Origin of the sequence: Aurantiacibacter gilvus (assembly GCF_038289935.1) — a bacterium.
GTDB classification, from domain to species: Bacteria; Pseudomonadota; Alphaproteobacteria; order Sphingomonadales; family Sphingomonadaceae; genus Alteraurantiacibacter; species Alteraurantiacibacter gilvus.
On record NZ_JBBYHV010000001.1, the window covers coordinates 1,679,773 to 1,735,472 of the forward strand.

The window sequence follows — 55,700 nt, forward strand, 5'->3', positions numbered from 1 at the left end:
AACTCTCCCAAAAGCGAAAGCAGCTTATGATTCGTGGGTAAAGGAGAGCTTCGATGAGGAAGGATGAACTCGATCGCGAACTGAAAAAGACAGCGCGACGCCACAACAGAATTGCGAGAGACGAAGCTGCGGCATATCGCGCGGAATTGTCTTGGATATCTGGATCAAATCCAGGGTATCGATTCGGAAAGAAGTGAGTTTTCCTATTTCGAGGTCGATAACCTACGCCAACATCCCCTTGAGATACGCCCCCGTATAACTCCCCTCCACCTTCGCGACCTCCTCCGGCGTACCCTGCGCGACAACCTCACCCCCGCGTACGCCGCCATCCGGGCCGAGGTCCAGCAGGTGGTCCGCGGTCTTGATCACGTCGAGGTTGTGCTCGATCACCACGACGCTGTTCCCCTGGTCCACCAGCCGGTGCAGCACTTCCAGTAGCTTGCGCACGTCCTCGAAGTGCAGGCCGGTGGTCGGCTCGTCGAGGATGTAGAGCGTCTGTCCGGTGGAGCGCTTGGACAGTTCCTTTGCCAGTTTCACGCGCTGCGCCTCGCCGCCTGACAGCGTGGTGGCCTGCTGGCCGACCTTGACGTAGCCCAGCCCCACCTCGTTCAGCATGTGCATCTTGTCGCGGATGGGGGGCACGGCCTTGAAGAAGCCCTCCGCGTCCTCGATCGTCATGTCGAGCACGTCGGCGATCGAGTGGCCCTTGAACTTCACCTCCAGCGTTTCGCGGTTGTAGCGTTTGCCGTGGCATTCCTCGCACGTCACATAGACGTCGGGCAGGAAGTGCATCTCGATCTTGATCAGGCCGTCGCCGGTGCAGGCCTCGCACCGCCCGCCCTTGACGTTGAAGCTGAAGCGCCCCGGCTTGTACCCGCGCGCCTGCGCCTCCGGCAGGCCAGCGAACCAGTCGCGGATCTGGGTGAAGGCGCCGGTGTAGGTGGCGGGGTTGCTCCGCGGGGTGCGGCCGATGGGCGACTGGTCGATCTCGATCACCTTGTCGCAGTATTCGAGGCCGGTCACCTTGTCGTGCGCCCCGGCGATGACGCGGGCACCGTTGAGCGTGCGCGCGGCGGAGGCGTAGAGCGTATCGATGGTGAAGCTCGACTTGCCCGAGCCGGAGACGCCGGTGACGCAGGTGAAGGTGCCGAGCGGCACGGAGGCGGTGACGTCCTTGAGGTTGTTCGCCCTGGCGCCGTGCACCGTCAGCTTCCTGCCGTTGCCCTTGCGACGCTTGGCCGGGACCTCGATCTTGCGGCGGCCCGTCAGGTAGTCTGCCGTCAGCGAGTTCTTGGCTTTCAGCACCTGTTTCAGCGTGCCCTGCGCCACCACTTCGCCGCCGTGGACACCCGCGCCGGGGCCGAGGTCCACCACGTGGTCTGCCGCGCGGATGGCGTCCTCGTCATGCTCCACCACGATCACCGTATTGCCGAGGTCGCGCAGGCGCTTCAATGTTTCCAGCAGCCGGTCGTTGTCGCGCTGGTGCAGGCCGATGGACGGTTCGTCGAGCACGTAGAGCACGCCCGACAGGCCGGAGCCGATCTGCGAGGCAAGGCGGATGCGCTGGCTCTCGCCGCCGCTCAGTGTTCCGGAGGTACGGTCGAGGTTGAGGTAGTCGAGGCCGACGTTGTTGAGGAAGCCCAGCCGCTCGACGATCTCCTTCAGGATGGCGCGGGCGATCTGGTTCTGCGTGTCGGTCAGCTTGCCGGGCAGCGCCTCGAACCATGCCAGCGCGTCGGACACCGACAGCCGCACGGGCTGGCTGATGTCCGTACTGTCGATCTTCACCGCGCGGGCCTTCTCGTTGAGGCGGGCACCGTGGCAGGTCTCGCACGGCTGCGCGGTCTGGAACTTGGACAGCTCCTCCTGCATCCACGCCGAGTCCGTCTGCGCGAGGCGGCGGTTGAGGTTGCCGATCACCCCCTCGAACGGCTTCTGCACGGTATATTGCTTGCGCCCGTCCTTGAAGGTGAGCTCCACCGGATAGCCCTTGGTGCCGTAGAGGATGATGTCGCGCTGGTCCGGCTCCAGCTGGCTCCACGGCGTCTCGAGGTCGAACCCGTAGGCGCGCGCGAGGCTGGACAGCACCTGCATGTAATAGGGCGACGGCGGGTTGGACTTGGCCCAGGGCACCACGGCGCCCTTCTTCAGGGTCAGCTCCTCGTTGGGCACGACCAGCTGCGGGTCGAACAGCTGCTTCTCGCCGATGCCGTCGCAGGTCGGACAAGCGCCCTGCGGGGCGTTGAACGAGAACAGCCGCGGTTCGACCTCCTCGATGGTGAAGCCCGAGACGGGGCAGGCGAACTTCTCGGAGAAGACGATGCGGTTGGGCGGCAGGCCCGCGCCCTTGAGGTTGCCGCCGCTCTCTGCCTCGTCCTCGCGCCCCGGCACCACGCCATCGGCCAGGTCGACATAGGCCAGCCCCTCGGCCAGCTTGAGCGCGGTCTCGAACGAGTCCGCCAGCCGCGTCTCCAGCCCTTCCTTCACCGCGAGCCGGTCCACCACCACCTCGATGTCGTGCTTGAACTTCTTGTCGAGCGCGGGTGCGTCCTCGATCGCGTACATCTCGCCGTCGATGCGCACGCGGGTGAAGCCCGCCTTCTGCCACTCGGCCAGTTCCTTGCGGTATTCGCCCTTGCGCCCGCGCACCACGGGGGCGAGCAGGTAGAGCCGCGTACCCTCGGGCAGTTCCATCACCCGGTCGACCATGTTGGAGACGGTCTGCGCCTCGATCGGCAGCCCGGTGGCGGGCGAGTACGGCACCCCCACCCTCGCCCACAGCAGGCGCATGTAGTCGTAGATCTCGGTAACCGTCGCCACGGTCGAGCGCGGGTTGCGGCTGGTCGTCTTCTGCTCGATCGAGATCGCGGGCGAGAGCCCGTCGATATGCTCGACATCGGGCTTCTGCATCATCTCGAGGAACTGCCGCGCATAGGCGCTGAGGCTCTCGACATAGCGCCGCTGCCCCTCGGCATAGATGGTGTCGAAGGCGAGCGACGACTTGCCGCTGCCGGACAAGCCGGTGATGACGATCAGGCTGTCGCGCGGGAGATCGATGTCGATCCCCTTGAGATTGTGTTCGCGCGCGCCTTTTACGGAGATAGTGGTGAGAGCCATAGACGGTCCAAGTGGGGGCTGACGAGGCAGGAGTCCAGCGGGACCGAAGACCGTGTGCCGCAAGACCCGCACGGGAGGCGTGCGGAATGCCTTTGTTCCTGAAATGTTCGGGTTGGTCAAGTCCGCCGAGCCGCCCTTCCCCACAGGTGGATTAGAGGAATTTAATGCGCCCGGTCCGTGACTTATGTTAGGCTTGTCTTGTTGCAACTGGGGGGTTCGACGATGCACACAGGTCTTTCCAGGTTCGATTTGCGCCTTGAAACACGCGCGGGGGGCAGGCTCCCCTGGCGCAGGGCCGCTCTCGCGCTCTGCACGCCCTTGCTGGCTTTCGCCCAGCCCAGTGCCGCGCAGGATGACGACGGAACGAGCGACACCGAGCAGGTCGCGCTGCTTACCTACCTTGGCCTGACGGCAGCAGACGGTTCGCTCTCGGTCGGCGATGGTTCCGGCGGGGTCGAAGGGCAGATCATCGCCAGCATCCTGATGCAGGAAGCAGCAGAAGAGATCGTCGGCCAGCTGGCTGACCACGATCCCGGCGCGGGAGCGACCAATCCCTATGGCGCAGGGGAGCGTGTCGTCCTGCTGGCCGGCAACGAGACGTTCACGACGGCGGCCTACCATCGCCTGCGACGCCAGGTGGGCCTGATTTCCACGCAACTCCGGGCCTTCGAAGCCGCTGCTGACGATCGCGGCTGCGATACTCCCGCACCAGCCTTGCTTGCGCCCGGAGATGGCCCCGGAGTGCTCGGCGTAATGACCCCCGGCGGAGCGGAAGCTGTTGCCGCGGCAGACGAATCGCCATTCGACTTCCGGGTCAGCGACCTGCTGGGAGCGCTGCGCACCTCAACCAACCTGCAAAATGTTCCGGTCACGCTGGGCGACCAGATGCTGCGCAACGCCCTTATCAACCAACCGGCACGTCCAAGCTGGATCCTGCAATCCGAAATCACCGATTTTCCGGCCAGCCTCGCACTCGAGACCGAGCTCGACGGCTATCGCTCGATCCTGCTCGAATACGTCGAAGGCAAGTGCGACAGCATGGCGGTCAGCGAAGCCAACAAGCCGAAGATCAAGGAACAAGCGAGCGCCCTCCTGAACGCGATCCTCGCCCTATATGCGGCAAAGGACGGCGCCCCATCGCTGGTCGACCAGACTGCGCAGTCCGCCAGCCTGATGAATGGTCAGGCCGAGGCGCCAAGGGCCCTGCGCGTCAGCGTGGAAAGTGCAGGCGGCACCTTGATCAGGTCGCAGAACATCCTGACTTCCTTCTTCGTCCCGGGCGTCACCATGCGGGGCGGGCTGGTGGTCTCGTACCGCACGGTAAACGCGACCAACGGCACTTCCGACCTCGCCGGGGCGTTGGTATGCCGCTTCCCGCTGCGGGTCCTGCGCAGCCTGACCAGCGAACCGCTCGACGAACTGAGGGCCCGCGCGACCAGAACCCTCGACGGGGAACTGTGCACTGCCCTCAGCACGGAAGTTGCCGGAGGCTAGCTGCACAGGCATCGCCTTGCGGAGATCGGCAAAGCGTTCGCTTAACGCGGTGAAACCATAACGCTTCACCGCAAACGGCATGGATTCGGGAGCGGACTGCGGCCTATCTTCGGTTTGAAAGGGAGGGTCGCAACCTCATGACAAACCGTATGCTGATTGCCTTGACCGGTTTCGGGGCCGCTGTCGGCCTTGGCGCAATCGCAACACCCGCACTGGCCGACGATCCCAACGATCCCGCCATGCGCGACCGTGCCTTGCGCGAGGCCGATGCCGCGGGCGTGCGCCAGCTCAACATCGACCAGGCGCGCTATGTCCAGCAACGCGACGCGCGTTATGCCGAAGGCTGGCAGCGCACCCGCGAATTCCCGGCAGAACAGTCGCGCTACCAGCGGGACATGGATCGCTACCGCGAGAGCCGCGCCGACTACGAAGCGCGCATGGCAGCCTGGCGCCGCGCCGTGCAGCTGTGCCGCGAGGGGCGCTACGAATACTGCGACTAATCGGGAAAGGCGTTATAGCGGGGGCGTGACCCGCCGCCTCTTCCTCGCCGTCACCCCGCCGCCAGCCGTCAGCGATGCCCTGCTCGACCTGCAGGAAGGCATTCCCGGCGCGCGCTGGGTGGATAGTGACCACTTCCACCTCACCTTGCGTTTCGTCGGCGAGGTGGACCGCCACATGGCTGCCGACCTCGAGACCGCGCTGGATGGCCTCGCCTTCACGCCCTTCACCTTGCAGCTTTCCGGCGTCGGCCATTTCGAGGGCCCCAAGCGCGCCAAGGCGATCTGGGCGGGCGTGATGCCTTCGGGCGACATCGACCTGCTCCACTACCGCACCGAGATGGCCTGTCGCCGCGCCGGTCTGCCGCCCGAGACGCGCAGGTTCGTGCCCCATGTCACGCTCGCGCGGCTCAATGCGGGCAGCGGCTTCATCGGGGACTGGTTGAGGCTGCACGGTGCCTTCACTGCCGTGCCCTGGCCGGTTGACAGCTTCGCCCTGTTCGAGAGCAACCTCACGCCGAACGGCGCGATTTACACCGAATTGCGGCGATTTTCCGCCACGGGAGGCTGACTCAAACGTTCAGCCTATTGGCAGGTGGCACTGCTATCCCTATGCACCCGGTTTCAACCGAAACGGTCCTCTCCCCCCTGAGGAGCCGCCGGTCCACATATTCAAGGAAGAGATGTCGCAATGCGCAAAGCTACCCTGCTCGCCACCACAATGATCGCCGCCATGGCCAGCGGCTGCACCACCACTTCGGGAGCCGAAATGGACGCCACCACCACCCTGCCGGGCACTGCCGAATACAATCCGGAAATCCCCGCAGCGACCAGCGTGTTTGCCGAACTCTCCCCGCTGCCGTTCCACGCCCCGCAGTTCGACCAGGTGGCCGACGACGAGTGGCAGGGCATCATCGAGGAAGCGATTGCGATCTACACCGCCGAGATCGAGGCAATTGCCAACAACCCCAACCCGCCCACCTTCGACAACACCATCGTCGCGATGGAACGTGCCGGCGACGTCTATTCCCGCGCCACGGCGCCGTTTGACCAGCTGACCAGCGCCAATACCAACGACACGTTGAACGACGCAGATGCCGCGCTCGCCCCGCAGCGCGCAGCCCTGTCGAGCGCGATCTACCTCAACCCCGAACTGTTCGCCCGCGTACAGGCCGTCTACGACCAGCGCGCCGCCATGAGCATGACGCCCGAAGCGGCCATGCTGCTGGAAACAACCTATGCCGACTTCGTCCACCTCGGCGCCCAGCTCGATCCGGCGGCGCAGGACGAACTGCGCTCGATCGACGAACGGCTCTCCACGCTGCAGGCGGAGATCTCCACCAACATCACGGACGGTGCCGCAGCAGGCGCCATCTTCGTCGACACCCGCGAGGAACTGGCGGGCATGTCCGAAAGCGCGATCGAAGCGGCCGCTGCGGCTGCTGCCGAGCGCGGCGAGCCGGGCAAGTTCCTGCTGACGCTTACCAACACCAGCGGCCAGCCGCAGCTGGCCCAGCTCGAAAACCGCGACGTACGCGAACGACTGTACAATGCCGCAATGGCCCGCAACCAGGGCGGCGAGTTCGACACGCTGGCCAATATCCGCGAGATCATCGCGCTGCGGACGCGCATCGCCGAGATCTTCGGCACGCCCGACTATGCGACCTGGCAGATGTATGATCGCTTCGCCCAGAACCCGGAAACGGCGATCGGCTTCATGACCGAAATGGTCCCCGCCCTGCGTGCCACGCAGGATCGCGAAGCTGCCATGCTGCAGGCCCGCGCCGAGCAGGACGGTGCCACGTTCGAACTGCAGCCGTGGGACTGGCCCTACTATGCCGAGATCGTGCGGCAGGAGCGCTACGCCCTCGATAACGAGGAGATCAAGCAGTACTTCGTGGTCGAGAACGTGCTGGAAGACGGCGTGTTCTACATGGCCAACCAGCTCTACGGCCTGACCTTCGAGAAGCGCGACGACATCCCCGTCTACAACGAGACCGTCAGCGTCTACACCGTGTTCGATGCCGACGGCTCCGAGCTGGCGCTGTTCTACTTCGATCCCTTCGCCCGCGAGAACAAGTCGGGCGGCGCGTGGATGAACAACTACATCGAGCAGAGCCACATGATGGGCCTGCGTCCGGTGATCTCGAACACGCAGAACATCACCCCGCCCGCCCCCGGCCAGCCGGCCCTGGCGACCTGGGACGACGTGACCACCATGTTCCACGAATTCGGCCACGGTCTGCACGGCATGTTCGCCGACCAGGAATATGTCTCTATCTCGGGCACCAACACCGCGCGTGACTGGGTGGAATTCCCCAGCCAGTTCCACGAGCCTTTCGCCGCCCGTCCGGAAGTCATGGCGCGCTATGCCCGCCACTGGCAGACCGGCGAGGTGATCCCCGACGAACTGGTGGAAGGCATCCAGGCAAGCAGCCGTTTCGACCAGGGCTACAGCTTCGGCGAGATCATCGCCGCCTCGCTGCTCGACATGGAATGGCACGCGCTGCAGCCGGGTCAGACCCCGGACGACGTGATGGCCTTCGAGGCCGAAGCCCTGAACGGCCTTGGCCTGCGCACCGACCTCGTCGCGCCGCGCTATCGCACGCCGTACTTCCGCCACATCTGGAACCACGGCTACCAGGCCGGCTACTACAGCTACACCTGGACCGAGATGCTGGCGCATGACGCCTACGACTATGTCGTGAACAACGGCGGCATGACGCGCGAGATGGGTGACCATATCCGCGAAAGCTTCCTGGGCCAGGGTCACTCGAAGACCTACGAGCAGATGTACCGCGACTTCACCGGTCGTGATCCGCGCGTGGAGCCCCTGCTCGAAGCCCGCGGCCTGCTGGCAGAGGATGACGACACCACCGGTGTGGTCGCCTCGCCGGGCGCACAGTAACTCAGGTAACGAGCGCGCGCTGGCCGGGTTCGCCCAGCCAGCGCGCCTCGACGCCCCAGACATCGCGGATGACCGCAAGCGACAGCGCCTCCTCGGGGGCGCTGTCTGCCTTTGTGCAGCCGGAATCGAGCACCACCACGCGGTCGGCATGGTTCATGGCGAGCGACAGGTCGTGCAGCACCAGCACCACGCCGACTCCGTGATCGGCCTGCGCGCGCAGAACACGCAGCACGGCCAGCTGGTGCGCTAGGTCGAGCGCGGCGAGGGGTTCGTCGGCGAGGATCCAGCGCGGCTCGCCAGCGAGCACGCGGGCCAGCAGCGCCCGCGCCTTCTCGCCGCCCGAAAGGGTCGACACGGGCCGGTGGGCGAAGTCGCCAAGGTCGGTCGCAGCCATGGCCTGCGCCACGGCGAACTTGCCCGCATCGCCATGCGGCAAGCGGCCCAGCGCGACGAGGCTGGCGACCGAGACATCCCATGCCACCTCGCCTGACTGCGGCAGGAATCCGATGGCCTTGGCACGCTCGCGCGGGTGCAAGCTGGCGAGCGGTGCCTCATCCAGTCGTACCTCGCCCTCGCCGGCGGGCAGCAACCCTGCGAGCGCTGCCAGCAGGGTCGACTTGCCCGCACCGTTGGGGCCGCAGATCGCGGTAATCTGGCCGGGCTGGAACGTGGCAGAGACCTCCTCCAGCCGCCCGGCAATCGTCAGGTTCTGCGCCGAGAGCGTCATGCCAGCCCCCTTCGCATGCGCAGCAGCAGGTAGAGGAAGAACGGCGCGCCGATCAGGCTGAGCGCAATGCCCAGCCGCAGTTCGGTGACCAGCGGCAGCAGGCGGCAGGTGACGTCCGCCACCAGCACCAGCAGCGCGCCTGCCAATGCAGAGGGCACGATCAGGCTGCTCGGCCGCTTGTCGGTGAGCGGGCGCACGAGGTGCGGCACGATCAGGCCGACGAAGCCGATAATGCCGGCCACCGCCACGCCGCTGCCGACGGTCAGGCCGGTGCCGAGCACCAGCAGCGCCATCAGCCGCCCCGGTCGCACTCCCAGCGAGCGGGCAGCTTCCTCGCCCAGTGTCAGTGCATCGAGCGAGCGCCCGGCCAGCCACAGCAACACCACGCCCGCCATGGTCAGCGGCGCGGCCAGCCAGACATCGGCCCAGGAACGGTCGGTCAGCGCGCCCATCAGCCAGGTGACGATGGAGCTCATGGCAAAGGCATTGGGCGCGAGGCTGATGGCGAGGCTGGTCAGCGCGCCTGCAAGGCTGGCGATCATCATGCCTGCCAGCGTGAACAGCGCGATGCCGTGCGCGGGGCTGGAGGTGCGACCCGCGATCAGCGCCAGCAAGGCCATGGCCCCGCCTGCGCCGATGAGCGCAAACAAGGGCAGCAACCATGCACTCGCCGCGCCGATATAGAGCGCGATCACCGCCCCCAGCGCAGCTCCGGGCGCAATGCCGAACAGGCCGGGGTCGGCGAGCGGGTTGCGCAGGTATCCCTGCATGGCCGCCCCCGCCGCACCCAGTCCCGCGCCGATCACCACGGCCAGCACGGCGCGTGGCAAGCGCAGTTCGGCCAGGATGGCCATGGCATTGGGCGTCACGTCCGGATCGACCCAGACGCGGCCTGCCAGCAGCGACAACGGCACGGCGACCAGCAAGAGCGCGGCGAATATCAGGTTTGCGCGGGTCACTGGCGAACGTTCCGCCGGATTTCCATCAGCCGCTCAAGCGCGCGCGGAACGGTCGGGCCACCGCAAAAGAGCAGGTTCGGTTCCAGCTCGAAGTGCTGCACCCTGCTCCCCTCGCGCAGCAGCGGGTGTTCCAGCATGCGTCCACCGCCAGCGGTAATCACCACGTCGGGCGGATCGGCCAGCACCTCTTCGAGTGGCACATAGGCCCCCTGCCCCAACCCGCGCGCGACCGACAGGCTGCGGAAGCCGGTCTGTTCGAGCATGGCATTGGCAAGCGTCTCCTCACCCGGCACGATGTCGCCCTGTTGCAGCAGCAGGACGGTGACCGGCTCGCCTTCCCAGCGCTGCGCAGCCCAGGCCGCGATGATATCGCTGGCGAGTGTCGAAGGACTGTCGGCGTTTCCTGTCACCGTCATCAGCGCCGCCACCTGCGCCAGTGCCTCGCCCTCGTTGCGGGCAATGCCGGTGGAGACAACCTCGATCCCCGCCTGCTCCAGCGCGCGGCGGGTGGCAGGCGCGAGGAAGTGGTCCGCCACCACCATGTCCGGCGCCAGCGCCAGCACCTCCTCCGCCGTGCCGCCGGTCGACGGCAGCCGCATGGCCTTGCCCAGCGACATCGAGGTGGCCGCCGGGTCCTGGCTATAGCGAGAGATCGCCAGCAACTGCCCCGGCGCGGTGACCTCGGCGAGGATGGCGTCGGCGCAGGGATTGAGGCTGACCACGGTGGGCCGGTCCGGCGAGCTCGCCGGTGGGGAGGGCTCTCCGCAAGCGGCAAGCAAGGCCAGCAGAGGAAGGCACCGTCTCACAGCGCCAGCCGTGCTCCGACGAAGGCGCTGCGGCCCGCCGTCGCGTAGCCGGCGGCGGTCTGGTAGTCCTCGTGCCAGACATTCTCGACCCGCCCGAACAACTGCACGCCTTCGGCTACGTCCCAGCTACCGCGCAGGGTGAGCAGCGAATAGCCGTCCAGCCGCACCGTCTCGAAAGCATCGTCGAACGAATGCGACACGATCCGCAGGTCCGCCGCCAGCATGACCTCGGCGAGCGGGCGCACCTCGGCGGTGAAGGTCGCGGCATGACGCGGGCGGCGTGCCAGTCCAAGACCGGTGCTGCGATCCTCGGAATCGGTCAGAGCGTAAAGCGCGCCCAGCCGCACATTGTGCTGCGGCCGAGCCCACAATTCGGCCTCCACTCCCTGCGCACGGGTGCGGGCGACATTGTCGTAGGTGCCAAAGGGCCGGTCGATGCAGATGCCGGTCGTCTGGCCGAAGCAGCTCACGAAGGCGATCTGGTTGGCACTGTCGCGCCGGAACAGTGTCACCGCGCCGTAGACCGCCGTATCCGACAGGCTACGCTCGCCATAGGCCAGGCCAAGGTCGAAGCTGGTGCTGGTTTCGGGTTCCAGCGACAGGTTGCCGTAGTCCGAATGCAGCTGGAACAGGCTGGGCGCCTTGAACCCCTCGCCCACGCTGGCGCGCAGCCGCCAGTCGGGTGCCACTTCATAGGCCGCGTCGGCACCGAAGCTGACCTCGGTACCGAAATCGGCATGGTGGTCCACCCGCGCGCCCAGGTGCGCATTGATGCCGCGCCATTCGATGCCGCCTTGGGCATAGGCACCGAAGATGCGCGTATCCTCGCCGGCGTCGAACAGGGTCTGGTAGCTGGTCCACTCGTTCTCGGCGCCGAAGTGCAGGAGGAAGGGACCGAAGGGGCGCCACTCGCCGCGCAGCGAGAGGCGGTCGGAACGGCCCTCGCTGGTAAATGTCTCCGCGCCAGAGCCGTCGAGGTTGTCACGGTCGGTGTCGGCAAAGCTGTAGGCGACGGCAAGGAACAGCGCCTCGGCATCGTAGACCGCGCCGGTGGTACCGGTGAGCTGGCGGGTCTGCTGGGTCTCCAGCGTATCGGCGAGAATGAAATCGGGTGCGGGGAAGCCGTCGATATCGAGATCCCCTTCGGCATAGCGCGCGCGGGCGAAGACCTCGAAGCGGTCGTTGAAATAGAAGCGCGCGTGGCCATTCAGCGCCCATTGCTCGAAGCCGTCGTCTTCGGTGCCGCCTTCGGCAGCAGAAATGCCGTCAGTCGAGAACCAGGTGCCGGAGAGGCCGAGGAAACCGGTGTCGGGATCGCTCACCCCTCCCGAGACCATGCCGCTCACGGTGTCGCGCGCGCCGTATTCGGCGCTGCCCCGCAGCCCACCTTCGGCGCGGGTCGAGGCGACCACCACGCCGCCGATCGCATCCGATCCCCAGATCGTGGAGTTGGAGCTGCGCAGCACTTCCAGCTTGTCGAGGTCGAGCGCCAGCAGGGTGCCGAAATCGAACCCGCCCGATGGCGCAGCGACGTCCGCCAGCCGCACGTCGTCGAGCACGGCGAGCACCTGTTCTGCCTCCGATCCGCGAAGCCGCACGGCGGTAAAGCTGCCGGGGCCGCCATTGCGGGTTACGGCGACGCCGGGCGCACGTTCGAGGACGCGGGTCAGGTCAGCGCCCTGCACTGCCTCGATCTCGTCCTCGCCGATAACGGTGATGGCCTGCCCGCTGGCGCTGACATCGCCGCGCGTGCCGGTGGCGGTGACGGTGATCGTTTCTTCGGGCGTGCGATAGTCCGCCGTTACATTCGGCTCGCAATCCGGCTCGCAATCCTGCGCCAGCGCAGGCGTAGTCACAGCCAAAGCCACGGGGGAAACACTCAAAAACAGGTATTTGTACACGAAACCTCCAGTCAAAAGCGAACGCGCCGCTCACGACGGAGGGAGCGCTGGTAAGCGCTCTCCCGCTGGCCATCGGTACACCCCGCCCGCAGCCGAACGACAGTCACCGGCAGGTCTCCTGGCTCCCGGATCACCGCATTGCGCCCCGCCTTCCCGTCCTTCGTCAAGCTCAGGACAGTGGCATGTGGAGCGCAAGCTCCCCGGTCACAGTTGCGGGGGCAGCATGGGTCTTGAACCCATTTCCCTCTTAGGACCGGCCCGGATGAAATCCGGCGCGGCCAACCCGTGACGTCCCGCACCCACTAGGCTCGCACATCTGCCAAGGCAATAGTTGCCGCGCCACCATGCTTAACGACCCGGTAAGGTGCGTCCCGCGGTGGTACGCCTTTGCCTGCGAAGATGATCGGGCAACCGGTCGGCGCTACACGCGCAGCGTGATTTCGAACCCCTCCCTGACCCCGCACCAACGCCTTGCCGAGCGTCGCCGCGCGCGCGCCGAACGCCGCGCCCGGATCATGCGCCGCATGGGCGTGGTGCTGGCCATGCTTGCCGTACCTGCATTGGCGGCGGAGACAGGTTTCCGGCCCGAAGTCGAACAGGCACCCGAAGTGCCGACCGAGCTGATGGGCTTCGAAACCCCGGGTGAAAGCTTCCCCGGTTCGGCGTTCTATTACCTCGAGGACAGTGCGGCGACCGTGGACATGTTCGCCATGGCGAACCCGGTGGCCGAAGCCACCGTGGATGCGGGTCTCGCAAGGCCGGACACCGGCCCCGTAGCCGCATCACTGGTCGCCATGGGCAATGACCGGGATACTGCCCGCGCGCAGCAGTGCATGACCCAGGCGATCTATTACGAAGCCGCCAGCGAGAGCGACGCCGGCCAGCGCGCCGTGGCGCAGGTCGTGCTCAACCGCGTGGCCCATTCGGCCTGGCCCTCGACCGTCTGCGGCGTGGTGTTCCAGGGCTCCAGCCGCTCGACCGGCTGCCAGTTCAGCTTCACGTGCGACGGATCGCTGGCACGCCGCCCCTCGCGCGGCGGGTGGGAACGTGCCGGACGCATCGCGCGGCAGGCGCTGGCCGGTTCGGTCTATGCGCCGGTAGGCCTCTCGACTCACTACCACACGCTGGCGGTCAGCCCGTACTGGGCCCCCAGCCTCAGCCGCACGACGGTGGTCGGCGCGCACGTGTTCTACCGCTTGCCGGGAGCCGCCGGAGACAGCGCCGCCTTTGCCGCCCATTACGCGGGCGGCGAGCCCACCCCGGGCCGCAGCAATGCGCAGGAAACCGCGCCCGATCCGGTCGCCATGGCGCAGGCTGCCTCGCCGGAACAGGTCCCGACGGTCGCCGCCGCAGCCGCGCCTGTTCCCGTCGATCCGGCCCCCTTGCGGGCGGCGAACGACCAGCTGCCGTCATCGGGCAACGTGCGGCCTGAATATGCCAACAGCGGACGCTGGATCGAGCGTCCCTGACACCGCGCAAGAGCCTTTCCTGCATCAACGTCAAGAAAGCTGAAACCATCTGTTCCAACGCTTGCTTAGCTGGATGCGGTCTAAAGAGCGGGACAAGGTCGTTGTCCCGGAACACAAGATTATGTCCATTCGCTTTGCCTTTCCCGCCAGTCGCATGCCGTGCCGCATGAACCGCGGACTGGCGCGAACGCTGTATTTCCGGCCCGCCAACGACAACCGCGGCAAGTCTGTCGAGAACCTGCACCTGCGCGCCGCGCTCAAGCATTTCGCCCAGCACGGCATGGCAGCGGCAGACCATGCCCGCCGGCAGGCCGTTGCCGCGGCCGAGGAGGGCGACCGACAGACCTTCGAATGGTGGCTGGAAATTTGCCGCGCGCTGGATCGGCGCATGGCCCATGGCATCGAAGGCTCCGCCAAGGTCGGCAGCTGATTTCCGCTTCCTTACCGTGGCTGCCGGTACTCCACCCCGAGGGCGGCATTAACCATTGCTACAAGTCCAGCGCGTAACCTTGCACGAGCAGCCGCAAGGGGTCTCGCAATTACCAGTCCTGAACCATTGCCGGAAACCGAAGACGTGGAGCGCGCCATGTCGCCCGACACCTGGCTCGGTGCGGTCATCGGGCTGGCGGCTGGCCTTGCCGGTGCCAAGCTGGCTGGCTGGACACAGCTGCCGTGGCTTGTCCTGCTGTTCCCGGCATTGTCCCTGATCCTGGCCGGGTTCCTGCTCCATCGGCGGCTGGCAGTGTTGCTGCAGTCAGCGCGTGAAACCATGCGCCGCGCCGATGCCATGCGAACCACCGCCCTGACTGACGGTTTGACCGGACTCGAAAACCGCGTGGGCTTTCGCGCGGCACTCGGCGAACTGGTCGAGGAACTCGTCGAGGATGAACAGGTTATGCTGCTGCGGATCGACCTGCGCCGGTTCCACGCCATCAAGTCCGCGCTGGGCTCAAGCAATTGCGACAAGCTGCTGGTCGAAACCGCCAAGCGGCTGCGTGCATTTGGGGGCGATGACCGCGCCCTCGCCCGACTGGCTGCGGGTGAATTCGCCCTTGCGGGCAAGACCCGCTCAGCCAGCGCCGCGAATGACCTGGCGAAGGAGGTCTACGACGCGCTCGCCGGGCCACTGCGGATCGGCGGCAAGCTGATTGATGACGGTGCGGCGATAGGCACGGCCCTGCTGCCCGCGCACGCCGCAACTCCCGAAGACCTGGTTGAAGCCGCCGAGCTTGCCCTGGCCCAGGCCAATGCCGGGTCGCTCCGCCAGCCGCTGTCTTACGACAGGTCCATGACGCGGGCACGCATCGAGCGCCGCGAGATCGAGGACGAGCTGCGCGGCGCGATAATGAAGGACGAACTGTCGATCTACTTCCAGCCGATCATCGACCTTTCCACCGGCCGCATACGCGCCTTCGAGGCACTGGTGCGCTGGTTCCATCCCGAACGCGGTGAACTGGTACCCGACCAGTTCATCCCCGTCGCCGAGGACAGCGGGCTGATCATCACGCTGGGCAACTGGATCACCGCCCGGGCTGCACGCGCAGCAGCGAGCTGGCCGCAGGACGTGCAGCTGGCGATCAACCTGTCGCCGGTGCAGATCCGCGCGCCCGGCGCGGCGCTGGGCCTGCTCAATGCACTGCGCGATGCCCGTCTGGATCCGGCGCGGCTGGAACTGGAAGTGACCGAAAGCCTGTTCACCGAAGACGACCCGAACATCGCCGTCTTCATGGCGGACATGGGACGCGAGGGCGTCAGCTTCTCGCTCGACGACTTCGGCATGGGGTCGAGCTCGCTGCATTACATCCACCGCTACCCTTTCCGTGCCATCAAGGTGGACCGCAGCTTCATCTCCGGGCCGCGCATCGGGCGGGAGAGTGAAGCCATCGTGCGAGCGGTGGCGGAAATGGGTGCGACGCTGAACATGGAAGTGGTCGCCGAAGGGCTGGAAACCATCGAGCAGGTGCAGAAAGCGCAGCAGACGGGCTGCACCCTGGGCCAGGGCTACTATTTCAGCCGTGCGGTGCCGGATTATCTCGCGGTCATGCTGTTGTCACAGGAAAGCCAGGCCGGCGCCCGCATCGCCGTTTGAAGGCGCCACGCCCCGCCGGGAACCATAAAGCGCGCGAAACGTCGTTTTCACGGTTCCCGATTGCGCGAATTGCAATGCTTTAACGCTATTGCAAACTATTAGCAAAAACAGTTGGATTTCGCAGTTGCAATGCGATTTTTCCCGTCCTAGGGCGAGCCCATCGATTCCGGGTGGCGAGTCCCGCGTGGGCGCAGGGCGGTCACCATACCGGCAGGCCAAGGCGCCCGATAAGGATCATCACCTGACCATGGCTCGCAAGAAAATCGCGCTCATTGGCGCCGGCATGATTGGCGGCACCCTCGCCCACCTCGCAGCGAAAAAAGAAATGGGCGACATCGTCCTGTTCGACATTGCCGAGGGCATGCCCCAGGGCAAGGCGCTCGACCTAAGCCAGTGCGGCCCGGTTGAAGGCTTTGACGCCAGGATCACCGGCACCAACGACTATGCCGACATCGCCGGTGCCGACGTCGTGATCGTCACCGCCGGCGTGCCCCGCAAGCCGGGCATGAGCCGTGACGACCTGCTGGGCATCAACCTGTCGGTGATGAAGGCCGTGGGTGAAGGCATCAAGAACAACTGCCCCGACGCTTTCGTCATCTGCATCACCAACCCGCTGGATGCCATGGTCTGGGCGCTGCGCGAATTCTCCGGCCTGCCGCACAACAAGGTGGTGGGCATGGCTGGCGTGCTCGACAGCGCGCGCTTCGCCACCTTCCTCGCCTGGGAATTCGAAACCAGCGTGAAGGACGTCAACGCCTTCGTGCTTGGCGGCCACGGCGACACCATGGTCCCCGTCCTGTCCTATTCGACCGTTAACGGCATCCCGGTGAAGGACCTCGCGAAGATCAAGGGCGTTGCCGAAAGCCGCCTCGACGAGATCGTCCAGCGTACCCGTTCGGGCGGCGGCGAGATCGTTGGCCTGCTCAAGACCGGATCTGCCTATTACGCCCCCGCCACCAGCGCCATTTCGATGGCCGAAGCCTACCTGGGTGACCAGAAGCGCGTCCTGCCCTGCGCCGCCTATGTCGATGGCAAGTACGGTGTCGACGGCCTCTATGTCGGTGTCCCCGCCGTGATCGGCGCAGGCGGCATCGAGGACGTGGTCGAGATCGAGCTGTCGGCAGAAGAAGCCGCCAACCTCAAGGTCTCGGTCGACGCGGTCGAGGAACTGCTCGAAGCTTGCAAGGGGCTCGATTCGAGCCTTGCCTAAGGCACCTGCCTTTTTTGCCGCTGCGGCGGCCCTGGCCGTTTCCGGCACCTCCGTGCAGGCCCAGTCTGCGACGGAGTTGCTGGAGGCGGGCGACGTGCCGTTCGCGCAGTGGACGCTGCCGGAAGCGGCGCCTGCCGAAATCGGCGCAGCGATGGAGCAATGCATTGCCGTGGTGACCGGCCCCGAAAGCGGCGAAGAGCTAGCCAGCCTGCTAGCCCGTGACGGCTGGGAAGTGCAGCCCATGCCCGAAGGGATTGCCCCCTTCATGGCGCAGGTAGCTGACGAACGCTGGGATGACCGGCGTAGCGACTACGACAGCAAGGCCGCGTTCCAGGAAGACCGCGCGGCAGACCCTTACTACGATCCTGCCCTCTGGCCGCAGATCTACACCCACCCCGACCTCCCCACCATGCTGAGCATTTCGCAGAGCTGGCGCGGCCCGACCTGCCAGGTGCTGACTGACCCCGTGGAAACCGATGGCAGCAAGGAAACGACCATCCAGCTGGCGGTCGAAACCGTCTCGGCAGAGCTTGGGGAAGGCCGTTTCCGCACTCCCCACGGCTTCGCCTGGGAGACGGACGAGATCGGCATCGGTCTCGACTACGGCAACGGTATGGGCGGCCTCTACCGGATGTTCCCGCCCGTCTTCAATCACTTCGTTCCCTACATCACGGTCCTCGATCGCCGAGGGGACTGATGACTCACTCAATACGTTTTACGCCTCAAGGGCGCTGAATTCTCGGAGCTTTTAATGTCTATCCTCATCAACAAAGACACCAAGGTCATCACCCAGGGGATGACCGGCAACACCGGTACCTTCCACACCCAGCAGGCGCTCGACTACGGTACCAAGATGGTTGCAGGCGTGACCCCCGGTAAGGGTGGCTCCGAGCACCTCGGCCTGCCGCAGTTCAACACGGTGCGCGAGGCCAAGGAAGCCACCGGCGCCACCGCCAGCGTGATCTACGTCCCGCCGCCATTCGCCGCCGACGCGATCTGCGAGGCGATTGCGGCCGAGATCGAGCTGATCATCACCATCACCGAAGGCATCCCGGTGTTGGACATGGTACGCGCCAAGGCCGCGCTGAACGGTTCGAAGTCGCGCCTCATCGGCCCCAACTGCCCCGGCGTGCTGACGCCGGACGAGTGCAAGATCGGCATCATGCCGGGCAAGATCTTCCAGAAGGGCTCAGTCGGCGTCGTCAGCCGCTCGGGCACCCTCACCTACGAAGCCGTGCACCAGACCACCGCGGTCGGCCTGGGCCAGACCACCGCCGTCGGCATCGGCGGTGACCCGGTCAACGGCACCAATTTCATCGACGTGCTCGACCTGTTCCTCGACGACCCCGAGACCAAGTCGATCATCATGATCGGCGAGATCGGCGGCTCGGCCGAGGAAGAAGCTGCCGAATTCATCAAGCAGGAAGCGGCCAAGGGCCGGTCCAAGCCGATGGTCGGCTTCATTGCCGGGCGCACGGCGCCTCCGGGTCGCCGCATGGGCCACGCGGGCGCCATCGTCTCGGGCGGCCAGGGCGGCGCGGACGACAAGATCGCGGCGATGGAGGCGGCGGGCATCCGCGTGTCCCCCTCGCCCAGCGAGCTTGGCACCACGCTCGACGCGCTGCTGAAGGAACTCGCGTAGCTTCTGCGCGCTCCCCTCTTGTGAGGTATCGACATGGGTAAAGAGCCGGACAACTTCCTCCCCGAACTGCCGTCGCAGGATGGCCCGCAGGCGGGTCCGTCGTGGGGCAATCCGCGCTGGCCGCTGACGGACGACGCGGGCGACCTGACGCAGGCGCTCGATCCGACGGACATGATCGCGGCGGTGAAGGAGGCTGCAGCCAAGGCGGGCAAGCCATCCGACAACGCCTCGATCGAGCAGGCATGCCGCGATTCCATCGCCGCCATGCTGCTGATCCGGCTCTACCGCGTGCGCGGCCACCTGGCGGCCAATCTCGATCCGCTGGGACTGTCGCACACCAAGGAACCCGAGGACCTGAGCCTCGCCTGGCACGGCTTCGACGGCAAGGAAGACAAGGAAGTCTTCGTTGGCGGTGCCTTCGGCTTCCAGTGGGTGAAGATCGGCGAGCTCTACACCCTGCTGCGCCAGACCTACTGCGGTCCGGTCGGCCTCGAATACATGCACATCAACGACACCGAAGAGCGTCGTTTCCTGCAGGAAAAGTTCGAGAAGCCCGAAGACACGATCCAGTTCACCCCGGAAGGCAAGCGCGCCATCCTGCAGGCGGTGATCCGCGGCGAGGAGTACGAGAAGTACCTCGGCAAGAAGTACGTCGGCACCAAGCGTTTCGGCCTCGACGGCGGCGAAGCCATGATCCCCGCGCTCGAAGCGGTAATCAAGTACGGCGGTAGCCTGGGCGTGCGCGAGATCATCTACGGCATGGCCCACCGCGGCCGCCTGAACGTGCTCGCCAACGTGATGGCCAAGCCTTACCGCGTGATCTTCCACGAATTCTCCGGCGGCAGCGCCAACCCCGACGATGTCGGCGGCTCGGGAGACGTGAAGTACCACCTCGGCACGAGCACCGACCGCGAGTTCGACGGCATCAAGGTGCACATGTCGCTGGTGCCCAACCCAAGCCACCTCGAAGCGGTGAACCCCGTGGTGCTGGGCAAGACCCGCGCCCAGCAGGCCTTCCGCGACGACCTCGACGAACACCAGCAGGTCCTGCCCGTGCTCATCCACGGAGACGCGGCCTTTGCCGGCCAGGGCGTGGTGTGGGAATGCTTCGGCCTATCGGGCGTGCGCGGTTATTCGACCGGCGGCTGCCTGCACTTCGTCATCAACAACCAGATCGGCTTCACCACTTCGCCGAAGTTCGCGCGTAGCTCGCCCTACCCGTCGGACGTGGCCAAGGGCGTGCAGGCGCCGATCCTGCACGTGAACGGCGACGATCCCGAAGCCGTGACCTTCGCCTGCAAGCTGGCGGTGGAATACCGGCAGAAGTTCAAGCGCGACATCGTGATCGACATGTGGTGCTATCGCCGCTTCGGCCACAACGAGGGCGACGAGCCCAAGTTCACCCAGCCGCTGATGTACGATGCCATCGGCAAGCACCCGCGCGTGTCGGAAGTCTATTCCGAACGGCTGAAGGGCGAAGGCGTGCTGGACGAAGGCGCGGCAGCGGAAATGCGCCAGCAGTTCATCGAACATCTCGACGAGGAATTCGAGGTCGGCAAGAATTACAAGCCGAACGACGCCGACTGGTTCGCCGGTCGCTGGTCGGGACTGCACAAACCGGCGGACCCCGAAACCGCCCGCCGCAACGTGCACACGGCGATCGAGGAAAAGCTGTTCAACTCGCTCGGCCGCACGCTGACCACCGTCCCCGAGGATCACAAGATCCACAAGACGCTGGGCCGCGTGATCGATGCCAAGCGCGAGATGTTCGAGACCGGCAAGGGTTTCGACTGGGCAACCGCCGAGGCGCTCGCCTTCGGCAGCCTCGTCAGCGAAGGCTTCGGCGTGCGCCTGTCCGGCCAGGATTCGGGTCGCGGCACCTTCAGCCAGCGGCACGCCATCTGGACGGACCAGGAAGACGAGGAGAAGTACATTCCCCTCGCCACCCTGCCGCACGGCAAGTTCGAGGTCTACGATTCCACGCTCAGCGAATACGGCGTGCTCGGCTTCGAATACGGTTTCGCCATGGCTGATCCGAAGACGCTGGTATTGTGGGAAGCGCAGTTCGGTGACTTTGCCAACGGCGCGCAGATCATGATCGACCAGTTCATCGCCGCCGGCGAGGCAAAGTGGATGCGCGCCAACGGCCTCGTCCTGCTGCTGCCGCACGGTTACGAGGGCCAGGGTCCGGAACACTCCAGCGCCCGCCTCGAACGCTTCCTGCAGCTGTGTGCGAACGACAATATCCAGGTCTGCAACATTACCACCCCGGCGAACTACTTCCACGTGCTGCGCCGGCAGATGCTGCGTCCGTTCCGCAAGCCGCTGATCATCATGACGCCCAAGAGCCTGCTGCGCCACCCGGCGGCCAAGAGCGATGCCTATCGCTTCCAGGGCGACCATCACTTCCAGCGCATCCTGTCGGACAAGACCGAGGTCGCCGACAACAAGGTGCGCCGCCTGGTGCTGTGCAGCGGCAAGGTCGCCTACGACCTGATGGAGAAGCGCGACGAGGAAGGCGTGGACGATGTGTCGATCGTGAGGATCGAGCAGATCTATCCCTTCCCGGGTGAACCGCTGGCCGTCCGCCTGAAGCGCATGACCAATCTCGAAGAGGTGATATGGTGCCAGGAAGAGCCGAAGAACAACGGCGCCTGGTTCTTTGTCGAAAGCCGCATCGAGGAGGCCCTCACCGCTGCTGGCCACGCGGGCATGCGCCCTGCCTATGCAGGCCGCGAGGAAGGCGCATCCACCGCCACCGGCTTTGCCAAGCGCCACCAGGCCCAGCAGGAAGCGCTGGTATCGGTGGCCCTGGGCCTCTCCATCCGCGGCAAGACCGCAGCCACCAAGGCTGCGCGCAGCAAGAAATCCCAAGCCTGAGGAACGAAATCCATGGCAACCGAAGTCAAAGTCCCCGTCCTTGGTGAATCGGTCACCGAAGCCACTGTCGGCGAATGGCTGAAGCAGGTCGGCGATGCCGTCGCTGCCGACGAGCCGATCGCCAGCCTCGAAACCGACAAGGTGGCGGTGGAAGTGCCCTCGCCTGTCGCCGGCATCATCTCCGGCTTCTCGGTCGAACTGGGTGAAACGGTCGAAGTCGGCGCCGTGATCGCCACGGTGGAGGAAGGCGCGGCACCTGCTGCCAAGCCCAAGGCCGACGCACCTGCCGAGACGACCAAGGTAGCGCCCGCTCCTGCCGAAGATGCGCCAACCATCGAAGATGCGCCGACCATGTCGCCTGCCGTACGCCGGGCGGTGCTGGAACACGGCGTCGATCCCACCACGATCAAGGGCACCGGCAAGGACGGCCGCCTGACCAAGGAAGACGTGCTGGCCGCCGCCAAGGCCAAGGACGCGGCTCCGGCTGCTGCTCCCGCCGCAACTCCCGCTCCGACGGCCCCGGCCGCCGCCAAGGGCGAGCGCCGCGAGGAACGCGTCAAGATGACGCGCATGCGCCAGACCATCGCCAAGCGCCTGAAAGGCGCGCAGGAAGAGGCCGCGCTGCTCACCACCTTCAACGATTGCGACATGACTGCCGTGATCGAGGCGCGCGAGGCCTACAAGGACATGTTCGCCAAGAAGCACGGCATCAAGCTGGGCTTCATGTCGTTCTTCGCGAAAGCCGCCGCGCTGGCGCTGAAGGATGTCCCGGCCGTCAACGCGCAGATCGACGGGGACGAGATCGTGTACCACGACTATGTCGACCTCTCGGTGGCCGTTTCGGCCCCGAACGGCCTTGTCGTGCCGGTCGTCCGCTCGATCGACCAGATGAGCTTCGCCGAGATCGAACTGGCCATCGCCGACTTCGGCAAGCGCGCCAAGGAAGGCTCGCTGACCATGGAAGACATGACCGGCGGTACCTTCACCATCTCCAACGGCGGCGTCTTCGGCTCGCTGATGTCGACCCCGATCATCAACCCGCCGCAGAGCGCCGTGCTGGGCCTCCACCGCATCGAGGACCGCCCCGTCGCGCTGAACGGCGAAGTGGTGATCCGCCCGATGATGTACCTCGCGCTGAGCTATGACCACCGCATTATCGATGGCCGCGAAGCCGTGACCGCACTCAAGATCATGAAGGAAGCGATCGAAGATCCCATGCGGATGCTGATCGATTTGTGACGCCTTGCGTCATCCCGGACTTGATCCGGGATCGCGTGAAGCAAAGTTGAACATTGCTGAAGGAGATTCCGGCTTGCGCCGGAATGACGAACAGATGGCTGAATACGACTACGACGTCCTCATCATCGGTGCCGGTCCCGGCGGTTACGTGGCAGCGATCCGCGCGGCGCAGCTGGGTCTTAAGGTGGCTTGCGCCGAAAGCCGCGAGACGCTGGGCGGTACGTGCCTCAACGTCGGCTGCATCCCGTCCAAGGCCATGCTGCACGCGTCCGAATACTTCGATGCTGCTGCCAATGGTGCGATGGCAGACATGGGCATCGACGTGACGCCCAAGCTCAACCTGCCCAAGATGCACGAACAGCGCATCGACGCCGTTGAAGGCCTGACCAAGGGCATCGAGTTCCTGTTCAAGAAGAACAAGGTCGACTGGAAGAAGGGCCACGCCAAGTTCGTCGACGCGCACACCGTCGAAGTCGCGGGCGAGAAGGTGACCGCCAAGGAAGTGGTGATCGCCACCGGTTCCAGCGTCACGCCGCTTCCTGGCGTCGAAGTCGACAATACCAAGGGCGTCGTGGTCGATTCCACCGGCGCGCTGGAGCTGCCCAAGGTGCCCAAGCACATGGTCGTCATCGGCGGCGGTGTGATCGGGCTGGAGCTCGGCTCGGTATGGCGTCGTCTTGGCGCCAAGGTCACCTGCATTGAATTCCTCGACCAGATCCTGCCCGGCATGGACGACGATGTGCGCAAGGAATCACTCAAGATCTTCAAGAAGCAGGGGATCGAATTCAAGCTGGGTACCAAGGTCACCGGCTGCACCGTCAAGGGCAAGAAGGCCACGCTGGCCATGGAACCCGCGGCAGGCGGCGACAGCGAGACGCTGGAAGCCGATTGCGTGCTGGTGGCCATCGGTCGCCGTCCCAATGTCGACGGCCTGGGCCTCGATAACATCGGGCTGGAGCTGAACAAGCGCGGCCAGATCGAGATCGACCACGAATTCCGCACGGCTGTCGATGGCGTGCGCGCCGTAGGTGACTGCGTGCCCGGCCCCATGCTGGCGCACAAGGCCGAGGACGAAGGCATTGCCGTGGCCGAATGGATCGCGGGCCAGACCGGCATCGTGAACCACGACGTCATCCCCGGCGTGGTCTACACCATGCCCGAGATCGCCGGTGTCGGACTGACCGAGGCCGAGGCGGTGGAAAAGGCCGGCGGCGACAAGAAGGCGATCAAGACCAGCAAGTTCCCCATGATGGCCAACAGCCGCGCGAAGACCAACCACGAGCCTGACGGTTTCGTGAAGGTGATCGCCGATGCCGAGACCGACCGCGTGCTGGGCGTCTGGGCCATTGCCAGCGTTGCCGGGACGATGATCGCCGAAGCCGCGCTCGGCCTGGAATTCGGCGCCACCAGCGAGGACATCGCCTACACCTGCCACGCGCACCCGACACACTCGGAAGCGCTCAAAGAGGCAGCCATGGGCGTCCAGGGCAAGCCGATCCACGTGTGATGACGCTCCGGGATCGCATGCCTGCGGTCCTGGCGCTCGCCTTGCCGGTGCTGGCTGGCGCGGCTTGGATGGCCGCGAGTGGTGCGCCCGCGCACTATTGGCAGACCAACCTGGCCGCGCTGGTGCTGGCGAGTGGCTGGATCATGGCCGGACGCGGGCCGCATACGGCGCTCAGCCGGCACATGCTGCTGGCCCTGCTCCTGCTGCTGATGCTGCTGCCGCTGGGCCTGAGCGAGCCGCTCCGCTCGGTCACGGGCGCGGAGGTGCGGCGGTGGATCCCGCTCGGCCCGGTCAGCCTGCACGCCGGGATGGTGGCCATTCCCCCGCTCGTCATGCTGGCCGCGCGCAACAAGGCACTGGCCGCACCGATCCTGCTGGCGGCCCTGCTCCTCGCCTTCTTCCAGCCGGACGGGGCCAGCGGCTTTGCCGTCACCTTCGCCGCCATCGGCCTGCACCATGTCACCCGCGACTGGAAAGTCGGCCTCGTCGCCATCGTCGGCTTCGTGGCCGCCATCGTCATGAGCCTGTCCGGCGAACTGCCGCCACAGCCCTTCGTCGAGCGCGTGCTGGTCGATGCTGCCGGGCAGCACCTCGTGCTCGCGCTGATGCTGGCTGCCGCCCTTGGCGCCTGCTTCCTGCTGTTCGTCTTCGCCACGCCCTTCACCCGCGCCACGCGCCTTGCGCTCGCAGGCGCTTTCTTCGGCTTCGTCGTCATGGCAATGATGTCGCATTACCCGTTTCCGCTGGTCGGCTATGGTGCCGCACCGATAGCCGGTTTCGGCCTCGCCCTTGGACTGCACAGGATACCCGCACGATGACGCTTTCGCCCTTTCACCTCGCCTTCCCCGTCGACAACCTCATCGCTGCCCGCGAGTTCTGGGGTAACGTCATGGGGTGCCCCGAAGGCCGTTCGAGCGACGACTGGTGCGACTTCGACTTCTACGGACACCAGATCGTGGCTCACCAGGCCCCGGCCATTGTCGCCAAGGCAGGACACGGGACCAACCCGGTTGACGGACATGACGTGCCGGTGCCGCACTTCGGCATCGTGCTCGACATGGACCAGTGGCAGGAACTGGCTGACCGGCTGATCGCCAAGGGCGTCGAGTTCGACATCAAGCCCTACATCCGCTTCAAGGGTGAACCCGGCGAGCAGGCGACCATGTTCTTCCGCGATCCCAGCGGCAATGCCATCGAGATGAAGGCATTCGCCGACCGCTCCAAGCTGTTCGCCACGGAATAGGACACACCATGTCACACCAGAAATTCATGCGTCTGTTTGCCAAGTGGCACATCTGGCTCGGCTGGCTGGTCGGACTGCCGGTGCTGATGTGGACCGTGACGGGTCTCGTCATGATCTGGGTCCCGATCGAGGACGTGCGCGGCAATCACCTGCGCGCCGACCTGCCCGAATTGCGCACCGAAGGGCTGGTGCTGCCTGACGTGCCCGACACGGTGCAAAGCATCAGCCTGGAGAGCTTCCCGGACGGCCCGGGCTGGATAGTCGTCGAGGAGGACGGCGGACGTTATCGCTACTCCCCCACCGACGGACGGCTCTACAACCCGCTGCTGGAAGAGGGCGCCCGCGAAGTCGCCGAGGCTGCTTTCGCGGGCGATGCGGAACTGCAGCGCGTGACCTATTTCCCCGCCGATTCCGTGCCGATGGATTTCCGCTGGCCGGTCAACGTCTGGCAGGCGCACTTCTCGGATGACACCAATCTCTACATAGCCGCCCAGACCGGCGAGGTGCTGGCCGTGCGTACCGACTGGTGGCGCACCTTCGATTTCGTCTGGGGCCTGCACATCATGGACCTGCAAACCCGCGACCTGGAGACGCAGAGCCAGTTCAACCACATCACCCTGTTGGTCTTTGCCATTCTCTCGGTCTTCGGCGCACTGCTCGGCTGCACGCTGATGTTCCGTCGCCGCAAGGCCAGGGTCAAAGCCAATGCCTGAGGGCATGATCGCGCTCGTACTGCCACCCTTCGTCGACCTTGGCGGGACCGCGGTCTTCGCGCTGTCGGGAGCGCTGCTGGCAGCACGGCTCAACCAGACCTTCGTCACCTGCGCCTTCTTCGCGCTGGTGACCGGCGTGGGCGGAGGTTCGGTCCGCGACGCCATGCTGGGCGTTCCCGCCTTCTGGCTGCGCGACATGTGGGTGGCCCCGGTGATCCTGGGCACGGCGCTGATCGCCTGGTTCCTGCCGCGCAAGTGGTGGGAGGGCCGCTGGCTTGAATGGGCCGACGCGCTCGGCATGGCGGTCTTCTGCGCGCTGGGCACGGCAAAGGCGCTGGCCTTCGACGTCGCCCCGGTGGCGGCGCTGATCCTGGGCGTGGTGACCGGCTGCGTCGGCGGGATCATCCGCGACGTGATCGCGGGCGTGCCATCGATCCTGATGCGGCCGGAGCTATACGTTACCGCAGCCGCCCTCGCCGCCACGCTCTGTGCGGTACTCATCCTGCTTGGTGTGGAACAGCCGATAGCCATGGCAATGGCCGCGACGGCAGGGTTTGCCCTGCGCGGCGCGGCCATGGTGTGGCAGATCGAACTGCCTGCCTATGCGCGTGAAGTGACGGACTAGTTGCCGTAATCGCCCAGATCGCCGTCGACCTGCCAGTCCGGATCGTAGCCTTCCTCGCCCGGCAGCGGGCCGCCGGGATAGGCCGGACGCGGATCGTCGGCTGACGGGGCCGTGGTAGCCGGGGTGTCGTGGGTCGCACTGGTTTCGTAGCGGTAGCTGTAGGGCTCGTCCGCTGCCGTGCGCGTCGATGCGCGGGCATTGGCATAGGCGGAATCGCTCAGCTGGTCGCCGCGGCTGGGCGCGGCATCGCTGCCGTAGTAGCGCCCGTCACCCGGGGTGACATAGCCGTCACCGCCCATCACGACGTCGCTGATGCGGCCATTGTTGTCGATCTGGCAGTCCCAGCCGGAACCGTTGTCCAGCGTGCCGGAAACGTGCCAGCCGTCAGGCCCGCGGCGCGCCTCGTGGACCGATTCCACGCGGTCGTCGTAGCGCTCGATCTCTTCGATACACATGTCGACGGCGTTCTCGATGCCGCGGCTGTCGTAATTGCGATCCTCGCGCCGGTCATAGCGCACCTGTTCGCGGCGATCCTCGTAGCGGTCGCGATCACGGTCGCGGCTGCGCGAGGAGCCGATGATGGCGGCCAGGGCACCCAGCACGACGACGCCGGCAATCACGTCACCCGTATCGATTCCGCGATTGCGGTGGCGGTGGTGGCGATAGCGGCCATACCGGTCGTAGCGATCATAGCGGCCATAACGGTACTGGCTGGCGATGCCCGGATCGCCGGTCTGCACCTGGACGTAAGTGTTCGCGGTGCGCGGCAGTTCAGCCGCAGCAGCAGGCGTCGCGGCCATGGAAAGCGCCGCGGCCATGGCGGCGGCGCTGGCAAATGTGGTCGGGCGGAACGGCATTGTCGGTATTCCCTTCCCCAAGGGGGACAGTGTTGCGGACAGAGCTAGGCGGTCCAGACTGACTTCAGCCTGAACCGCCCTTGCTCACGTTGGAGGGTCAGCGATCAAAGACCGCGGATGCCACGGAAGTCGAGATCGACCACCCGGCCGCGACGGACTTCGCAGCTGAACCGGCCTTCGTCCCAACCGTCGTTGCGATAGCCACGGCGGTAGTCGCCACGGCCCCAGCCACGGCGGTCACGGTCGCGATAGCCATCGCGGACGGCGATGCGCCCTTCGACTTCGTAGCCACGACGTTCACGGTCGACATCGCGGATTTCGTAGACCTCGGCACGGGTGCCAAGGCGGCGCTGGGCGCGGCGTTCAGCGGCGCGGACGCACATCTCGACGGCATCGCGAGAGTTGTAGCCATAGCCACCGCGGTAATCGCCGCGGTAGTCGCCGCGATAGTCATCACGGTAACCGCGACGATCGTAGCGGTCGTGGCGATCATTGTCGCTCGAGGCGATGATAGCGGCAAGGCCACCCAGGATTACGGCACCGGCAATCACCTCACCGGCAGAGATGCCGTCGTCACGATCGCGGTGGCGATCCTGCGCGGCGGCGGGGGAAGCAACACCCATGACCATCGCGCCAGCCGCGACAGTTCCGAGCGTGCCCTTGGCGAGAGCTTTGGTAATGGACTTCATGAGACTTCTCCTTCTCGTCCGGGCGACGGGATTGCCACCTCTGAGAAGGGTTCTAGGGGATTCGCGCTGATGCGACGCTGAACCCTGTCGTTAGCGAATATTCAGGAAAGTCTAACTTTATCTGAACAGCCTCATTCGGTCGGTTCGAGGCCCGTCCAATAGGCCAGGAATGCTGCAATATCAGCGGCTTCCTCGATAGCCTTGTCGGTCGGCTTGCCCGAACCGTGGCCCGCGCGGGTCTCGATCCGGATCAGCTGGGGCCGGTCGCCAAGGTTCTCTGCCTGCAAGGCTGCAGTGTATTTGAAAGAATGCCCGGGAACGACTCGGTCGTCGGTATCGGCCGTGGTAACCAGCAGCGCGGGATAGTCCGTATCGGGCTGGATATTGTGCAGCGGGGAGTAGGCGCGCAGGATCCGCCAGTCTTCTTCGCGGTCGGGATAGCCGTAGTCGTCGACCCAGTACCGGCCCGCGGTGAAGCGGTCGAAGCGCAGCATGTCCATCACGCCCACTGCCGCATTGCCCGCCGCGAACAGGTCCGGACGCTGGTTGGCCACGGCGCCCACCAGCAGGCCACCGTTGGAGCCGCCCTGGATGGCCAGGCCATCTTCCGGCGTCACGCCTTCCGCGATCAGGAATTCGCCTGCCGCGATGAAGTCGTCGAACACGTTCTGCTTGTTCGCGCGGCGCCCGCCGTCGTGCCAGGCGCGGCCATATTCGCCGCCACCACGAATGTTGGCGAGCGCGAAGGCCCCGCCCGCCTCGACCCATGCCAGCCGGCTGGCAGAGAAGCCCGGCGTCAGCGAAACGTCGAAGCCGCCATAGCCGTAGAGCAGCGTGGGCACGGCCTCACCGCTTGCAGCCACGTCCGCACGGCGCACGATGAACATGGGCACGCGGGTGCCGTCCTTGCTCTCGTAGAAGCGCTGTTCGACCACGAAGTCCTCGGGATCAAAGCTGACTTCGGGCGCGGCGAATATGGTGCTTTCGCCCGTTGCCACATCGTAGCGGTAGATCGTGCCCGCGCGGTTGAAGCTGGAGAAGGAGTAGAATGTCTCGTTGCTGTCAGGCGTGCCGCCGAAGCCGCCCGCCGAACCGATGCCGGCGAACTCGATCTCGCGCACGGGCTCACCGTCCAGCGTGGTGACATAGGCGCTGGAGCTGGCATCCTCGAGGTATTCGACCACCAGGTACTCGCCCACCATGCCCGCGTCGGCAATCGGTTGTTCGCGTTCTGCGATCACCTCGGTCCAGCCTGCCTCGATGTCCTCGAGGTCGATCGAGACCACGCGGTAGAGCGGCGCATCCTGATTGGTGACGAACCACATGCGCGAGCCAACCGAGTCGATCGCGCTCCACGAATGTTCGAAGCCGGTGATCAGCGGCGTGGCATGCCAGCCGTTGGTCTCGCGCGCGGCGAGGTCCACCACATGGACTTCGTAGCGCGCGTCGGTGCCGGTGGAGCTGTAGATGACCATCCAGCGGCCATCGTCGGTGACGCCCGCCGTATGGTTGCGCTCGGGCGCGTCCGGCGTCGCGAAGACCAGTTCGTCAGCCGACTGCTCGGTGCCCAGCGCGTGGTAGTAAATCGCCTGGTCCATGTTCAGGGCCTGGAAGTCCTCGCCCTCCTCCGGCTCCGGGAAGCGCGAATAAAGGAAGCCCTCTTCGCCCACCCATGCCAGCGAAGTAAACTTGGCCCAGCGGATATCGCCGCCGATCTGTTCGCCCGTGGCGACGTCGAGCACGCGCAGGATGCGCCAGTCGGTGCCGCCGTCCTGCACGGAGTAGAGCAGCTTGGAGCCATCGGGCGACGGCACCCAGCCGCTAAGCGCCGTGGCGCCGTCGTCAGCCCATTCGTTGGGATCGAGCAGCAGGCGCGGTTCGCCGTCCAGCCCGTCGCGCACGTAGAGCGGCGACTGGTTCTGCAGGCCGGAGTTGCGGGTGTAGAAATAGTGATCGCCGCGCACGACCGGGGTGCTGAAGCGCTCGTAGTCGTAAAGCTCGCCGATCCGCTCCTCGAACCACGCGCGCGCCGGCAGCGCTTCGAGATAGGCGTCGGTCACCGCGTTCTGGCGGTCGACCCAGTCGGCCACTTCGGGATTGTTGCGAACGTCGTCTTCCAGCCAGCGGTAGGGGTCAGCCACTTCTTCACCAAAGAAGGTCTCCACCACGTCGCCGCGGCGCGTCTCGGGATATTCGGGAGCAGTCATGTCCTGGGCACTAGCGGGAATGGAACTGGCGACAAGCAGCGATGCAGCAACAATCGGAAAACGCATGGAATCTCCACTGGGGGATGGAACTGGTTGGAGATGTAACTATTGCTGCGGGTGTTGCAAGGGCGCTCAGTAGAGCGAGGCAATCACGTCGCGGGTATAGGCCGCAATGTCGAAGCCGGAGCCGCCCGCCGGGTCTTCACCCCGCCGCACGATCACCATGTCGAGGCTGGGAATGACCACGACATATTGCCCGCGATTGCCGCGCGCGGCGAAGGCGTCATCAGGAATGCCTTCCATCCCGCGCATGGTCCACCAGCCTGCGCCATAGCCCCATGCGCCGTCCGGCTGCGGGCCGGAGGGATCGGAGACATAGTCGACCCATCCTTCAGGCAGCACGCGCGTGCCATCGGGCAGGACACCGTCGTTGAGATAGAGTTCACCCAGGCGAACAAGGTCCGGCGCGGTGGCCCAGACCTGGCTGGAGAGGATGTAGTTCCCCTGCCAGTCGGTCTCGGCGATGGTGCGCTGCATGCCAAGTTGCGCCAGCAACTCCCGCGGCGGATGCGCGGCGAAGCTGTCCTCGATGGCCTGGATTGCGATCAGCGTGTCATTGTTGGCGTAGCGGAAGACCGTGCCCGGTTCGCGGACCAGCGGCCAGTTGACCGTCCGTTCGTCCACCGTCGAGCCGCCGAAGTATAGCGGATCGGTCCGGTTGCCCGGCGTATCCGAATAGCGGCCCGTGGCCATGCGCAATCCGTCGTCGATAGTGATGGCGCGGCGCGGATCCTCCTCGTTCACGCCAAGGCCGGCGCTGTCCATGACATCGACCTCGCCGCGATAGACCGCCGCCCCGACTATGGTCGCGGCAATGCTCTTGGCGACCGACCAGGTGCGCTGCGGCGTGTGGGCATCGAACCCTTCCGCATAGTATTCGAACCGGCCTTCCGCAAGCGCCGGGCTGACCACGATGATCGCCGTGGTGCGGCTGTCCTCGCCGTAGGTGCGGTCAAAGGCGCGCTCGACCAGGCTGCGGTCGGGCAAGTTCTGGATGGTGCGCGGCATCGGCGGGCGCAGGCGCTCCCAGCCGTCCGCCGCCCAGTCCGGCAGCGTCGCCGGATCGAAGCCGATGGGGTAGATCGAGCAGCCCTCACCCGGCGTGTGCACGGCAACCCGGTCGGGCAGGTCGGCCGACCAATTGGCGGTCACGTATTGCACTTCGCCATTGGCTGCGCGGACGATCTCGTAGGGCATTTCGCCCACAAGTTCGTCGAGCGGGGCCTGGATGCCCGACAGTTCCCATTCCATCACGTGCTCGTAGGTCCGCGACGTCCCCGCACGTTCGGCATTGGCGATGGCGCTGCACAGGAACATGGCCTTGTAGCCCGCGGCCAGCGCCCAGTCGTAGCTGGCATCGAGATTGGCCTGCGAAACCTGCGCGGTGGCGGGAGCGGCGAATAGCAACGTGGACGCTGCAAGCATTGCGGTGCGGATCATGCGCTCCGTTGTGCCACGCCCCGCGCAAAAGAAAAGGGCCGCCGGATCGCTCCGACGGCCCATTCTTGTCTCGTTACGCTGACGCTCAGGCGTCAGCGTATTCGTCTTCGGTCATCACCGGACCGGAGTCCTGGCCCTTGGCGTCTTCGTCACGGTCGACGAGTTCGATATAGGCGATGGGCGCGGCGTCCGAAGCGCGGAAGCCGGCCTTGATGATGCGGGTGTAGCCGCCGTTGCGGTCAGCGTAGCGTTCAGCCAGCACGTCGAACAGCTTCCGCAGCTGCGCGTCATCGAGCAGGCGCGCGTGCGCCAGGCGACGGTTCGACAGGCCGCCACGCTTGGCCAGCGTGATCAGCTTCTCGACATAGGGACGCAGTTCCTTGGCCTTGGCCGTGGTGGTGAGGATCTGCTCGTGCTTGATCAGCGCGGCAGCCATGTTGCGGAACATGGCGGTGCGGTGCTGGCTCTTGCGGCTGAGCTTACGGCCAGAAATACCGTGACGCATAATACTTACTCCAGTTCGTAGGGGGGCCGTATGAGGTACCCCGATGCAGGCCGGAAGAAGGGGTCCGGCCCAAGCCCCTGTTGGCTGTTAGCCGAGCAGTTCCTGCTCCAGCTTCTTGGCCATTTCTTCGATGTTCTCCGGCGGCCAGCCGGGGATATCCATGCCGAGGCGCAGGCCCATCGACGAGAGGACTTCCTTGATCTCGTTGAGCGACTTGCGGCCGAAGTTCGGCGTACGCAGCATCTCGGCTTCGGTCTTCTGGACCAGGTCGCCGATGTAGATGATGTTGTCGTTCTTGAGGCAGTTGGCCGAACGCACCGACAGTTCCAGCTCGTCGACCTTCTTGAGGAGGTAACGGTTGAGCTGGTTGGTGTCGCTTTCCTGCGGCTCTGCAGCAACCCCGATCATGGAGCTGCTCGGCTGCGGAATGCCGTCTTCGAAGTGGACGAACAGGGTCAGCTGGTCCTGCAGGATGCGTGCAGCGTAGGCGATCGCATCTTCAGGGGTGACGGTGCCGTCGGTTTCGATGGTCAGGCTGAGCTTGTCGAAGTCCAGTTCCTGGCCGACACGGGCGTTCTCGACCTTGTAGCTGACCTGCTTGATCGGCGAATAAAGGCTGTCGACCGGGATCAGGCCGATGGGCGCATCGGCCGGACGGTTCTGCACGGCAGGCGAGTAGCCCTTGCCGGTGTCTGCGGTCAGTTCCATGTTCAGCGTGGCACCCTCGTCGAGGTGGCACAGCACGAGGTCCTTGTTGAGGATCTCGATGTCGCCGGTCACGGCGATGTCACCGGCAGTGACCTCGGCCGGGCCGGTAGCCGAAAGCTGCAGGCGCTTGGGGCCTTCGCCTTCCATCTTCAGCGCGATCTGCTTCACGTTGAGGACGATGTCGGTAACGTCCTCGCGCACGCCGGCGAGCGAGGAGAATTCGTGCAGCACGTTCTCGATCTTGATCGAGGTGATCGCCGCACCCTGAAGGCTGGCGAGGAGGACGCGGCGCAGGGCGTTGCCCAGCGTCAGGCCATAACCGCGCTCAAGCGGCTCGGCGACGAAAGTCGCCTTGCGCTTCTTGTCGGCGCCTTCCTTGATGTCGAGCGTGTTGGGCTTCTTCAGTTCCTGCCAGTTCTTCGTGTTGACGGACATGGACTTCCCCTAAAGGTGTTTTCTGGCGCAAAGACCGCGATGCTCCGGATGGAACGCCGCGGCCGATGCGAATGACTTGGTGCGAGGCGTTACCCCCGCGGCAGGCTTCGATCAGACGCGACGACGCTTGGAAGGCCGTACGCCGTTGTGCGGGATCGGGGTCACGTCACGGATCGAGGTGATGGTGAAACCCACCGCCTGCAGCGCACGCAGCGCCGATTCGCGACCCGAACCCGGGCCCTTGATCTCTACCTCGAGCGTGCGCACGCCGTGTTCGGCGGCCTTCTTGCCCGCATCATCAGCAGCAACCTGCGCAGCATAGGGAGTCGACTTGCGGCTACCCTTGAAGCCCATCATGCCGGCGCTGGACCAGCTGATCGCATTGCCCTGCGCATCGGTGATGGTGATCATGGTGTTGTTGAAGCTGGCGTTGACGTGGGCAACACCGCTGGAAATGTTCTTCTTGTCACGACGCCGGATACGGCCTGGTTCGCGTGCCATTTTCTACGTTCCTCTAACTCGTAAGAAGGAAAAAGCCGGGCAGAAGCCCTGCTTACTTCTTCTTGCCGGCGATCGGCTTGGCCTTGCCCTTGCGGGTACGGGCGTTGGTGTGGGTGCGCTGGCCGCGAACGGGCAGGCCCTTACGATGACGCAGGCCGCGATAGCAGGCCAGGTCCATCAGGCGCTTGATGTTCATCGCGGTGTCGCGACGAAGATCGCCTTCCACGCTGTAATCGGCGTCGATCGTTTCACGGATCTGCAGGACTTCGGCGTCCGACAGGTCCTGCACGCGGCGCGAATGATCAATGCCGAGCTTGTCAGCGATCTTGCGAGCGCTGGTGGGACCGATTCCGTGAATGTAGGTGAGCGCAATGATAACGCGCTTGTTGGTGGGGATGTTTACCCCGGCAATACGAGCCACTTAATTCTCCATGCTCCACAGGGGCCTGGTCGATCCGAACAACTCGGGGACACCCCTATCTCATAGCCAAAAATATTCGACCGGCTGCGCTGAAAGCGGCTGCTTTTGGCGTGCAACGGGCTGCCGCCAAACAGTTACTTTCGTTACAAATGGACGAATAGGGAGCGCAGATAGGGTGATTCCCCCTCCGCGTCAACAGGCGAAAGCGAGCAACCAGCAATTGCTGTCACTCGCTGGAGGCCTGCGCTCCGAATGACCCCTTATAGCCCGCCAGCGCAGCCTAGTCAAAATGGCTTATTCAACGTGCTGTAAATCACCTGCAATGTCGCCGCCGAGCTGCGCCACCAGCCCGCCAAGGAACTCTGCCTGTACGGCATCTACTACGGGGGCGAGTTGCTCTGGCGGAATGCGTGACTGGCCTCCGGTAATGTAATCCCAGCGGATGCCCGTCCCCACTGCCTCGTCCGTCAGGGTCACGGTCAGCGTACCGGCAAGCCCTTCGGCCTGCAGCGGCCCGAGCGACCCGTCGAGCCGCAGCATGGCCGCAGGGAAAACGGCCACCACGCGCATGTGTTCGACCGAGCCGTCGGGATAGCCGTCAACGCCGGGAATACGTTCGCAGAAGCAGCCGCCTGCCTGCGGATCGAGCGAGAGGTTGGCGGAATCGTCCGACCAGCTGTGGCTCCACCAGTTTTCCGGGTGGACCAATTGCTCCCAGACGGTGTCGCGATCGGCGGCCACGAGGGCGTAGTGGGTCGACGCAAAGCCTCCGGTGGCACTTTCCACCACTTCGGCTGCGGCAGGTACGGACAGCAAGGCAGCGCCCGCAGCAGCAAGAACAGCGTATCTCATGATCCCTCCTTCGTTGGCGGAGGGATAGCGCGCGGGTCAGGCCGAGGCCAAGACCTTCTCTATGGCGGTCGTCACGTCGTCGATGGCGGCCATGCCATCGACCCGCTGGACGATGCCACGCTGCTCGTAGAACGGCAGGATCGGCGCCGTCTTGGCGCGGTATTCGGCCATGCGCGTGCGCACGGTTTCCTCGTTGTCGTCAGGACGGCGCTTGAACTCGGTGCTGCCGCACTTGTCACAGACACCTTCGACCTCGGGCAGCTTGTGGCGGTCGTGATAGCCCTCGCCGCAATTGGCGCAGGTGAAGCGGCCGGTAATGCGGTCGACCAGGGCCTCTTCGTCCACCAGCAGTTCGATCACGAAGTCGAGCTTGCGGTCATGCTTGGCGAGGATCTCGTCGAGCGAAACAGCCTGGGCTTCGGTGCGCGGGTAGCCATCAAAGATGGCGCCGGTCGCTTCGCCCATGGCCTCCAGCTCGGCGTCGATCAGGGCAGAGACGATCTCGTCGGAGACCAGTTCGCCGCGATCCATCACGGCCTTCGCCTCGAGGCCCACCGGCGTCTGTGCCTTCACCGCGGCGCGCAGCATGTCGCCGGTCGAAAGCTGCTTCATGCCGTGGTGTTCCACCAGCATGTGCGCCTGAGTGCCCTTGCCTGCGCCCGGCGGCCCGAGAAGGATGATATTCATGAAAGTGCGAATCCCCTGCCGCGTGTGCGAGCGACGCTAGACTAGCGAGTGCGGCCCTTCAACTTGGCCTTCTTGATAAGGTCACCGTACTGGTGGGCCAAGAGATGCGACTGGATCTGGCTGATCGTATCCACGGTCACGTTCACCACAATCAGCAGGCTGGTACCGCCAAGGAACAGCGGGAGGCCGGTCTGGGCGATACCCCATTCGGGCACCACGCAGACTACCGTCAGGTACAGCGCACCAACCACGGTAATACGGGTGAGCACATAGTCGAGATAGTCGGCCGTCCGCTTGCCCGGACGAATGCCCGGAATGAAGCCGCCCTGCTTCTTCAGGTTCTCGGCAGTGTCCTCCGGATTGAAGACCACGGCAGTGTAGAAGAAGCAGAAGAAGATGATGCCGGCGGCATAGAGCGCCATGTACAGCGGCTGGCCGTGGGCCAGGTACTGGTTGAGCATCACGATGGTGCTGCCCCAGGTGCTGGTGGTGTCGACCGAATTGCCCGCGAACTGGGTAATCGTCAGCGGCAGCAGCAGCAACGAGCTGGCAAAGATCGGCGGGATAACGCCGGCGGTGTTGAGCTTCAGCGGCAGGTGCGAACGGTCGGCCTGCATGCCGCCGCGCTGCGTCGCGCGCTTCGGATACTGGATCAGCAGGCGGCGCTGGGCTCGCTCCACGAAGCAGATGAACAGGATCAGGATCACGGCCATGACCACGAAGCCACCGATCACCACGCCGCTGATCGAGCCGGTGCGGCCGCCTTCGAACAGGTTGGCGGTAAAGGTCGGGAACTGGGCCACGATGCCCGCCATGATGATCAGCGAGACGCCGTTACCGATACCCCGGCTGGTGATCTGCTCACCCAGCCACAGCAGGAACATGGTGCCGCCCACCAGGTTGATGACGGCTACCACCTTGAACATCAGGCCCGGGTCCACCACCAGGGCAGCGCCGCTCTGCGCGCCGTAGGCTTCGAGGCCGCTGGCCAGGAACCAGCCCTGGATGGCGCACAGGAAGACCGTGCCATAGCGGGTGTACTGGTTCAGCTTCTTGCGCCCGGCCTCGCCTTCCTTCTTCAGCGCCATCAGCGACGGATGCAGCGAGGCTGCCAGCTGGATGACGATGGAGGCGGTGATGTAAGGCATCACGCCCAGCGCGATCAGGCTCATGCGCTCCAGCGAACCGCCGGAGAACATGTTGAACATACCCAGGATGCCGCCGCCCAGGTTCTCGGATTCGTAGATGTTGGCCAGCTCGACCGGGTCGACGCCCGGCAGCGGCACGAAGCTGAGGAAGCGGAAGACGATCAGCGCACCGATCGTGAACCAGATGCGGTTCTTGAGCTCAGTCGCCTGGCTGAAGTTGGAAAAGCTCAGCGAGCTGGCGATATTGTCGGCGCGGGATGCCATGAAAAGTCTTTCAGATCCTGGTCAAAACGCCGGTCCCTCCCGGCTCAGGAAGGCTAGATAGGGACGCGCGGGCCCAATGTCGAACCCGCGCGTGCCCTTTTATTCAATCAACCGGCCTTCTTGGCCTTGTTGGCTTCGCGACGCTCAGCCTTCTTCTCGTGTTCGGGCTTGCCCGGGTCGATCAGGTCGACCTTGCCGCCAGCTTTTTCAACTGCGGCCACGGCACCCTTGGACGCGCCGGCAACGTTGAAAGTGAGCTTGGCCGTCAGTTCGCCCTTGCCAAGCAGACGCACGCCGTCCTTGCCACCGCGAGCCAGGCCAGCAGCCTGCAGCGCTTCGTGGTCGATGACCTTCTTGGCGTCGAGCTTCTTGGCGTCGACCAGCTTCTGCACCATGCCGACGTTCACTTCGGCATAGTCCTTGCCGAACGGGTTGTTGAAGCCGCGCTTCGGCAGGCGCATGTGAAGGGGCATCTGGCCGCCTTCGAAGCCCTTGATGGCCACGCCCGAACGGCTCTTCTGGCCCTTCTGGCCACGGCCGGCGGTCTTGCCCTTGCCCGAACCGATGCCGCGTCCGACGCGCATACGGCCCTTGCGGGCACCTTCGTTGTCACGGATGTCGTTGAGTTTCATAGTCTTGCACTCGCTTTCGCTTTGTTCGCGCCAATAAAATGGAAGCGGCCCGCTAGAACAGCGGGCCACCACCGTCAAATTGTTTTGCGGTTACCGCGAAGGACTTCAGCCCTCCACGATCTCCACCATGTGCGGCACCTTCTTGATGGCTCCGCGCACTTCGGGGGTGTCCTGCAGTTCAACCACCTTGTGCATCTTGTTCAGCCCGAGGCCGATCAGGATCTTGCGCTGGTTTTCAGGACGACGGATCGGCGAGCCGATCTGCTTGATCTTGATTGTCGCCATGTCGCTTACTCCGCGATAGCGGCGGCGTCGGCTTCCGCCTCGGCCTCCGATGCGCCACCGCGACCAAGCAGGTCGGCGACCTTCTTGCCGCGACGCTGGGCAACCGACTTCGGCGAAGTCTGGTTGGTCAGGCCATCGAAAGTGGCGCGGATCATGTTGTAGGGATTGGACGTACCGACCGACTTGGTCACGACGTCCGCCACGCCGAGCGCTTCGAACACGGCACGCATCGGGCCACCGGCGATGATACCGGTACCCGGAGGCGCCGAGCGCACGACGACCTTGCCGGCACCGAAATGGCCACGGCCATCATGGTGCAGCGTGCGGCCTTCCTTGAGCGGGACGCGGATCATCTTCTTCTTGGCAGCTGCGGTCGCCTTGTTGATGGCTTCCGGCACTTCGCGGGCCTTGCCGTGGCCGAAGCCGACGCGGCCCTTGCCGTCACCCACCACGACCAGCGCGGCGAAACCGAAGCGCTTACCGCCCTTCACCACCTTGGCAACGCGGTTGATGTGGACGAGCTTCTCGATCAGCTCTTCACCATCATCGTCACCGCCGCGGCCACCACGACGATCGTCACGACCGCCACGGCCACGACCACGTCCGCCATCACGGCCACCGCGATCGTTACCGCCGCGGCCACCACGGCCACCACGATTGCTGGTACGCGGCTGCCCTTCGGCGCCCTGGGCGGCCGACTGGTTGTCAGCAGCTTCGGTCGACTCGGTGGTCGGCGTCGGGGTCGAACCCTCGATGTTCTGTTCCACCTGGGCTTCGGCCTTGGTGTCTTCAGTCTTGTTTTCGTCAGCCATCATCAGAACTCCAGCCCGCCTTCACGAGCGGCATCGGCCAGCGCCTTGACGCGGCCATGGAACAGGAAGCCACCGCGATCGAACACGACGGTGGTCACGCCGGCCTTCTTGGCAGCAGCAGCGATGTCGCTGCCGACCTTCTTGGCGGCATCGACGTTCGCGCCCGAAGCCTTGCCACCCAGGGTGGAGGCAGCAGCAACGGTACGACCGTCCTTGTCGTCGATGATCTGCGCGTAGATGTGCTGGCCGGTGCGGTGCACCGACAGCCGCGGCTTGTCGCCCGAACGCTTGCGGAGCGCGGTACGCACCCGGCGGCGGCGACGTTCAAAGAGGGAAAGCTTTGCCATCTTACTTCTTCTTCCCTTCCTTGCGGAAGATATATTCACCGCGGTACTTCACACCCTTGCCCTTGTAGGGCTCCGGCTTGCGCCATTCGCGGATCTCGGCAGCGAACTGCCCGACCTTCTGCTTGTCGATGCCCGAAATTTCGACCGTGGTCTGGTCGGGCGTCTTGACTTCGAGACCTTCAGGAACCGTCAGGTCAACGTCGTGGCTGAAGCCGAGCTGCAGCTTCAGGGTCTTGCCCTGGGCCTGCGCACGGTAACCAACGCCGGTGATTTCCAGTACCTTGGTGAAACCTTCGGTCACACCGTCAACCAGGTTCTGCACCAGCGTACGCTGCATGCCCCAGAACTGGCGGGCCTGCTTCGTCTTGTTGATCGGGTTGACCAGGATTTCCTCGGCCTCGACCTTGTATTCGATCAGGTCGAACATGCTCATCGTGAGTTCGCCCTTGGGGCCCTTCACGGTCAGCACGCCGTTCTCGGTCTTGGCGGTCACTCCGCTGGGGAGTGCCACCGGCCTTTTGCCAATGCGGCTCATCAGAACACCTCCGCCAGCACTTCGCCACCGACGTTCTCGGTGCGGGCTTCGTTGTCCGAAAGCACGCCCTTGGGTGTCGAGACGATGGTGATGCCGAGGCCGTTGCGCACTGCAGGGAGTTCCTTGGAACCCGAGTAGACGCGGCGGCCCGGCTTGGAGACGCGAGCGACGTGCTTGATCGCCGGCTCGCCTTCGAAATACTTCAGTTCGATCCGCAGCGCCTTGTGCTTGCCGCTGGTGTCCTCGCTGTAGCCACGGATGTAGCCTTCGCGCTGGAGCACCTCGAGCACGTTCGCACGCAGCTTCGAAGCCGGCGAGAGGACGGAATCCTTCTTCGCCTGCTGGCCGTTGCGGATACGGGTGAGCATATCACCCAGGGGATCGGTCAATGCCATGGTCTAATCCTCACCAGCTCGACTTGGTCACGCCCGGGATCAAGCCCTTGTTGGCCAGATCACGGAGTTCGATGCGGTTAAGCCCGAACTTGCGATAGTAGCCGCGCGGGCGGCCGGTGGTGGCGCAACGGTTGCGCACACGGGTGGGGTTTGCGTTACGAGGCAGCTCGGCCATCTTCAGGCGGGCCATGAGACGCTCGGTTTCGTCGAGCGACTCATCGTCGGCAATTGCCTTCAGCTTCGCATACTTCGCAGCATACTTCTTCACGAGAGCCTTGCGCTTCTCGTTCTTGTTGATGGAACTCAGTTTCGCCATTGGACTTAAGCTCTCCTAAAGCGGCTTATGCCGCTTCCTTTTCTTCGGCACTCTCGGCCGGGAACGGGAAACCGAACAGACGCAGCAGTTCGCGCGCTTCTTCGTCGGTCTTTGCGGTGGTGGTGACGATGATATCCATGCCACGCACCTTCTCGATCTTGTCGTAGCTGATCTCCGGAAAGATGATCTGCTCCTTGATGCCCATGGCGTAGTTGCCATTGCCATCAAACGACTTGGGGTTGAGGCCACGGAAGTCGCGAATACGCGGCATCGCGATGGTCACCAGGCGATCGAGGAATTCGTACATGCGGTCACGGCGCAGGTTCACCTTGCAACCGATCGGCATGCCGTCGCGCAGCTTGAACTGGGCGATCGACTTCTTGGCCTTGGTGATCACCGGCTTCTGGCCGGCAATCGCCTGCATTTCTTCTGCAGCCGTCTGCACTTTCTTCTTGTCCTGGCTGGCTTCGCCCACACCCATGTTGAGCGTGATCTTTTCCAGCTTCGGCACCTGCAACGCGTTGGCGTAACCGAACTTCTCGGTCATCGCCTTGACGATTTCGTCAGCATACTTCTGCTTCAGACGAGGGGTGTAATCAGCCATCGATGGTCTCCCCGGACTTGACGGCGATACGCACCTTCTTGCCGTCCTTTTCTTCGAAACGGACGCGGGTGGGCTTGCCATCCTTGGGATCAGCGACAGCGACCTTGGAGATCGCCATCGGTGCAGGAATACGGTCAATGCCGCCCTGCGGGTTTGCCTGCGAGGGCTTGCGGTGACGGGTCATTACGTTGACGCCCTCAACCACGACCTTGCCTTCTTTCGGCATGACCTGGCTCACGGTACCCGTGGTGCCCTTGTCCTTGCCCGAAAGCACGACGACGGTGTCGCCCTTCTTGATCTTTGCAGCAGCCATCACAGCACCTCCGGCGCGAGCGAGATGATCTTCATGAAGCCCTTGCCGCGCAGTTCACGCACCACGGGTCCGAAGATACGGGTGCCGATCGGCTCTTCCGTCTTGTTCACCAGCACCGCAGCATTGCTGTCGAAGCGGATGACCGTGCCATCGGCACGACGAACGTCCTTCCTGGTGCGCACGATAACGGCGCGGTGCACGTCACCCTTCTTCACGCGAGCGCGCGGCTGGGCTTCCTTCACGGAAACCACGATCACGTCGCCGACAGACGCGAACCGACGCTTCGACCCGCCCAGTACCTTGATGCACTGGACGCGCTTGGCGCCGCTGTTGTCCGCGACGTCGAGATTGGATTGCATCTGGATCATCGATCCGGTTCCTTCTCAATTGGCTTGCCGGAACCTGTCCGGCAGTTCCTAACGTCTGCCCCCGCCTGCGCGGGAGCGAATTCTCAGGCTTCAGCTTCTTCCTTCGAAGCTTCTTCCTTGGCGGGCTTGTTGGCCGTCTGCTTCTCTTCGGGAGCACCGGTCGGCATTGCTTCTGCAACGTCGAGCTCGGCTTCCACGGCCTGGCCCTTGCTGGCGGCAATGCGGTCGATCACCGCCCAGGTCTTGGTCTTGGAGATCGGCTTGGTCTCCTCGATGCGAACCTTGTCGCCAACGACATATTCGTTCTTCTCGTCGTGCGCGTGATAGTTCTTCGAGCGCTTGATGATCTTCCCGTAGAGCGGGTGCTTCACGCGGCGTTCGACCTTCACGGTCACGGTCTTGTCGGTCTTGTCGGAGGTGACAGTCCCGCTCAGGATACGCTTGGGCATAGTCTCTTCCTTAAGCCTCGGCGCCGGCCGCAGCCGCACGCTCGTTCTGCAGGGTCTTGATCCGTGCGATCTGGCGACGCACTTCCTTGACCCGGGCTGCACCTTCCAACTGGTTGGTGGCCGCCTGGAAGCGCAGGTTGAACTGCTCCTTCTTGAGCATGGTCAAGGCTTCCGACAGCTGGTCGTCCGTCTTGGTGCGCAGGTCTTCCATGTTCGACTTGTCGGCCATTAGAAAACTCCCAGGTGCGAGGTGTCACCCATGCGGGCAACGACCTTGGTCTTGATCGGCAGCTTCATCGCTGCACGGCTGAAGGCTTCGGCGGCCAGCGGGCCGGGGACACCGTCGAGCTCGAACAGGATGCGGCCGGGCTTCACACGGGCAGCCCAGTATTCGACAGAACCCTTGCCCTTACCCTGACGGACTTCGGCAGGCTTCTTCGACACCGGCACGTCCGGGAACACGCGGATCCACAGGCGTCCCTGACGCTTGATGTGGCGCGTGATCGCACGACGGGCAGCTTCGATCTGGCGCGCAGTGATACGCTCCGGCTCGAGAGCCTTGAGGCCATAGGACCCGAAGTTCAGGTCGCTTCCGCCCTTGGCGACGCCATGGATCTTGCCCTTGAACGCCTTGCGGAACTTGGTTTTTTTCGGTTGCAGCATTTCTACTTACCTCAACGAGCCGGGCGGACGCCGGACGTCTGCGATTCCATCATCAGACGATCGGTGGCGGTCGGGTCGTGACCCAGGATTTCACCCTTGAAGACCCACACCTTGATGCCGATGATGCCGTAGGCGGTCAGCGCCTCGGCTTCGGCATAGTCGATGTTGGCGCGCAGCGTGTGCAGCGGCACGCGGCCTTCACGGTACTGTTCGACACGCGCGATTTCAGCGCCACCGAGACGGCCACCGCACATGATCTTGATGCCTTCGGCACCCAGACGCATGGCCGACTGCATCGCGCGCTTCATGGCACGACGGAAGGCAACGCGGCGGATCAGCTGGTCGGCGATGCCCTGGGCGACGAGCTTGGCATCGACTTCCGGCTTGCGGATCTCAACGATGTTCAGCTTCACTTCGCTGTCGGTCATCTTGCCAAGCTGGGCGCGCAGCTTTTCGATGTCAGCGCCCTTCTTGCCGATGATGACGCCGGGACGCGCAGCATAGATCGAAATGCGGCACAGCTTGGCCGGACGTTCGATCACGACCTTCGAGATCGCTGCCTGCGGCAGGCTCCCGACGATGTACTTGCGGATCTCGATGTCTTCCTTGAGCAGCTTGGCGTATTCGCCGCCTTCGGCATACCACCGGCTGTCCCAGGTACGGTTGATCTGCAGGCGCAGACCGATCGGATTGCTCTTGTGACCCATCTTACACCTCTTCTGCTTCGCGAACGACAATCCGCAGCCGGCTGAACGGCTTGAGGATGCGCGTGGACTTGCCACGGCCGCGCGTTGCGAACCGCTTCATGGTGATCGACTTGCCGACCGATGCCTCGGCGACGACGAGAGCGTCGACGTCGAGATCATGGTTGTTCTCGGCATTGGCGATGGCCGACGCGAGCACCTTCTGTGCATCGCGAGCCATGGCGCGCTTGGAGAAAGAGAGGATGTTCATCGCCTCTTCCGCCTTCTTGCCGCGGATCAGCGCTGCAACAAGGTTGAGCTTCTGTGCGGAACCACGGATGGTGGTGCCGACAGCCAGCGCCTCGTTCTCGCCGACGCGACGGGGAGACTTGGTCTTGCCCATTATCGCTTACCCTTCTTGTCGGCAGCGTGGCCCGGGAAGCTGCGCGTAGGCGCGAACTCGCCAAGCTTGTGCCCGACCATTTCTTCACTCACCGAGACCGGAATGAACTTCTGGCCATTGTAGACGTTGAACGTCAGACCGATGAAATCGGGCAGGATCGTCGAACGGCGCGACCAGGTCTTGATCGGCTTGGTGTTGCTTGCTTCCTGCGCTTCCTGCGCCTTCTTCAGAAGGTGCAGATCGACAAACGGACCTTTCCAGACGGAACGTGCCATGCTGCGTTACCTCTTCTTCTTGGCGTGACGCGAACGGATAATCATCTTGTCCGTCTGCTTGTTCTTGCGGGTGCGGGCACCCTTGGTCGGCTTGCCCCACGGGGTAACCGGGTGACGGCCACCGCTGGTGCGGCCTTCACCACCACCGTGCGGGTGGTCGACCGGGTTCTTGGCGACACCGCGCGTCAGCGGCTTGATGCCCATGTGACGGCGACGACCGGCCTTGCCCAGGTTCTGGTTCTGGTTGTCGGGGTTCGAAACCGCGCCAACCGTACCCATGCAATCGGCGCGCAGGTAACGCTGTTCGCCGCTGTTCAGGCGCACGATCACCATGCCGCGGTCGCGACCGACCAGCTGCACGTAGGTGCCTGCGGAACGGGCGATCTGGCCACCCTTGCCCGGCTTCATCTCCACGTTGTGGCAGATGGTGCCGACCGGCATCTGGCCCAGCAACATGGCGTTGCCCGGCTTGGTGTCGGTCTTCTCGCCAGCGACAATCTTGTCACCGGGAGCGAGGCGGTTCGGCGCGATGATGTAGGCGAGTTCGCCGTCATCATACTTGATCAGCGCGATGAAAGCGGTGCGGTTGGGATCGTATTCGATCCGTTCCACGGTGCCTTCAACGTCCCACTTGCGACGCTTGAAGTCGATGAAGCGGTACTTCTGCTTGTTACCGCCGCCCTTGCCGCGCGAGGTAACATGGCCCTTGTTGTTGCGGCCACCGGTCTTGCGCTTGCCTTCGGTCAGCGACTTGACCGGGCCACCCTTGTGGAGGCCAGTCTTGTCGACCAGGACGAGGCCGCGGCGAGCCGGACTAGTCGGGTTGTATGTTTTCAGTGCCATCGGATCAGCCCACGCCTTCAGTGATATCGATCTGCTGGCCTTCAGCCAGGGTTACGATCGCTTTCTTCTGGTCGGTGCGCTTGTAGGGCTTGCCCTTCCAGCGCTTCGTCTTGCCCTTCACCACGATCGTGTTCACGCCAGTGACCTTGACGCCATACAGCGCCTCGACCGCTTCCTTGATCTGCGGCTTGGTGGCGTCGTTGGCGACCTTGAACACGACGGCGTTGTGCTCGGAGAGCAACGTCGCCTTTTCGGTGATGTGCGGCGCACGGATCACGTCATAGTGACGGGCATCTACTGCTTCTTTCTTAGCCATTGAAGCGCGCCTCCAGCTTTTCGACAGCGTCCTTGGTCAGGACCAGCGTGTCGTGGTTGAGGATGTCGTAGACGTTGGCACCGACAGCCGGCAGCACGTCCACACCCGGCAGGTTGCGGGCAGCCTTGGCGAAGGCATCGTCGACGTTCTCGCCGCCGATCACCAGCACCTTGCCGCTCCAGCCGTTCTTGTCGAAGTGACCCTTCAGCGCCTTGGTCTTGCCATCCTTCAGCTCGAGGCTGTCGAGGATGATCAGGCCGTCCTTGGCCTTGCTGGACAGGGCCATCTTCAGGCCGAGCGCGCGGACCTTCTTGTTGAGCGACTGCTCGAAGTCTCGCTTGCGGGCACCGTGGGCCTTACCACCACCGATGAAGATGGGCGCGCTGCGGGCACCGTGGCGAGCGCCGCCGGAACCCTTCTGCTTGCCCCACTTCTTGCCGGTACGGGCAACGTCCGAACGCTCACGCGTCGGGCGGGCCGTGGCACGGCGATTTTCCAGCTGCCACGTCACCACGCGGTGCAGGATGTCGGCACGCGGCTCAACGCCGAACACGGCGTCGTTGAGTTCAACGTCACCAGCGGCCTTGCCGTCGATCTTCTGGACCTTGACCTTCACGATCAGGACTCCTTGCTCTCGTCCGAGCCTTCAACGGCATCGGACGCTTTGTTCTCTTCCGTCGCCACGTCGGCACCAGCTTCCTGCGACTGCAGCAGTTCATCCTGCTGCTCCGGAGTCACCTCGGTGCCCACTTCGTGTTCGGCTGCACTCTCGACCAGGCCGGGAGTTGCGTCTTCGGAAGCGGTTTCGGCGGCGTTGCGGCGCAAGGCACCCGGGAACGGGACACCTTCGGGAAGCGGCAGCTTCACGGCGTCCTTCACCAGCAGCCAGCCGTTCTTCGAACCGGGAACAGAGCCCTTCACGAAGATCAGGCCGCGCTCGGCATCGGTGCGCACGACTTCGAGGTTCTGCTGGGTACGCTGACGGTCGCCCATGTGGCCGGCCATCTTCTTGTTCTTGAAGACCTTGCCCGGATCCTGGCGGTTACCCGTCGAACCGTGCGAACGGTGCGAGATCGAAACGCCGTGCGTTGCGCGCAGACCGCGGAAGCCCCAGCGCTTCATGGCGCCAGCGAAGCCCTTACCAACGGTGTGACCCGTGATATCGACCTTCTGGCCGGCGACGAAGTGGTCGGCAGTGATGGTTGCGCCAACCGGCAGCAGGCCATCTTCGTTCTCGACGCGGAATTCCGCGACCTTCTGCTTCAGACCGACTTCAGCCTTGGCGAAAGCTTCGCGCTGCGGCTTGTTGACGTTCTTGTGCTTGGCCTCGCCAGCACCGAGCTGGACAGAGAAGTAGCCGTCGCGTTCGGCCGTACGATTTCCGGTAACCTGGCACCCTTCCAACGAAAGGACGGTAACCGGCACATGCCGACCGTCTTCCTGGAACAGGCGGGTCATCCCGACTTTCTTCGCGATCACGCCAGTGCGCATGATCCAAACTCCTTACAGAGGCACAAGGGGACCATCCCCAGGTGCTTGTCAGCCCAATTTTTCGATGCATTGCCCCGTCCGGGCTGAACTGCCGTCACGGCGGATGCCGATCGAGCGAGACGGGGAACGCGGCCCGGGCCTTGATTTCCCGAAGGAAGGTCCGGCGGTATTCCTTGTGTCCCGGCACTATGTTGCCGGGCGCTGTCTTCGCGGTCCCAGTAGCGGAACCGGTTTACCCCGGAAGCTCCGGGGCGGTTGCCGGCCTAGGCCAGCTTGATCTCTACGTTCACGCCAGCTGCCAGGTCGAGCTTCATCAGCGCGTCCACGGTCTGGGCGTTGGGCTGCACGATGTCGAGCAGCCGCTTGTAGGTGCGCACCTCGAACTGCTCACGCGACTTCTTGTCGATGTGCGGACCGCGGTTCACGGTGAACTTCTCGATGCGCGTCGGAAGCGGAATGGGACCACGGATAAGCGCGCCAGTGCGGCGTGCGGTGTCCGCAATCTCGCCAGTTGCCTGGTCGAGCACACGGTGATCGAAGGCCTTGAGGCGAATGCGAATATTCTGTGCGTCCATAATTCCGTCTACCGATGCGAAAGAGCCAAGAATTCCGGCCCGAAGACCAAAACCCCAAAACAAAAAGGCCCGCCCCGCTGACCCGGTTTCCCGGAACGGGCGGCCTCCCGTAAATTTCGTTGCTCGGGAGACGAATCTCCCTTGCTGTGAGCGCGCCTATACGGGTGGGAACCCGTTCTGACAAGCCCCGATTTCGGGGATTTCTCCGGAGCCTGTCCGAGAGAATTCACCCTTCATAAAAAGGGCCCGGCACTCACAGGGAGTACCGGGCCGCTTTTTCAGTCCTTCAGCGCCGTCTGGCGCCGCCGGATTACTTGGTGATCTTCGAGACCACGCCCGAGCCGACGGTGCGACCGCCTTCGCGGATTGCGAAGCGCAGGCCTTCGTCCATGGCGATCGGAGCGATCAGCTTCACGCCGATCGTCACGTTGTCGCCAGGCATGACCATCTCGGTGCCTTCCGGCAGGATCACTTCGCCGGTCACGTCAGTCGTACGGAAGTAGAACTGCGGACGGTAGTTGGCGAAGAACGGCGTGTGACGGCCACCTTCGTCCTTCGACAGGACGTAGACTTCGGCGCTGAACTCGGTGTGCGGGTTCACGGTGCCGGGCTTGGCCAGAACCTGGCCACGCTCGACCTCGTCACGGCCCACGCCGCGGATCAGGGCGCCGATGTTGTCGCCGGCTTCGCCGCGATCGAGCAGCTTGCGGAACATTTCCACACCGGTGACGGTGGTCTTGGTGGTGTCCTTGATGCCGACGATTTCAACTTCGTCGCCAACGTTGACAATGCCGGTTTCGATACGGCCGGTCACAACAGTACCACGACCCGAGATCGAGAACACGTCTTCGATCGGCATCAGGAACGGCTGGTCGACCGGACGGTCGGGCTGCGGGATGAATTCGTCAACGGCCTTCATCAGCTCGATGATCGAGTTCTTGCCGATTTCGTCGTCACGACCTTCCAGAGCGGCCAGGGCCGAACCCTTGACGATCGGAATGTTGTCGCCGTCGAAGTCGTAGTCGCTCAGCAGTTCGCGAACTTCCAGTTCGACCAGCTCGAGCAGTTCTTCGTCGTCAACCTGGTCGACCTTGTTCAGGTAAACGACCAGAGCCGGCACGCCGACCTGACGCGAGAGCAGGATGTGCTCGCGGGTCTGCGGCATCGGGCCGTCAGCAGCGTTCACCACCAGGATAGCGCCGTCCATCTGGGCAGCACCGGTGATCATGTTCTTCACATAGTCAGCGTGACCCGGACAGTCGACGTGTGCGTAGTGACGTGCTTCGGTTTCGTATTCGACGTGTGCGGTCGAAATGGTGATGCCGCGCTCGCGCTCTTCGGGAGCCTTGTCGATGTTTGCGAAATCGACAGCCGAACCGCCGTAGGTTTCAGCCATCACTTTGGTGATAGCGGCAGTCAGCGTGGTCTTGCCGTGGTCGACGTGACCGATGGTGCCGATGTTGCAGTGCGGCTTATTGCGCTCGAATTTTTCCTTAGCCATTTTTCAAATAACCTCTGCTTGAATTTAAATCCCTGCGGGAGAAGTGGCGGCACCCGCTGAATCAGGCGCCGCCCCTAGACGCTTGCCCAAGTTTGCGCAAGCGCTGTTAGGCAAGCTTCTCCTTGATCTCCTGCGCCACATTCGACGGAACTTCGTCATAGTGGCTGAACTGCATCGTGTACTGGGCACGGCCCTGGCTGAACGAACGCAGTTCATTGACGTAGCCGAACATGTTGGCCAGCGGCACATGCGCCTCGACCACCTGTGCGTTGCCACGGCTGTCGGTGCCCTGGATCTGGCCACGACGCGAGTTCAGATCGCCGATCACGTCGCCCATGAACTCTTCCGGCGTCACGACCTCGACCTTCATCACCGGCTCGAGCAGGTTGATACCCGCCTTCTCGGCCGCTTCGCGCATTGCGCCGCGACCGGTGATCTCGAACGCCACCGTGCTGGAGTCGACGTCATGGTACTTGCCGTCGATCAGCTGGATGGTGAAGTCGATGATCGGGAAGCCGACGAGATAGCCGCTTTCCGCCTGCTCGCGCATGCCCTTCTCGACCGAGGGGATATATTCGCGAGGAATGTTACCGCCCTTGATCTGGTCGTCGAAGATGATGCCCTGGCCGCGTTCGCCGGGGATGACCTTGACCTTGGCTTCACCGAACTGGCCCGAACCACCCGACTGCTTCTTGTGGGTGTAGGTCACTTCGACTTCGCGGCGGATGGATTCGCGGTAGGCCACCTGCGGCGCACCGACGTTTGCTTCCACCTTGAACTCGCGCTTCATGCGATCGACGAGGATGTCGAGGTGAAGCTCGCCCATGCCCTTGATGATCGTCTGGCCCGATTCGTGATCGGTCGACACGCGGAACGAGGGATCCTCGGCAGCGAGGCGATTGAGCGCGACGCCCATCTTTTCCTGGTCGGCCTTGGTCTTGGGTTCCACCGACAGCTCGATAACCGGCTCGGGGAATTCCATCCGCTCGAGGATGATCGGCTTCGAAGGATCGCACAGCGTATCGCCGGTGGTGGTTTCCTTGAGGCCGGCAATCGCGACGATATCGCCGGCAAATGCCTCATCGATGTCTTCGCGGTTGTTGGAGTGCATCAGCAGCATGCGGCCGATCTTTTCCTTCTTGTCCTTCACCGAGTTCAGCACAGTGCCCTTGGAGAGCTTGCCCGAATAGATGCGGGTGAAGGTGAGCGAGCCGACGAACGGGTCGTTCATGATCTTGAAGGCCAGGGCCGAGAACGGCTCGTCGTCGGACGACGGGCGCGTTTCTTCCTTGTCGCTGTCGGGCAGCACGCCCTTGATCGCCGGAACGTCGACCGGCGAAGGCATGTAGTCGACCACGGCGTCGAGCAGGGGCTGGACGCCCTTGTTCTTGAACGCCGAGCCGCACAGCACGGGCACGAAGGCCTGTTCCATGGTGCCCTTGCGGATGAGGCGCTTCAGCGTGGCAGCGTCGGGAATTTCACCTTCGAGATAGGCTTCCATCACGTCGTCGTCCTGCTCGACCACGGTCTCGATCAGCTGCTCGCGATATTCGGCTGCCTTGTCGGCCAGGTCAGCCGGGATATCGACGTAGTTGAACGTCGCGCCCAGGCCGTCGTCTTCCCAGACGATGCCGCGGTTGTTCACCAGGTCGACCACGCCCTTGAGGTCGCTTTCCATGCCGATCGGCAGGTACAGCACCAGCGGCTTGGCGCCGAGGCGATCGATGATCGACTGCACGCAATAGTAGAAGTCGGCACCGGTACGGTCCAGCTTGTTGATGAAGCACATCCGCGGAACCTTGTACTTGTCCGCCTGGCGCCACACGGTTTCGGACTGCGGTTCGACGCCGGCCACGCCGTCAAAGACAGCGACCGCGCCGTCGAGCACGCGCAGCGAGCGTTCGACTTCAATGGTGAAGTCGACGTGGCCGGGCGTGTCGATGATGTTGATGCGGTGCTTCGGACCCTGACCATCTTCGGCCGACCAGAACGTGGTCGTCGCGGCCGAGGTGATGGTGATGCCGCGTTCCTGTTCCTGCTCCATCCAGTCCATGGTGGCGGCGCCGTCGTGGACTTCGCCGATCTTGTAGGACTTGCCGGTGTAGTAGAGGATACGCTCGGTCGTGGTGGTCTTGCCGGCATCGATGTGGGCCATGATGCCGATATTGCGATAGCGCTCCAGCGGATATTCGCGGGCCATATCTGATTACTCCGTGAGAGAGAGGTGGTGGGGCCGCCCGATGCGGCCCCAGTGTTACCGGGGTGTTACCGGCCTGTTACCAGCGGTAGTGCGAGAAGGCGCGGTTGGCGTCTGCCATGCGGTGCGTGTCTTCGCGCTTCTTGACGGCATTGCCACGGTTGTTGGCGGCATCCATCAGCTCGGCCGAGAGGCGCGCGCTCATGGTGGTTTCCGCACGGCCGCGAGCCGCACCGATCAGCCAGCGGATGGCCAGCGCCTGGGCACGCTCGGGGCGAACCTCGACCGGCACCTGGTAGGTGGCACCACCGACACGGCGGCTGCGCACTTCGACCTGCGGCGCCACGTTGCTCAGCGCATCGTGGAACAGCGCGACCGGATCGGTCTTGGCCTTGGCTTCGACGGTGTCGAGAGCCGAGTAGACGATACCTTCGGCTACGGCCTTCTTGCCGTCCAGCATCAGGTTGTTCATGAACTTCGACAGCACCTGATCACCAAACTTGGGATCGGGCAGGATTTCCCGCTTCTCGGGACGACGACGACGTGACATCTTCTTAATTCCTTCGGAATGCGGCGACCCCGCAGGGGGCAACCTCGCGGCGCGGGGCCGCGTGAAACCTTACTTCGGACGCTTGGCGCCGTACTTCGAACGCGACTGGCGGCGATCCTTGACACCCTGGGTGTCGAGCACGCCGCGCAGCACGTGGTAACGCACACCGGGAAGGTCGCGCACACGGCCGCCGCGGATCAGCACCACGGAGTGTTCCTGCAGGTTGTGCCCCTCGCCCGGGATATAGGCGATGATCTCGCGCTGGTTGGTCAGACGGATCTTGGCCACCTTGCGCAGTGCCGAGTTCGGCTTCTTCGGGGTCGTCGTGTAGACGCGGGTGCAAACGCCGCGCTTCTGCGGGGCGGATTCCATCGCCGCAGACTTGCTCTTCTTGACGATGGGCTGGCGCGGCTTGCGGACCAGCTGGTTAATAGTCGGCATAAATTTCTCTTCACCGTTTGTTGGACTGGCGCCCTGCCCCCGTGGAAGGCATGACGCTTCGCCCGTGGATGGTACCGCGGACCTGCCGGATGGAATGTATCGGGATCGTGCAAAGGGAAGCCTGACCGCCTAAGCGGGCCAAGCGACCATTCGCGCGAGCCTGAAACGCTCCACCCGGAAGCCTTGGCACCGGGTTACTTTGACGGCTGCCCCACGGAGAGTTCTCCGCAATAGAAAAAGGCTCCACCAAGCGGGGAGCCCCGGGACATGACCGGCAATGTTCAGCTCTATCTGCCCAAGGCTGCCGCTACAGGAGCGTGCCTCGGATGGGCGGGCCTTTAGTTGGATTTGGGTGGGGGGTCAAGAGTGGCGCGGACCAAGATTCGTCGGCTGCAGGAAACTTCATAGCCGATAGATATGTTTCCTCTTGGTAAAGGCGGACCTCGCCCCTTCTAAGATATTGCAACAAGAATCCCGAGTGGGCCCGTTATCGATAGACCCTCTCGACACAACGGTAGACCGTTCGTTGTTGGCGCCAAGAACTACAATTTGCTCAGCATCACCCAAGACCGCAATGTTTGGATTGTGTGTGACGATTATGATTTGCCTCTTTTCCTTGGCCAATCGGATAACTGGCACCAACTGCGCATAAATAAACTGACCATCTAAGTTATCTTCAGGTTGATCGATCAAGAGAGGGTTGGGATTATCTGACGACAACATGAGAGCGAGCAACACCGATTGCTGCTGTCCGAGAGACAGTTGAGCAAACTCTCGCACTTTGAATTCTCTCGCACCGCTTTGATCTTGCGTTTCGCGGGTAACAGTTAGGTAGGGGCGATCGTAGACCGGAGCCGCCTCTAAGCGAGCCAAATTTGACGGCTCGCGAAACCGCTCCACCATTGTTGCTGCATCGCTCGAATTGAAGATCGATACACCGTCTTTGGTTTGCAGGTTCGCAATCGCATTAGGAACATTCGACCTGACGGCATCTATGAACTTCGGAACAGTCAAATTGCGAACAATCATTTCCGCTCTAGGCACTTGATTGGTTCGCCACCCCATCACTTCGACAAGCAGGTCTTGAACGACAGGTGAGTGCGCGCTTTCTTCAAATTTTAGCGAGACATTCAGGTCAGAAAGGGCATCGCGCAGATTCCCTGTAGCTTTGGCGGCAAATAACCGTCGCTGCTCGTAAATCTGTGAGCGCGCACTCCAACGCAAGCCTCTCAATTCTTCATGTTTTTGAAGCTGTGTGGCTAAGTGGGGCTCCCAAGCCTTGAGGTTCTTCAGCCGCTCTGCAAGCGAAGCTTCATTTTGAGTTATTTGCGCAAGATACGCCGTGTCGACCGTGATTCCTTGAGCTTCAAGGGCTTGTCTTTGAGTGTCTATCACCGAAAGGAGATTGACCTCTTTTTGCCCCCATGCCTCAACTTTCGCCTCTACGAGCTGATTCAAAGCGGCGGAGCGACTCTGAATATCAGCCTCTGAGCTTGAAAGGCTACTCTCGAAGGCATCTGCTGAAGCTTTGATGGCTGCGAACTCGTCCCTACCAAGAACGAGATTTGTTTCATCTGCCGCAGACTTTAGCAACCCTATAGACGTTTTTGCCGCAGCATAGTCTAAGCTATTCACAACCTCCTTAGCTTGAGCGACGACCGTCCGACGAGCTTGCCTCTCGGTTTCAATCTGTTGATAAGACTTGATCAGTTCTTTGGCATTTCCATCAGTAAATTTCTTTATTTGCTGCCGTGTAACACCTAGATCTCTTTCGCACTGTGGGATCTGTTCTACCATACTGCGCGATTTGGCAATTTCAGCGTCGAGAGCGATGATCTGAGACCGGAACTTCTCCTCTGCAGAAATTAGCTCGGAGACATTCGTGAAACGATCAAGGTAACGCAGCAACGCCCCAGGGTCAGATTGAGCTTGCTCACTTATCTTCTGAGTTTCCCCCTGACCGTAGCACTCAACCGGTATGGAAACAGGCCCCTCCAACGGATCATCATTGTTGGTGCATATTTCGTCACCTTTACTTCGACTGAGATGATGACTGTCATCCGCTTCATCGACGAACATAAGGTCAATCCGCTCAGGCCAAACATCGGAGTCAATCACACTTGACTGACTTGGGATGCTTGAGAATGCGCGTACCCCCTCAAACATTGTAGATTTTCCCGTTCCACGGCCACCGATGATGCAAGTGAGATTGGGACTGAAATGGATGCTTTGGTCTCTAAGAAACCCTCCGCTGAATTTGATTGCGCTTACGGTCGGAACGCTTCTTGGGATCTCATCTTCAAGCCGAACGCGAGCATCCGAATTCCGCATCGCATAGTGAAGCGCTTCGAAACTGAGCGTCTCAAGTTTGTATCTAGTTATTCGCCGATCGCCCGCAGCATTATGGCCTAACTTAGCTAATGAGTGCGAATCCGAGTTCAGTACGCGAGCAAGTTGCGGCAAACTGCCGTCTTCAGCATCTGATCTAATTTTGCCAAGACCTTGGCGCACCGGATCGGGATCATTGATGCTGTAAGCAATGTCTGATGTGGCATTCTTTAACTCGATGCCTAGTAGTGCTGGATGGCGAATTATGTCAGCCTTGTGAGGCGGAGCGCCAGGCACTTCTCTCTCCAAACCCTTTGGACCATCGACATGAGCAAGGACACCAAATCCGCCGAAGGCCTGCAGTCTATGGAGGCAATCAACCATCGAATTCTCAACGCGTGACGTTGATGTTCCTTTATCGTGAATGATGAGTTGAGCAACGAAGGTGCTAAGCGTTGTGAAATCAGGCAGGTAGCACAGCAAATGCCCTTGTAGCGTGCTCAGCTCGACCGCCGGAACCACCAGAATGTTGTGGTTAGCAGACTCGTTGATTGCCTGTTCTACCGACGTAATTTGGT

General features: G+C 63.7%; 58 protein-coding genes, 2 pseudogenes and 1 riboswitch (2 of these 61 only partly in view). Of the genes and pseudogenes, 18 read left to right on the plus strand and 42 right to left on the minus strand.

Annotated elements, in window-relative coordinates; all coding sequences use genetic code 11:
• Positions 1-67, plus strand: partial view of an anti-phage dCTP deaminase gene (locus AAEO60_RS08295; protein WP_341673181.1) — the 3' end only. The gene continues 1,490 nt to the left of window position 1, outside the view; only the last 67 of its 1,557 coding nucleotides appear in the window; the start codon falls outside the window, past its left edge; it ends in the stop codon at positions 65-67.
• A gap of 155 nt (positions 68-222) precedes the next feature.
• Here AAEO60_RS08295 and uvrA read toward each other — a convergent pair whose 3' ends face one another.
• Positions 223-3,117 carry an excinuclease ABC subunit UvrA gene (uvrA, locus tag AAEO60_RS08300; RefSeq protein WP_341673182.1) on the minus strand — a complete coding sequence of 965 codons (2,895 nt, stop codon included), beginning with the start codon at positions 3,115-3,117 and terminating at the stop codon, positions 223-225.
• A 318-nt stretch (positions 3,118-3,435) separates the two neighbouring features.
• Between uvrA and AAEO60_RS08305 the strand changes: the two genes are divergently transcribed.
• The 4 genes from AAEO60_RS08305 to AAEO60_RS08320 all read left to right on the plus strand — a co-directional run bounded on the left by AAEO60_RS08305 (position 3,436) and on the right by AAEO60_RS08320 (position 8,016).
• A complete protein-coding gene (locus AAEO60_RS08305) occupies positions 3,436-4,611 on the plus strand; it encodes a hypothetical protein (protein ID WP_341673183.1) in 1,176 nt (391 codons plus the stop codon).
• 137 nt (positions 4,612-4,748) lie between these two features.
• Entirely contained in the window at positions 4,749-5,111 is a 363-nt protein-coding gene (locus tag AAEO60_RS08310; protein WP_341673184.1) for a hypothetical protein, read from the plus strand.
• 25 nt (positions 5,112-5,136) lie between these two features.
• Positions 5,137-5,679, plus strand: a complete 543-nt coding sequence (gene thpR / locus AAEO60_RS08315) for an RNA 2',3'-cyclic phosphodiesterase (RefSeq protein WP_341673185.1) — start codon at positions 5,137-5,139, stop codon at positions 5,677-5,679.
• Positions 5,680-5,799: 120 nt separating this feature from the next.
• Positions 5,800-8,016, plus strand: a complete 2,217-nt coding sequence (locus AAEO60_RS08320; protein ID WP_341673186.1) for a M3 family metallopeptidase — start codon at positions 5,800-5,802, stop codon at positions 8,014-8,016.
• A gap of 1 nt (position 8,017) precedes the next feature.
• Here the strand turns inward: AAEO60_RS08320 and AAEO60_RS08325 are convergent, their stop codons facing one another.
• From AAEO60_RS08325 to AAEO60_RS08340, 4 genes are all read right to left on the minus strand, one after another.
• Positions 8,018-8,743, minus strand: coding sequence for an ABC transporter ATP-binding protein (locus AAEO60_RS08325; RefSeq protein ID WP_341673187.1), 726 nt, complete (start codon positions 8,741-8,743; stop codon positions 8,018-8,020).
• Entirely contained in the window at positions 8,740-9,702 is a 963-nt protein-coding gene (locus AAEO60_RS08330) for a FecCD family ABC transporter permease (protein WP_341673188.1), read from the minus strand. Before AAEO60_RS08330 ends, AAEO60_RS08325 begins: the two co-directional genes overlap by 4 nt.
• Positions 9,699-10,424: an ABC transporter substrate-binding protein gene (locus tag AAEO60_RS08335; RefSeq protein ID WP_341673189.1), complete on the minus strand. Its 726-nt coding sequence runs from the start codon at positions 10,422-10,424 to the stop codon at positions 9,699-9,701. The genes AAEO60_RS08330 and AAEO60_RS08335 overlap by 4 nt, the downstream gene beginning before the upstream one ends.
• An 80-nt stretch (positions 10,425-10,504) precedes the next feature.
• The gene (locus AAEO60_RS08340; RefSeq protein ID WP_341673190.1) at positions 10,505-12,364 is read right to left on the minus strand and encodes a TonB-dependent receptor plug domain-containing protein; all 1,860 of its coding nucleotides are present in this window, start codon (positions 12,362-12,364) and stop codon (positions 10,505-10,507) included.
• A 136-nt stretch (positions 12,365-12,500) separates the two neighbouring features.
• A riboswitch (cobalamin riboswitch) is annotated at positions 12,501-12,711 on the minus strand.
• 42 nt (positions 12,712-12,753) lie between these two features.
• Here AAEO60_RS08340 and AAEO60_RS08345 point away from each other — a divergent pair.
• From AAEO60_RS08345 to AAEO60_RS08405, 13 genes and pseudogenes are all read left to right on the plus strand, one after another.
• Complete coding sequence (locus AAEO60_RS08345; RefSeq protein WP_341673191.1) at positions 12,754-13,878, plus strand: cell wall hydrolase; 1,125 nt, start codon at positions 12,754-12,756, stop codon at positions 13,876-13,878.
• A 166-nt stretch (positions 13,879-14,044) separates the two neighbouring features.
• Positions 14,045-14,308 (plus strand): hypothetical protein, encoded by a 264-nt coding sequence (locus AAEO60_RS08350; protein ID WP_341673192.1) that lies wholly within the window; start codon positions 14,045-14,047, stop codon positions 14,306-14,308.
• A 126-nt stretch (positions 14,309-14,434) separates the two neighbouring features.
• On the plus strand, positions 14,435-15,967 hold the full coding sequence (locus tag AAEO60_RS08355; RefSeq protein ID WP_341673193.1) for a putative bifunctional diguanylate cyclase/phosphodiesterase: 1,533 nt from the start codon (positions 14,435-14,437) through the stop codon (positions 15,965-15,967).
• A 247-nt stretch (positions 15,968-16,214) separates the two neighbouring features.
• A complete protein-coding gene (gene mdh / locus AAEO60_RS08360) occupies positions 16,215-17,177 on the plus strand; it encodes a malate dehydrogenase (protein WP_341673194.1) in 963 nt (320 codons plus the stop codon).
• The gene (locus tag AAEO60_RS08365) at positions 17,170-17,874 is read left to right on the plus strand and encodes a hypothetical protein (protein ID WP_341673195.1); all 705 of its coding nucleotides are present in this window, start codon (positions 17,170-17,172) and stop codon (positions 17,872-17,874) included. The genes mdh and AAEO60_RS08365 overlap by 8 nt, the downstream gene beginning before the upstream one ends.
• A 54-nt stretch (positions 17,875-17,928) precedes the next feature.
• Complete coding sequence (gene sucD, locus AAEO60_RS08370; protein ID WP_341673196.1) at positions 17,929-18,819, plus strand: succinate--CoA ligase subunit alpha; 891 nt, start codon at positions 17,929-17,931, stop codon at positions 18,817-18,819.
• Positions 18,820-18,852: 33 nt separating this feature from the next.
• Positions 18,853-21,699, plus strand: a complete 2,847-nt coding sequence (locus AAEO60_RS08375; protein WP_341673197.1) for a 2-oxoglutarate dehydrogenase E1 component — start codon at positions 18,853-18,855, stop codon at positions 21,697-21,699.
• Between the two features lie 12 nt (positions 21,700-21,711).
• Entirely contained in the window at positions 21,712-22,938 is a 1,227-nt protein-coding gene (gene odhB, locus AAEO60_RS08380) for a 2-oxoglutarate dehydrogenase complex dihydrolipoyllysine-residue succinyltransferase (RefSeq protein WP_341673198.1), read from the plus strand.
• 94 nt (positions 22,939-23,032) lie between these two features.
• Positions 23,033-24,445, plus strand: a complete 1,413-nt coding sequence (gene lpdA / locus AAEO60_RS08385; RefSeq protein ID WP_341673562.1) for a dihydrolipoyl dehydrogenase — start codon at positions 23,033-23,035, stop codon at positions 24,443-24,445.
• Positions 24,446-24,855: 410 nt separating this feature from the next.
• Positions 24,856-25,089: pseudogene (locus tag AAEO60_RS15800) on the plus strand (hypothetical protein); the annotation flags it as partial.
• A 170-nt stretch (positions 25,090-25,259) separates the two neighbouring features.
• The gene (locus AAEO60_RS08395) at positions 25,260-25,688 is read left to right on the plus strand and encodes a VOC family protein (protein WP_341673200.1); all 429 of its coding nucleotides are present in this window, start codon (positions 25,260-25,262) and stop codon (positions 25,686-25,688) included.
• 8 nt (positions 25,689-25,696) lie between these two features.
• Positions 25,697-26,401 carry a hypothetical protein gene (locus AAEO60_RS08400; RefSeq protein WP_341673201.1) on the plus strand — a complete coding sequence of 235 codons (705 nt, stop codon included), beginning with the start codon at positions 25,697-25,699 and terminating at the stop codon, positions 26,399-26,401.
• A gap of 4 nt (positions 26,402-26,405) precedes the next feature.
• Positions 26,406-27,026 carry a trimeric intracellular cation channel family protein gene (locus tag AAEO60_RS08405; RefSeq protein WP_341673202.1) on the plus strand — a complete coding sequence of 207 codons (621 nt, stop codon included), beginning with the start codon at positions 26,406-26,408 and terminating at the stop codon, positions 27,024-27,026.
• Here AAEO60_RS08405 and AAEO60_RS08410 read toward each other — a convergent pair.
• The 37 genes and pseudogenes from AAEO60_RS08410 to AAEO60_RS08590 form a co-directional block, all read right to left on the minus strand.
• A complete protein-coding gene (locus AAEO60_RS08410; RefSeq protein ID WP_341673203.1) occupies positions 27,023-27,883 on the minus strand; it encodes a hypothetical protein in 861 nt (286 codons plus the stop codon). The genes AAEO60_RS08405 and AAEO60_RS08410 overlap by 4 nt on opposite strands.
• 104 nt (positions 27,884-27,987) lie before the next feature.
• Positions 27,988-28,572: a hypothetical protein gene (locus AAEO60_RS08415; RefSeq protein ID WP_341673204.1), complete on the minus strand. Its 585-nt coding sequence runs from the start codon at positions 28,570-28,572 to the stop codon at positions 27,988-27,990.
• Between the two features lie 131 nt (positions 28,573-28,703).
• On the minus strand, positions 28,704-30,845 hold the full coding sequence (locus AAEO60_RS08420) for a prolyl oligopeptidase family serine peptidase (RefSeq protein WP_341673205.1): 2,142 nt from the start codon (positions 30,843-30,845) through the stop codon (positions 28,704-28,706).
• 66 nt (positions 30,846-30,911) lie between these two features.
• Positions 30,912-32,279, minus strand: a complete 1,368-nt coding sequence (locus AAEO60_RS08425; protein ID WP_341673206.1) for a serine hydrolase domain-containing protein — start codon at positions 32,277-32,279, stop codon at positions 30,912-30,914.
• Between the two features lie 85 nt (positions 32,280-32,364).
• Positions 32,365-32,784: a 50S ribosomal protein L17 gene (gene rplQ / locus AAEO60_RS08430; RefSeq protein ID WP_341673207.1), complete on the minus strand. Its 420-nt coding sequence runs from the start codon at positions 32,782-32,784 to the stop codon at positions 32,365-32,367.
• Positions 32,785-32,871: 87 nt separating this feature from the next.
• Complete coding sequence (locus tag AAEO60_RS08435; protein WP_341673208.1) at positions 32,872-33,927, minus strand: DNA-directed RNA polymerase subunit alpha; 1,056 nt, start codon at positions 33,925-33,927, stop codon at positions 32,872-32,874.
• Between the two features lie 111 nt (positions 33,928-34,038).
• Positions 34,039-34,428 (minus strand): 30S ribosomal protein S11, encoded by a 390-nt coding sequence (gene rpsK, locus AAEO60_RS08440; RefSeq protein ID WP_047003266.1) that lies wholly within the window; start codon positions 34,426-34,428, stop codon positions 34,039-34,041.
• Positions 34,429-34,480: 52 nt separating this feature from the next.
• Positions 34,481-34,849, minus strand: coding sequence for a 30S ribosomal protein S13 (gene rpsM / locus AAEO60_RS08445; protein WP_341673209.1), 369 nt, complete (start codon positions 34,847-34,849; stop codon positions 34,481-34,483).
• Between the two features lie 294 nt (positions 34,850-35,143).
• Positions 35,144-35,701, minus strand: a complete 558-nt coding sequence (locus tag AAEO60_RS08450; RefSeq protein WP_341673210.1) for an ATPase — start codon at positions 35,699-35,701, stop codon at positions 35,144-35,146.
• A gap of 36 nt (positions 35,702-35,737) precedes the next feature.
• The gene (locus tag AAEO60_RS08455) at positions 35,738-36,388 is read right to left on the minus strand and encodes an adenylate kinase (protein WP_341673211.1); all 651 of its coding nucleotides are present in this window, start codon (positions 36,386-36,388) and stop codon (positions 35,738-35,740) included.
• A gap of 41 nt (positions 36,389-36,429) precedes the next feature.
• Positions 36,430-37,800, minus strand: coding sequence for a preprotein translocase subunit SecY (gene secY, locus AAEO60_RS08460; RefSeq protein ID WP_341673212.1), 1,371 nt, complete (start codon positions 37,798-37,800; stop codon positions 36,430-36,432).
• Positions 37,801-37,907: 107 nt separating this feature from the next.
• Positions 37,908-38,432, minus strand: a complete 525-nt coding sequence (gene rplO / locus AAEO60_RS08465) for a 50S ribosomal protein L15 (RefSeq protein WP_341673213.1) — start codon at positions 38,430-38,432, stop codon at positions 37,908-37,910.
• A 105-nt stretch (positions 38,433-38,537) separates the two neighbouring features.
• Positions 38,538-38,717 (minus strand): 50S ribosomal protein L30, encoded by a 180-nt coding sequence (rpmD, locus tag AAEO60_RS08470; protein WP_341673214.1) that lies wholly within the window; start codon positions 38,715-38,717, stop codon positions 38,538-38,540.
• A gap of 5 nt (positions 38,718-38,722) precedes the next feature.
• Positions 38,723-39,529: a 30S ribosomal protein S5 gene (rpsE, locus tag AAEO60_RS08475; protein ID WP_423970142.1), complete on the minus strand. Its 807-nt coding sequence runs from the start codon at positions 39,527-39,529 to the stop codon at positions 38,723-38,725.
• 2 nt (positions 39,530-39,531) lie between these two features.
• Complete coding sequence (gene rplR, locus AAEO60_RS08480) at positions 39,532-39,876, minus strand: 50S ribosomal protein L18 (protein ID WP_341673216.1); 345 nt, start codon at positions 39,874-39,876, stop codon at positions 39,532-39,534.
• 1 nt (position 39,877) lies between these two features.
• The gene (rplF, locus tag AAEO60_RS08485) at positions 39,878-40,411 is read right to left on the minus strand and encodes a 50S ribosomal protein L6 (RefSeq protein ID WP_341673217.1); all 534 of its coding nucleotides are present in this window, start codon (positions 40,409-40,411) and stop codon (positions 39,878-39,880) included.
• Positions 40,411-40,806 (minus strand): 30S ribosomal protein S8, encoded by a 396-nt coding sequence (gene rpsH, locus AAEO60_RS08490; RefSeq protein ID WP_341673218.1) that lies wholly within the window; start codon positions 40,804-40,806, stop codon positions 40,411-40,413. Before rpsH ends, rplF begins: the two co-directional genes overlap by 1 nt.
• A gap of 10 nt (positions 40,807-40,816) precedes the next feature.
• Positions 40,817-41,122, minus strand: a complete 306-nt coding sequence (rpsN, locus tag AAEO60_RS08495; protein ID WP_341673219.1) for a 30S ribosomal protein S14 — start codon at positions 41,120-41,122, stop codon at positions 40,817-40,819.
• Between the two features lie 25 nt (positions 41,123-41,147).
• Entirely contained in the window at positions 41,148-41,726 is a 579-nt protein-coding gene (rplE, locus tag AAEO60_RS08500; RefSeq protein ID WP_341673220.1) for a 50S ribosomal protein L5, read from the minus strand.
• Entirely contained in the window at positions 41,719-42,039 is a 321-nt protein-coding gene (rplX, locus tag AAEO60_RS08505) for a 50S ribosomal protein L24 (protein ID WP_341673221.1), read from the minus strand. The genes rplE and rplX overlap by 8 nt, the downstream gene beginning before the upstream one ends.
• Positions 42,039-42,407, minus strand: a complete 369-nt coding sequence (gene rplN / locus AAEO60_RS08510; protein ID WP_341673222.1) for a 50S ribosomal protein L14 — start codon at positions 42,405-42,407, stop codon at positions 42,039-42,041. Before rplN ends, rplX begins: the two co-directional genes overlap by 1 nt.
• A 218-nt stretch (positions 42,408-42,625) precedes the next feature.
• Positions 42,626-42,856 (minus strand): annotated as a pseudogene (gene rpsQ, locus AAEO60_RS08515) (30S ribosomal protein S17); the annotation flags it as partial.
• A 10-nt stretch (positions 42,857-42,866) separates the two neighbouring features.
• Positions 42,867-43,085 (minus strand): 50S ribosomal protein L29, encoded by a 219-nt coding sequence (rpmC, locus tag AAEO60_RS08520; RefSeq protein WP_341673223.1) that lies wholly within the window; start codon positions 43,083-43,085, stop codon positions 42,867-42,869.
• On the minus strand, positions 43,085-43,519 hold the full coding sequence (rplP, locus tag AAEO60_RS08525) for a 50S ribosomal protein L16 (protein WP_341673224.1): 435 nt from the start codon (positions 43,517-43,519) through the stop codon (positions 43,085-43,087). The genes rpmC and rplP overlap by 1 nt, the downstream gene beginning before the upstream one ends.
• An 11-nt stretch (positions 43,520-43,530) precedes the next feature.
• Positions 43,531-44,226 (minus strand): 30S ribosomal protein S3, encoded by a 696-nt coding sequence (gene rpsC / locus AAEO60_RS08530; protein WP_341673225.1) that lies wholly within the window; start codon positions 44,224-44,226, stop codon positions 43,531-43,533.
• A gap of 1 nt (position 44,227) precedes the next feature.
• Entirely contained in the window at positions 44,228-44,605 is a 378-nt protein-coding gene (rplV, locus tag AAEO60_RS08535) for a 50S ribosomal protein L22 (RefSeq protein WP_341673226.1), read from the minus strand.
• Complete coding sequence (gene rpsS / locus AAEO60_RS08540; protein ID WP_341673227.1) at positions 44,605-44,880, minus strand: 30S ribosomal protein S19; 276 nt, start codon at positions 44,878-44,880, stop codon at positions 44,605-44,607. The genes rplV and rpsS overlap by 1 nt, the downstream gene beginning before the upstream one ends.
• A 6-nt stretch (positions 44,881-44,886) precedes the next feature.
• Positions 44,887-45,723 carry a 50S ribosomal protein L2 gene (rplB, locus tag AAEO60_RS08545; RefSeq protein ID WP_341673228.1) on the minus strand — a complete coding sequence of 279 codons (837 nt, stop codon included), beginning with the start codon at positions 45,721-45,723 and terminating at the stop codon, positions 44,887-44,889.
• 4 nt (positions 45,724-45,727) lie between these two features.
• A complete protein-coding gene (locus tag AAEO60_RS08550) occupies positions 45,728-46,039 on the minus strand; it encodes a 50S ribosomal protein L23 (RefSeq protein WP_341673229.1) in 312 nt (103 codons plus the stop codon).
• Entirely contained in the window at positions 46,032-46,655 is a 624-nt protein-coding gene (gene rplD, locus AAEO60_RS08555) for a 50S ribosomal protein L4 (RefSeq protein ID WP_341673230.1), read from the minus strand. The genes AAEO60_RS08550 and rplD overlap by 8 nt, the downstream gene beginning before the upstream one ends.
• Before the next feature lie 2 nt (positions 46,656-46,657).
• On the minus strand, positions 46,658-47,530 hold the full coding sequence (rplC, locus tag AAEO60_RS08560; protein WP_341673231.1) for a 50S ribosomal protein L3: 873 nt from the start codon (positions 47,528-47,530) through the stop codon (positions 46,658-46,660).
• Positions 47,531-47,793: 263 nt separating this feature from the next.
• Positions 47,794-48,105 carry a 30S ribosomal protein S10 gene (rpsJ, locus tag AAEO60_RS08565; protein ID WP_010234663.1) on the minus strand — a complete coding sequence of 104 codons (312 nt, stop codon included), beginning with the start codon at positions 48,103-48,105 and terminating at the stop codon, positions 47,794-47,796.
• A 310-nt stretch (positions 48,106-48,415) separates the two neighbouring features.
• Positions 48,416-49,606 (minus strand): elongation factor Tu, encoded by a 1,191-nt coding sequence (tuf, locus tag AAEO60_RS08570; protein WP_341673232.1) that lies wholly within the window; start codon positions 49,604-49,606, stop codon positions 48,416-48,418.
• Positions 49,607-49,712: 106 nt separating this feature from the next.
• Positions 49,713-51,806, minus strand: coding sequence for an elongation factor G (fusA, locus tag AAEO60_RS08575; protein ID WP_341673233.1), 2,094 nt, complete (start codon positions 51,804-51,806; stop codon positions 49,713-49,715).
• Between the two features lie 76 nt (positions 51,807-51,882).
• Positions 51,883-52,353 (minus strand): 30S ribosomal protein S7, encoded by a 471-nt coding sequence (gene rpsG / locus AAEO60_RS08580; protein ID WP_341673234.1) that lies wholly within the window; start codon positions 52,351-52,353, stop codon positions 51,883-51,885.
• Positions 52,354-52,422: 69 nt separating this feature from the next.
• Positions 52,423-52,794, minus strand: a complete 372-nt coding sequence (gene rpsL, locus AAEO60_RS08585; protein WP_341673235.1) for a 30S ribosomal protein S12 — start codon at positions 52,792-52,794, stop codon at positions 52,423-52,425.
• A 402-nt stretch (positions 52,795-53,196) separates the two neighbouring features.
• Positions 53,197-55,700 carry the 3' portion of a TrlF family AAA-like ATPase gene (locus AAEO60_RS08590; RefSeq protein ID WP_341673236.1) on the minus strand. 184 nt of this gene lie beyond the right edge of the window, so 2,504 of the gene's 2,688 nt are visible here — the last part of the coding sequence; its start codon lies beyond the right edge, outside the window; the stop codon is at positions 53,197-53,199.

What these genes read in the sequence shown, in the direction of transcription:
- rpsK (WP_047003266.1), bottom strand. Translation starts at nt 34,428, where the DNA reads ATGGCACGCGAACCAGGCCGTATCCGGCGTCGTGACAAGAAGAACATT.
- AAEO60_RS08455 (WP_341673211.1), bottom strand. Translation starts at nt 36,388, where the DNA reads ATGAATATCATCCTTCTCGGGCCGCCGGGCGCAGGCAAGGGCACTCAG.
- lpdA (WP_341673562.1), top strand. Translation starts at nt 23,033, where the DNA reads ATGGCTGAATACGACTACGACGTCCTCATCATCGGTGCCGGTCCCGGC.
- rpmD (WP_341673214.1), bottom strand. Translation starts at nt 38,717, where the DNA reads ATGGCGACAATCAAGATCAAGCAGATCGGCTCGCCGATCCGTCGTCCT.
- rpsN (WP_341673219.1), bottom strand. Translation starts at nt 41,122, where the DNA reads ATGGCGAAACTGAGTTCCATCAACAAGAACGAGAAGCGCAAGGCTCTC.
- AAEO60_RS08450 (WP_341673210.1), bottom strand. Translation starts at nt 35,701, where the DNA reads ATGAGATACGCTGTTCTTGCTGCTGCGGGCGCTGCCTTGCTGTCCGTA.
- AAEO60_RS08400 (WP_341673201.1), top strand. Translation starts at nt 25,697, where the DNA reads ATGTCACACCAGAAATTCATGCGTCTGTTTGCCAAGTGGCACATCTGG.
- AAEO60_RS08310 (WP_341673184.1), top strand. Translation starts at nt 4,749, where the DNA reads ATGACAAACCGTATGCTGATTGCCTTGACCGGTTTCGGGGCCGCTGTC.
- AAEO60_RS08320 (WP_341673186.1), top strand. Translation starts at nt 5,800, where the DNA reads ATGCGCAAAGCTACCCTGCTCGCCACCACAATGATCGCCGCCATGGCC.
- AAEO60_RS08325 (WP_341673187.1), bottom strand. Translation starts at nt 8,743, where the DNA reads ATGACGCTCTCGGCGCAGAACCTGACGATTGCCGGGCGGCTGGAGGAG.
- rplP (WP_341673224.1), bottom strand. Translation starts at nt 43,519, where the DNA reads ATGCTGCAACCGAAAAAAACCAAGTTCCGCAAGGCGTTCAAGGGCAAG.
- rplN (WP_341673222.1), bottom strand. Translation starts at nt 42,407, where the DNA reads ATGATCCAGATGCAATCCAATCTCGACGTCGCGGACAACAGCGGCGCC.
- rpsJ (WP_010234663.1), bottom strand. Translation starts at nt 48,105, where the DNA reads ATGGACGCACAGAATATTCGCATTCGCCTCAAGGCCTTCGATCACCGT.
- AAEO60_RS08435 (WP_341673208.1), bottom strand. Translation starts at nt 33,927, where the DNA reads ATGTCCGTCAACACGAAGAACTGGCAGGAACTGAAGAAGCCCAACACG.
- AAEO60_RS08375 (WP_341673197.1), top strand. Translation starts at nt 18,853, where the DNA reads ATGGGTAAAGAGCCGGACAACTTCCTCCCCGAACTGCCGTCGCAGGAT.
- rpsG (WP_341673234.1), bottom strand. Translation starts at nt 52,353, where the DNA reads ATGTCACGTCGTCGTCGTCCCGAGAAGCGGGAAATCCTGCCCGATCCC.
- fusA (WP_341673233.1), bottom strand. Translation starts at nt 51,806, where the DNA reads ATGGCCCGCGAATATCCGCTGGAGCGCTATCGCAATATCGGCATCATG.
- AAEO60_RS08410 (WP_341673203.1), bottom strand. Translation starts at nt 27,883, where the DNA reads ATGCCGTTCCGCCCGACCACATTTGCCAGCGCCGCCGCCATGGCCGCG.
- rplR (WP_341673216.1), bottom strand. Translation starts at nt 39,876, where the DNA reads ATGGCAAAGCTTTCCCTCTTTGAACGTCGCCGCCGCCGGGTGCGTACC.
- secY (WP_341673212.1), bottom strand. Translation starts at nt 37,800, where the DNA reads ATGGCATCCCGCGCCGACAATATCGCCAGCTCGCTGAGCTTTTCCAAC.
- rplQ (WP_341673207.1), bottom strand. Translation starts at nt 32,784, where the DNA reads ATGCGTCACGGTATTTCTGGCCGTAAGCTCAGCCGCAAGAGCCAGCAC.
- AAEO60_RS08550 (WP_341673229.1), bottom strand. Translation starts at nt 46,039, where the DNA reads ATGGCTAAGAAAGAAGCAGTAGATGCCCGTCACTATGACGTGATCCGT.
- AAEO60_RS08420 (WP_341673205.1), bottom strand. Translation starts at nt 30,845, where the DNA reads ATGCGTTTTCCGATTGTTGCTGCATCGCTGCTTGTCGCCAGTTCCATT.
- uvrA (WP_341673182.1), bottom strand. Translation starts at nt 3,117, where the DNA reads ATGGCTCTCACCACTATCTCCGTAAAAGGCGCGCGCGAACACAATCTC.
- mdh (WP_341673194.1), top strand. Translation starts at nt 16,215, where the DNA reads ATGGCTCGCAAGAAAATCGCGCTCATTGGCGCCGGCATGATTGGCGGC.
- AAEO60_RS08405 (WP_341673202.1), top strand. Translation starts at nt 26,406, where the DNA reads ATGATCGCGCTCGTACTGCCACCCTTCGTCGACCTTGGCGGGACCGCG.
- rpsL (WP_341673235.1), bottom strand. Translation starts at nt 52,794, where the DNA reads ATGCCGACTATTAACCAGCTGGTCCGCAAGCCGCGCCAGCCCATCGTC.
- AAEO60_RS08345 (WP_341673191.1), top strand. Translation starts at nt 12,754, where the DNA reads ATGCTTAACGACCCGGTAAGGTGCGTCCCGCGGTGGTACGCCTTTGCC.
- AAEO60_RS08425 (WP_341673206.1), bottom strand. Translation starts at nt 32,279, where the DNA reads ATGATCCGCACCGCAATGCTTGCAGCGTCCACGTTGCTATTCGCCGCT.
- rplF (WP_341673217.1), bottom strand. Translation starts at nt 40,411, where the DNA reads ATGAGCCGCATTGGCAAAAGGCCGGTGGCACTCCCCAGCGGAGTGACC.
- rpmC (WP_341673223.1), bottom strand. Translation starts at nt 43,085, where the DNA reads ATGGCCGACAAGTCGAACATGGAAGACCTGCGCACCAAGACGGACGAC.
- odhB (WP_341673198.1), top strand. Translation starts at nt 21,712, where the DNA reads ATGGCAACCGAAGTCAAAGTCCCCGTCCTTGGTGAATCGGTCACCGAA.
- AAEO60_RS08350 (WP_341673192.1), top strand. Translation starts at nt 14,045, where the DNA reads ATGAACCGCGGACTGGCGCGAACGCTGTATTTCCGGCCCGCCAACGAC.
- rplO (WP_341673213.1), bottom strand. Translation starts at nt 38,432, where the DNA reads ATGAAACTCAACGACATCCGTGACAACGAAGGTGCCCGCAAGGGCCGT.
- AAEO60_RS08415 (WP_341673204.1), bottom strand. Translation starts at nt 28,572, where the DNA reads ATGAAGTCCATTACCAAAGCTCTCGCCAAGGGCACGCTCGGAACTGTC.
- rplE (WP_341673220.1), bottom strand. Translation starts at nt 41,726, where the DNA reads ATGGCTGATTACACCCCTCGTCTGAAGCAGAAGTATGCTGACGAAATC.
- rpsS (WP_341673227.1), bottom strand. Translation starts at nt 44,880, where the DNA reads ATGGCACGTTCCGTCTGGAAAGGTCCGTTTGTCGATCTGCACCTTCTG.
- rplV (WP_341673226.1), bottom strand. Translation starts at nt 44,605, where the DNA reads ATGGGCAAGACCAAGTCTCCCCGTCGCGTCGGCGAGAACGAGGCGCTG.
- rplC (WP_341673231.1), bottom strand. Translation starts at nt 47,530, where the DNA reads ATGCGCACTGGCGTGATCGCGAAGAAAGTCGGGATGACCCGCCTGTTC.
- rpsH (WP_341673218.1), bottom strand. Translation starts at nt 40,806, where the DNA reads ATGGCATTGACCGATCCCCTGGGTGATATGCTCACCCGTATCCGCAAC.
- rpsC (WP_341673225.1), bottom strand. Translation starts at nt 44,226, where the DNA reads ATGGGTCACAAGAGCAATCCGATCGGTCTGCGCCTGCAGATCAACCGT.
- rpsE (WP_423970142.1), bottom strand. Translation starts at nt 39,529, where the DNA reads ATGGCTGACGAAAACAAGACTGAAGACACCAAGGCCGAAGCCCAGGTG.
- sucD (WP_341673196.1), top strand. Translation starts at nt 17,929, where the DNA reads ATGTCTATCCTCATCAACAAAGACACCAAGGTCATCACCCAGGGGATG.
- rplX (WP_341673221.1), bottom strand. Translation starts at nt 42,039, where the DNA reads ATGGCTGCTGCAAAGATCAAGAAGGGCGACACCGTCGTCGTGCTTTCG.
- rplB (WP_341673228.1), bottom strand. Translation starts at nt 45,723, where the DNA reads ATGGCACTGAAAACATACAACCCGACTAGTCCGGCTCGCCGCGGCCTC.
- AAEO60_RS08395 (WP_341673200.1), top strand. Translation starts at nt 25,260, where the DNA reads ATGACGCTTTCGCCCTTTCACCTCGCCTTCCCCGTCGACAACCTCATC.
- tuf (WP_341673232.1), bottom strand. Translation starts at nt 49,606, where the DNA reads ATGGCTAAGGAAAAATTCGAGCGCAATAAGCCGCACTGCAACATCGGC.